The 57,671-nt window shown below is 30.2% G+C and carries 44 protein-coding genes, 1 pseudogene and 1 other annotated feature; of the genes and pseudogenes, 40 read left to right on the forward strand and 5 right to left on the reverse strand.

Annotation, left to right across the window (positions count from 1 at the left end; all coding sequences use genetic code 11):
* The 5 genes and pseudogenes from N4A57_RS02290 to N4A57_RS02310 all read left to right on the forward strand — a co-directional run.
* Positions 1–286, forward strand: a pseudogene (locus N4A57_RS02290) (hypothetical protein); the annotation flags it as partial.
* 686 nt (positions 287–972) lie between these two features.
* Positions 973–1,449, forward strand: coding sequence for a GNAT family N-acetyltransferase (locus N4A57_RS02295; protein ID WP_293655835.1), 477 nt, complete (start codon positions 973–975; stop codon positions 1,447–1,449).
* A 145-nt stretch (positions 1,450–1,594) separates the two neighbouring features.
* The gene (locus tag N4A57_RS02300; protein ID WP_293655836.1) at positions 1,595–2,050 is read left to right on the forward strand and encodes a hypothetical protein; all 456 of its coding nucleotides are present in this window, start codon (positions 1,595–1,597) and stop codon (positions 2,048–2,050) included.
* Between the two features lie 181 nt (positions 2,051–2,231).
* The gene (locus tag N4A57_RS02305; RefSeq protein WP_293655837.1) at positions 2,232–2,924 is read left to right on the forward strand and encodes a hypothetical protein; all 693 of its coding nucleotides are present in this window, start codon (positions 2,232–2,234) and stop codon (positions 2,922–2,924) included.
* Positions 2,925–3,217: 293 nt separating this feature from the next.
* Positions 3,218–3,739, forward strand: coding sequence for an NUDIX hydrolase (locus N4A57_RS02310; protein WP_293655838.1), 522 nt, complete (start codon positions 3,218–3,220; stop codon positions 3,737–3,739).
* Between the two features lie 246 nt (positions 3,740–3,985).
* Here N4A57_RS02310 and N4A57_RS02315 read toward each other — a convergent pair whose 3' ends face one another.
* The 4 genes from N4A57_RS02315 to N4A57_RS02330 all read right to left on the reverse strand — a co-directional run bounded on the left by N4A57_RS02315 (position 3,986) and on the right by N4A57_RS02330 (position 10,431).
* Positions 3,986–4,678 (reverse strand): hypothetical protein, encoded by a 693-nt coding sequence (locus N4A57_RS02315; protein WP_293655840.1) that lies wholly within the window; start codon positions 4,676–4,678, stop codon positions 3,986–3,988.
* A gap of 259 nt (positions 4,679–4,937) precedes the next feature.
* Positions 4,938–7,283 carry an MFS transporter gene (locus N4A57_RS02320; protein ID WP_293655841.1) on the reverse strand — a complete coding sequence of 782 codons (2,346 nt, stop codon included), beginning with the start codon at positions 7,281–7,283 and terminating at the stop codon, positions 4,938–4,940.
* 17 nt (positions 7,284–7,300) lie between these two features.
* Positions 7,301–8,443, reverse strand: a complete 1,143-nt coding sequence (locus N4A57_RS02325) for an ABC transporter substrate-binding protein (protein ID WP_293655843.1) — start codon at positions 8,441–8,443, stop codon at positions 7,301–7,303.
* Positions 8,444–8,775: 332 nt separating this feature from the next.
* Positions 8,776–10,431 carry a CAP-associated domain-containing protein gene (locus N4A57_RS02330; protein ID WP_293655845.1) on the reverse strand — a complete coding sequence of 552 codons (1,656 nt, stop codon included), beginning with the start codon at positions 10,429–10,431 and terminating at the stop codon, positions 8,776–8,778.
* A gap of 266 nt (positions 10,432–10,697) precedes the next feature.
* Here N4A57_RS02330 and N4A57_RS02335 point away from each other — a divergent pair, with 266 nt between their 5' ends.
* The 33 genes from N4A57_RS02335 (at position 10,698) to N4A57_RS02495 (ending at position 56,632) form a co-directional block, all read left to right on the forward strand.
* Positions 10,698–13,484 carry a HAMP domain-containing protein gene (locus N4A57_RS02335; RefSeq protein WP_293655847.1) on the forward strand — a complete coding sequence of 929 codons (2,787 nt, stop codon included), beginning with the start codon at positions 10,698–10,700 and terminating at the stop codon, positions 13,482–13,484.
* 13 nt (positions 13,485–13,497) lie between these two features.
* Complete coding sequence (locus tag N4A57_RS02340) at positions 13,498–14,223, forward strand: hypothetical protein (protein WP_293655849.1); 726 nt, start codon at positions 13,498–13,500, stop codon at positions 14,221–14,223.
* 12 nt (positions 14,224–14,235) lie between these two features.
* A complete protein-coding gene (locus N4A57_RS02345; RefSeq protein ID WP_293655851.1) occupies positions 14,236–14,622 on the forward strand; it encodes a DUF4280 domain-containing protein in 387 nt (128 codons plus the stop codon).
* Between the two features lie 182 nt (positions 14,623–14,804).
* Positions 14,805–17,135 carry a hypothetical protein gene (locus N4A57_RS02350; RefSeq protein WP_293655853.1) on the forward strand — a complete coding sequence of 777 codons (2,331 nt, stop codon included), beginning with the start codon at positions 14,805–14,807 and terminating at the stop codon, positions 17,133–17,135.
* Entirely contained in the window at positions 17,107–17,586 is a 480-nt protein-coding gene (locus N4A57_RS02355; protein ID WP_293655855.1) for a hypothetical protein, read from the forward strand. The genes N4A57_RS02350 and N4A57_RS02355 overlap by 29 nt, the downstream gene beginning before the upstream one ends.
* An 18-nt stretch (positions 17,587–17,604) precedes the next feature.
* Positions 17,605–19,767: an ATP-binding protein gene (locus tag N4A57_RS02360; RefSeq protein WP_293655856.1), complete on the forward strand. Its 2,163-nt coding sequence runs from the start codon at positions 17,605–17,607 to the stop codon at positions 19,765–19,767.
* Between the two features lie 3 nt (positions 19,768–19,770).
* Complete coding sequence (locus N4A57_RS02365) at positions 19,771–20,361, forward strand: DUF4255 domain-containing protein (protein WP_293655857.1); 591 nt, start codon at positions 19,771–19,773, stop codon at positions 20,359–20,361.
* Positions 20,362–20,365: 4 nt separating this feature from the next.
* Entirely contained in the window at positions 20,366–21,148 is a 783-nt protein-coding gene (locus N4A57_RS02370) for a hypothetical protein (protein WP_293655859.1), read from the forward strand.
* 10 nt (positions 21,149–21,158) lie between these two features.
* On the forward strand, positions 21,159–22,916 hold the full coding sequence (locus N4A57_RS02375) for a phage tail sheath subtilisin-like domain-containing protein (RefSeq protein WP_330671426.1): 1,758 nt from the start codon (positions 21,159–21,161) through the stop codon (positions 22,914–22,916).
* A 42-nt stretch (positions 22,917–22,958) separates the two neighbouring features.
* Positions 22,959–23,387 carry a phage tail protein gene (locus N4A57_RS02380; RefSeq protein ID WP_293655860.1) on the forward strand — a complete coding sequence of 143 codons (429 nt, stop codon included), beginning with the start codon at positions 22,959–22,961 and terminating at the stop codon, positions 23,385–23,387.
* Between the two features lie 111 nt (positions 23,388–23,498).
* Entirely contained in the window at positions 23,499–23,876 is a 378-nt protein-coding gene (locus tag N4A57_RS02385; protein WP_293655862.1) for a phage tail assembly protein, read from the forward strand.
* A gap of 17 nt (positions 23,877–23,893) precedes the next feature.
* A complete protein-coding gene (locus tag N4A57_RS02390; protein WP_293655863.1) occupies positions 23,894–24,058 on the forward strand; it encodes a DUF6760 family protein in 165 nt (54 codons plus the stop codon).
* Positions 24,059–24,077: 19 nt separating this feature from the next.
* On the forward strand, positions 24,078–24,509 hold the full coding sequence (locus N4A57_RS02395) for a phage tail protein (protein ID WP_293655865.1): 432 nt from the start codon (positions 24,078–24,080) through the stop codon (positions 24,507–24,509).
* A 33-nt stretch (positions 24,510–24,542) separates the two neighbouring features.
* Positions 24,543–28,709, forward strand: coding sequence for a hypothetical protein (locus N4A57_RS02400; RefSeq protein WP_293655867.1), 4,167 nt, complete (start codon positions 24,543–24,545; stop codon positions 28,707–28,709).
* Between the two features lies 1 nt (position 28,710).
* Entirely contained in the window at positions 28,711–29,373 is a 663-nt protein-coding gene (locus N4A57_RS02405; RefSeq protein WP_293655869.1) for a CIS tube protein, read from the forward strand.
* Positions 29,374–29,377: 4 nt separating this feature from the next.
* Positions 29,378–30,475: a phage late control D family protein gene (locus N4A57_RS02410; RefSeq protein ID WP_293655871.1), complete on the forward strand. Its 1,098-nt coding sequence runs from the start codon at positions 29,378–29,380 to the stop codon at positions 30,473–30,475.
* Positions 30,472–31,200, forward strand: a complete 729-nt coding sequence (locus N4A57_RS02415) for a phage baseplate assembly protein V (RefSeq protein WP_293655873.1) — start codon at positions 30,472–30,474, stop codon at positions 31,198–31,200. The genes N4A57_RS02410 and N4A57_RS02415 overlap by 4 nt, the downstream gene beginning before the upstream one ends.
* Positions 31,201–31,214: 14 nt before the next feature.
* On the forward strand, positions 31,215–31,622 hold the full coding sequence (locus N4A57_RS02420; protein ID WP_293655875.1) for a GPW/gp25 family protein: 408 nt from the start codon (positions 31,215–31,217) through the stop codon (positions 31,620–31,622).
* Positions 31,623–31,873: 251 nt separating this feature from the next.
* On the forward strand, positions 31,874–34,852 hold the full coding sequence (locus N4A57_RS02425) for a baseplate J/gp47 family protein (RefSeq protein WP_293655877.1): 2,979 nt from the start codon (positions 31,874–31,876) through the stop codon (positions 34,850–34,852).
* A gap of 22 nt (positions 34,853–34,874) precedes the next feature.
* Positions 34,875–36,962 carry a baseplate J/gp47 family protein gene (locus N4A57_RS02430; protein WP_293655878.1) on the forward strand — a complete coding sequence of 696 codons (2,088 nt, stop codon included), beginning with the start codon at positions 34,875–34,877 and terminating at the stop codon, positions 36,960–36,962.
* Positions 36,963–37,220: 258 nt separating this feature from the next.
* Entirely contained in the window at positions 37,221–39,239 is a 2,019-nt protein-coding gene (locus tag N4A57_RS02435; protein WP_293655879.1) for a phage tail protein, read from the forward strand.
* A 17-nt stretch (positions 39,240–39,256) separates the two neighbouring features.
* Positions 39,257–41,122 (forward strand): hypothetical protein, encoded by a 1,866-nt coding sequence (locus N4A57_RS02440; protein ID WP_293655881.1) that lies wholly within the window; start codon positions 39,257–39,259, stop codon positions 41,120–41,122.
* Positions 41,123–41,709: 587 nt separating this feature from the next.
* Positions 41,710–41,955: a binding site (T-box leader), on the forward strand.
* Between the two features lie 148 nt (positions 41,956–42,103).
* A complete protein-coding gene (locus N4A57_RS02445; RefSeq protein ID WP_293655882.1) occupies positions 42,104–43,453 on the forward strand; it encodes a sodium-dependent transporter in 1,350 nt (449 codons plus the stop codon).
* A gap of 122 nt (positions 43,454–43,575) precedes the next feature.
* Positions 43,576–45,171, forward strand: a complete 1,596-nt coding sequence (locus N4A57_RS02450) for an NAD(P)/FAD-dependent oxidoreductase (RefSeq protein WP_293655884.1) — start codon at positions 43,576–43,578, stop codon at positions 45,169–45,171.
* Between the two features lie 243 nt (positions 45,172–45,414).
* Entirely contained in the window at positions 45,415–46,035 is a 621-nt protein-coding gene (locus N4A57_RS02455) for a hypothetical protein (protein ID WP_293655886.1), read from the forward strand.
* A 300-nt stretch (positions 46,036–46,335) separates the two neighbouring features.
* A complete protein-coding gene (locus N4A57_RS02460; protein WP_293655887.1) occupies positions 46,336–47,913 on the forward strand; it encodes a sugar ABC transporter ATP-binding protein in 1,578 nt (525 codons plus the stop codon).
* Complete coding sequence (locus N4A57_RS02465) at positions 47,913–48,953, forward strand: ABC transporter permease subunit (protein ID WP_293655888.1); 1,041 nt, start codon at positions 47,913–47,915, stop codon at positions 48,951–48,953. The genes N4A57_RS02460 and N4A57_RS02465 overlap by 1 nt, the downstream gene beginning before the upstream one ends.
* Positions 48,934–49,992 (forward strand): ABC transporter permease subunit, encoded by a 1,059-nt coding sequence (locus N4A57_RS02470; RefSeq protein WP_293655890.1) that lies wholly within the window; start codon positions 48,934–48,936, stop codon positions 49,990–49,992. The genes N4A57_RS02465 and N4A57_RS02470 overlap by 20 nt, the downstream gene beginning before the upstream one ends.
* 242 nt (positions 49,993–50,234) lie before the next feature.
* Positions 50,235–51,050, forward strand: a complete 816-nt coding sequence (gene speD, locus N4A57_RS02475) for an adenosylmethionine decarboxylase (protein WP_293655891.1) — start codon at positions 50,235–50,237, stop codon at positions 51,048–51,050.
* 27 nt (positions 51,051–51,077) lie between these two features.
* The gene (locus N4A57_RS02480; RefSeq protein WP_293655893.1) at positions 51,078–52,529 is read left to right on the forward strand and encodes an aminotransferase class I/II-fold pyridoxal phosphate-dependent enzyme; all 1,452 of its coding nucleotides are present in this window, start codon (positions 51,078–51,080) and stop codon (positions 52,527–52,529) included.
* Positions 52,530–52,540: 11 nt separating this feature from the next.
* Entirely contained in the window at positions 52,541–53,395 is an 855-nt protein-coding gene (gene speE / locus N4A57_RS02485) for a polyamine aminopropyltransferase (RefSeq protein ID WP_293655895.1), read from the forward strand.
* Between the two features lie 143 nt (positions 53,396–53,538).
* Complete coding sequence (locus N4A57_RS02490; protein WP_293655896.1) at positions 53,539–54,315, forward strand: sporulation protein; 777 nt, start codon at positions 53,539–53,541, stop codon at positions 54,313–54,315.
* 691 nt (positions 54,316–55,006) lie between these two features.
* On the forward strand, positions 55,007–56,632 hold the full coding sequence (locus N4A57_RS02495; protein WP_293655898.1) for a BCCT family transporter: 1,626 nt from the start codon (positions 55,007–55,009) through the stop codon (positions 56,630–56,632).
* Between the two features lie 74 nt (positions 56,633–56,706).
* Here N4A57_RS02495 and N4A57_RS02500 read toward each other — a convergent pair whose 3' ends face one another.
* Positions 56,707–56,958 carry a hypothetical protein gene (locus tag N4A57_RS02500; RefSeq protein WP_330671427.1) on the reverse strand — a complete coding sequence of 84 codons (252 nt, stop codon included), beginning with the start codon at positions 56,956–56,958 and terminating at the stop codon, positions 56,707–56,709.
* 89 nt (positions 56,959–57,047) lie between these two features.
* Between N4A57_RS02500 and N4A57_RS02505 the strand changes: the two genes are divergently transcribed.
* Both N4A57_RS02505 and N4A57_RS02510 read left to right on the forward strand, forming a co-directional pair.
* Entirely contained in the window at positions 57,048–57,311 is a 264-nt protein-coding gene (locus N4A57_RS02505) for a hypothetical protein (protein WP_293655900.1), read from the forward strand.
* Positions 57,311–57,532, forward strand: a complete 222-nt coding sequence (locus N4A57_RS02510) for a hypothetical protein (RefSeq protein ID WP_293655902.1) — start codon at positions 57,311–57,313, stop codon at positions 57,530–57,532. Before N4A57_RS02505 ends, N4A57_RS02510 begins: the two co-directional genes overlap by 1 nt.
* Positions 57,533–57,671 lie beyond the last annotated feature (139 nt).

Consider the following 57,671-nt stretch of genomic DNA (forward strand, 5'->3'; position numbering starts at 1 on the left):
ACCAAAAGAATTAGAAGAAGAAATAACCATAAAAAAGGCAATTGAAAAATTAGATATCATGTCACTGAATAAAGAAGAAAGAGAAATATATGAAAATGATTTAAAAAGACTTAGAATATATAGCGCAGATATAAAGACAGCTGAGAAAAAAGGTATAGAAAAAGGTATAGAAAAAGGTAAAATAGAAATTGTTAAAAATATGTTGCAAATAGGAATGGAAATAGAAAAAATTAAGATTTTAACAGAATTATCAGAAGAAAAAATACTTGAAATTATGAATAAATAAAGTATTGCGTATAACAAAGGCTTCCTATTAATCCTATAAGAAAACATAGGATAACAGGAAGCCTAAATATAATGGATGAACATCTACTGACATATCTTTTTGTCAGGTTAAACAAACCATACAGGGCAATAGAGAATGCTCTTACCATTGGACAGGCATTCTAAATAAAAATTTGAATTGTGAAAATAGGGGGACATGGGGTTGAAAAAACGAAAATTACTCACATTAATAATTATAGTATTCTACATATTGGCAAAGTATAAGATCTATCTGCTTGATGCAAACCCATTGATTAAATCACTTGTATCAACGACAGTATTCATCTTATGCCTATATATTTATTGTAAATATATTAGAAAAATACAATTATAGAGTTAATTAATGAAGGGGCATTATGATGATTAAAAAGGGATTTGAACAAATTCAATTGGTTAAAAATTATAATATATCAAAAAATAAATATCCATTTCTGATTAGACTTTAAAGGAGTTGATGGATAAGGATATTAAAAGAACTGAAGAAAGATTAGAATATTTGAGTAGTGACCCAAAAACTGTAGAGATATATAAGGCCTAAATACGTTAGAATAAAGATAATACTATTTAATTAAAAGACAATAAAAAATAGCATTGGAGCACATGAATAAATTATCATATATTTGATCTCATTGAAGAGGAGGAATTACAATGAGTATTATAAGGGAAGCAAAAATAGAAGATAGTCAAAGACTTGAAGGATTTGTAAAAGGTATGATTGGAGAGGAGAATAAGGATGAAGTTGCAAAATCAGTAGTAGGAGATTTTTTTAGAAATAATAGGTATAAAGTTTTTGTTACAGAAGTTCAATCCGAAATTATTGTTTTTGGAGTATTAAAGTATGAACCATATGAAGGGGCAAATGGCATAGCTGAGATAGTTTGGTTAGGAACAGATAGGAATAATAAAAGAAAAGGATTAGGGGCAAAACTTGTTAAATATATAGAAAATTATTCTAAAGAAAGAGAAATAAGAAAATTGTATGTAAAAACAAGTTCAAATAATAAAATAGCAAACTGTTTTTGGATAATGCAAGATTATAAATTTGAATCCAGAATGTTAGATTTTAGCATGGTAGGATATGATGATTATTATTTAGGTAAAGTTTTAAGTCATAAGAATTGCTAACATAGGCTTATCAAGATTCTACGAAAACATATAGGACTAGGATAAGCCTAAAAATGTTAATTACAATATTAAAATACTAAAAAGAAAATAGATTAAATAGGTATTACATAATAGTAGAATATTATGAAGAAAGCAGGTAGGTAATATGATATGTAAAGAGTGCTATAGTGATAATCCAAGAATAACACCACTTTTAAAACCAGAGAATTGTTTAGTGAAACATACTCAATATATATGTTCAACGTGTGAAAGATGTATATGTATTGATAGAGATGATAAGCGAGGTGTTTATAGATGGAGTTTTCCATTTAAAACATTAGAAATTGCTAAACTATATTTGAGAACAGCAGAAGTAATTTGCAAAGATATTTGTGGAATATATGAAATTATAGGAAAAAATAATAGAATTTCTTATAAAATTTTTCATACTAACGACGATTTGGAAAATTATTTATTAAAGAATAAAGACAAGTCATGTAAAGATAAGAAGCCTGTTTATATATCTAAACAATACATTGAAAGTCCTAATGCTCAAATTCGTAGATTAAATAATGATGAAATAGAAATTTATCTTAAAGAGCAAAAGCAGGTTGCAAAATAATAAATACATAATATTCTTACATTGCGTAGGATTAGAGAATTACTTAGAGGGATACAGGGTATTACTCTAGGAGCTACTGTAGATAACCTATTATTTTGAAACATATGTGGTACGTTTGAAAATAGTAGGAATGTTATGAAACACTTCTGAAACAAATCATTAGAATTTAGGGGGAGACTAGTTGAAAAACAGAAAAGTAATTGGAATAACATTATTTATTATTATGCTATTAGCAATATTTTTTGCAGTAGATAGTCCTAACTCTGTTTGTGTAGCAGATGTTATTTTTAGAAAATTAGGGCTGAAAGCATGGTCCAATGATACGAGAAACTTAGGAACACACTATGGGGGGATATATCCATTAATATTGGCAGTATTATGTTACTTGGGAGTAGTATATAATTTGAAAACAATATATCCTAAATTTATAAAGAAATTACCGTGGGTATTACTTATAATATTTATTACTTATCCAACTATATTTATAAACACCACTAAGGTTGTTAAGTCATTTTCAAAGGGTTTAGATGCAGTGTATTATTACAGTGATGATAGTATTTATGGGTTTTATACTGAGGATGATAAATATTTAAAGATACAGGGAAATTTAATGTTACAAAATTGTGGAGACGAAGATATACAGTTTGGAATTAAAATCATTCCACCAAAACATTTAATAGAAAAAGGTATATTTGAGAATAAGCCAATTAAAAATATAAGGTACTATACACTATACCCAAGAGAAAAAAGAAATATATTATTAGTAATCGATAAAATAGAGCGTAAAAATTTATCATATTTTCAAGGGGATCTAAAAGATTCGGATATTATTCTCTTTAATAAACAGGAAGAAAAAAAGTTTAAAAAATATTAAATGTGTACCAAAAAGTACTAACAAATTCTATTAATAAGCAAAAAGTATATGTGGGATGAATTGTCTAATATAGCTAGTTATAAATCAGGACTGAATAGTTTATATATGGGAATGGTATGGATTAGAGGTCATAAATATAAAGGGCATATAATAAAGGCTTATGAATGGAAAATTGATATTAAAAAGCAAAATAATTTTATACACAAATCTCAAGTAAGGGTTATTATATAATTAGAGTAGTTGAGGATAGATTATAAAAGGATATAAGGAATATGAATTGTAGGAGGAATATTATGAGAGAAGTATTTTCAAAACCTGCTGCAGGAGGAATAGTAGAAAAGTTAATAGATGGTGTAGATCATATTTTGATTCAAGAGAGGTATAAAGAAGATGCTCAAATGGAGCAAGGATTAATAGAGATACCGGCAGGAAAAATTAGAGAATTTGAGAATGTTTATGAATGTTTAAAGCGGGAAATAAGGGAAGAAACAGGATTAGAAGTTATTGAAATTGAAGGCGAAAAAGATGCCATGATATTTCAATCTAACGGATATAAAGTGTTAAATTATAGTCCTTTTGCATGTAGTCAGAATATAGAAGGAATTTATCCTATAATGGTGGAAATATTTATTTGTAAAGCCAAAGGAGAAGTTTTGTTAGAAACAAATGAGACAAAGAATATTAGGTGGATATCATTGGAGGAATTGAAAGGATTATTAGATGAAAATAGTGATGATTTTTATCCAATGCATGTTATAACATTAAAGAAATATTTAAAAATGAAACTAGAAAATTATAATAATAAAACTGAGTAGAAATGTATACGACATAATTGATTTAGATGGAGTATAAATAAAATTAGGCATATGAAAGAAATAAACTAGTCAGTTCTCTGAGGAATTTGGATTATTTTCAAGGCATGGTGAGGGAGCATATTAAACATATGTAAGGGATTCCATAACGAAGAAAATAATTCAAATAACCAGTGAAATGACTAATTTATTTTTTGAATATGCCTTAAAACCCATAGGGTTTTAATTTTATCTCTATTGACCATTAGTTTAACCCATAATCATTTTAATAAAATAACCTTTATCATCTTCCATTAAATCAACTCCAATATATCCCCTACTAAAATAGCTTAACTGAAGGCTAAAGTCCTCTAAAGGCACTAGCTCATAATCATTAAAGGATATTGAAATATCCTTTTCTTTAAAGGCTATATATCTAGGTACATTTTCATATATCCAAACTAATTTCTTTAAATGAAAGCCCTTTTGTAAAAGGCTTTTTAAACTGGCGTAGTTTAGTGGATATACGGTGGATACGAAGAACTTATAGTTGCTACTAAGCTCTTTAAAGGCAATGTCTATCATAGTCTTTTGAAGTTTATTTCCCCTATAATTAGCATGTATAACAGTAGATTCAAAAAACACTAATTTATCTAAGTTATCATGACCTATTCCCACCAAGGAACCTAATTTTTCAGTTTCCTCATCTAAGAATGAAATAGCCCTAAATCCTATTAACTCATTTTCCACCAAAGCCCCTAGGATAAAGCCATTACCCTTAAGGAGATGGGTTACTTCCTCAATTTCTAGGGGATAATAGGAGTGGGGATTTTCCATTTCCTTCAGGCACATTTCCTGTAAATCCATTATTTTATCAATCCACTTCTCATCTAAATTCATTATGAAATACTTATAAACTCTATTCATTGATTTGTCTTTTAAAGTGCCTTCATATAATTTCACTTTTATTCCACCCCCTATTATATAGATTTCTTAATTTTAAAATTCTTTTATATAGTAACTTGCCTATAAGGGAAAATATATTGAAAATCTTTGGAACCCTGGAACGTCACAACATCCTATGATACTCTAACATGACTCATGAACCTATCTCCGAAGATTCACACTTTCGCTTGTGACAAGGACTTGGGTGGAAAAGATTTTCAATATATTTTCCTAAAATAGGCTCACATAAAGTTTCTTTATAAATACGAAATCCATACTAAGATCTAGATAAATGTACTTTTTTAATATCCTTTGACTTTTCTATGATTATAAATAGGAAAACTAAAGATAGAATTAAAATAGATATATATTTGATACCCTTTTGATAACCCATATTTATGGCCAGTGCAAATATTTGAGGGCCAAAGGTTTGAGATATTTTTCTAATGTTAGAATAATAGCCTAGGGATTCTCCTTTGCCTATTTTTTTCGTTGCCTTTAAATTTAAATAATATTCTGTATGGGAAGGTAGTCCAAATCCTTCTCCTAATCCTAGTAATATGGATGCCATTAGCATGGCAGAAAATGAGCCAAATAGGGCAAAGGACATATAACTTATACCTACAAATACCATAGATAAAATCACCGTATTTCTAGTAGTAGTTCTTTTATTTAAAAATTTAGTTATAAAAGGACCCACATAGGCAATACATATACCATTTAGGAGATAGGCACGTCCAATACTTGATGTGCTTATTCCCATATCCGAAGCATATACGGGGAAAAAGAAATCTAGAAATAGGCTACTCATGGCCATTGGAATACTTATTAATAAGAAAAAACCTATAACGTCTAAGTTCCTCAACAATGATAACAAGTTTCCTTCCGAAGTAGGCCTATTAATCTTATGCCTATCTTCTATAGTTTGCTCTTTTTCGAAAAACATATTAATTACCATATAGCTCATAAGTAGAAATAGTGCTGATAATATGAATACTTTTTTATAACCTATTTTATCCATTAACATGGCACCTATGGCAGCACCAATGTTAACTCCTGCATAAATGCCACTGGTGATAGATGAAAAGCCCTGCTTTTTTATTTCTTCACCGGGCGTATTGGCAACATAGCTCCTCATAGATATGTAAGTAAGACTGTATCCTATACCAAATATTCCTCTACTCATAATGAATAGTAGGGGATTTGTAGATAAAGCTGATAGAATAAAACTAATGAGGAGATTTAAAAGACCCACATTAAGTATTTTTCTATAACCGATTTTATCTATAAGTCTCCCGCCTAGATAGGTAAATATGGCTCCTGTAAAGAAGGATATGGATATGGGAAGACTTAATAAAAAGCTATTAGATAGTCCTAGTATGGGTTTATCTAATAAATTTTTCATTACCTTAGGGACAAAACTTACGGACATGTATGAGGCCGTATAGATTATAAAGGCCAATACACGTAAGTTTAGCGAATTTACTTCTACCTTGTTATTTGAATGGGCCTGAAATTTTTTGTTAACATATAAAATCAAAAAGAATATGAACTCAACTAAAAATAAAAATGAAGTTACAAATAAAGTGAAGGTATCTAGAAATATTTCCTTAAGGCTAGACATGATATATTCTTTAGAAATTCTTATATCTAAATTACCTGTAGTACCATTAATATCTTTTATAAGGGGTATATTTATTAGAAATTCGTTTTCTATGTTATTAAGACCACTTTTATAGGATCTTTTACCACCAACTAAATTGATAGACTCTATTTGAGGAACTACATTAACTGTTTCATCCATATGATCTTCTAAATTATGGAGATTTTCATAGGAAACACCCTTGTTTATAACCTTTTGAATATCCCTTTTTAAAGTTTGAGAGGCATTAAGGGCATTTTGTTTAGATATGTGCATATAGGCATTATTAAATAGATTATAGCTTAAGAAAACATAAAATATTTGAATGATTCCTATTATTAATAATAAAGATATTATTAGTTTAGATTTTTTTATTCCCCTTGTAGGATTAAAAAAATTACCCTTTGATGTATATATTTTTAATAGGATTAGGGCTGATAGGGAGCATATTACTAATAAACCTAATAGCTTATTTTTGAAGGAAGTAATCACATTAGTTATGACACTTTTAGGGAAAAAATATTCAAAGGTTCCAATCCAATTACTATTTACATCCCTTATGGGAACCATTATATGGTAGTTGTTTTTGTATAACTTAGACTTATAAACTTCCCCTCCATTAAAGTTATTCAACTTTCTTAATTCATTAGGAAATGGATAAGTTTTATCTATGAAGGATTCATATACTACTTTATTATCATTGGTTATAATACGAGCTCCAAGTGTATTATCTTGTTTTTTTAACCAATCTCCCAATAATTTATTCATACCATAAAAACTATCTATGTTTTTTCCGTATCTGATAGAGTATTCTGTTTTACGAATGAAATTTTTTCCGTGAATTACATTGGTGGAGATGAGAGAGTCTGTATATTTTTTTTCAAAGGAGTTAATATTCATAAAACCTGTTAAGGAAAAGACTACAATTATTAATACTATAGTGGATCTAAATAAATGTTTTCTTAAATTTTCATGATTCATAATGGTCTCCTCCCTATTTAATCAGCTATTTTTTTGTAAATAATATCAGATATTAAAAGGACTTGAAAGGGAATTTTATAATCTATTTTATCTGCAACTTCCAAATTCAAACTAATACTAGGAGTATCCCCATATACTTGAGATAAATATCTAGGTTTAGCTCCTTTTAAGACTTGTATAATTCTATCAGCTCCAAATCTTCCAATTCCATCATAATTATACCTATATACGGATAGTAAAGCCCCTTCCTTTACTTCCGTAGGGCCAACTTGTGAAAATACAGGGATTTTATTTTTATAGAAAGGATCTAAATACATATGAGTATCTTTAACATTTCGACTGCCAACGGTTAAGTAAAAGGCATCTGTTTCTTTAGAAATTTTATCATAAGCTTCCTTTAACTCTTTTTCATATCTAAGAATATCATCATCTGATTTGGCTTCTGCTACAAAACCCTCAACTAATTGGATATTATTCTCATGGGCAAATTCTTTCACAGTATCAATAGCTGATAGGGTTTTACCTATATTTGTATTTTCATAGACTATACCTAATCTTTTAAACTTGAACAAATCATAAAAAACCTTCAATTGTCTATTATATCTATCTGGATCCATGTGGGCCCAAATATTATCCTTTCCAGAATCTTCAATGGATGCAATTATTTTAGACCTAAGGGCGTTACTTGATGAAAAAACCATTATGGGAGTATTATTAACATTATCCCTAGTGTATTTTCCTGCTTTTGTTCCCATGGATATTAATAAATCTACTTTATTATTTTTTAATTTTTCATTTATTATATAATTCCTATCCTCATGCTCTATATCTATAAGCCTAATAAATCCCTCATCCACAAACTCTATATAATCGCTAACATCATTGGTACATAACCATTTCCAAATTTTTTCTGAATCCTCATCACCAGGCACATAGGGAAGGCCATTTAAAGTTTTTATCCAACCTAATTCATAAAGGCCCTTAATGATTCCATAAAGGGTTCCTGTGTAATTGAAATAAGGTTCGTTTTCACAATAGGCAATCTTAAATTTTGAACTATTATTAAGTTTTGGACTCAAATCTTCAATTCCATAGGAGTAAAATGGAAATAAAGAAATTATAATTATCCATATAAGCATGGTTATAACCCTGTTTTTCATATGATTTTAAGACCTCCCTCAAATATTTAAATCATTGATCTTAAGATCAATGACTTAAATTTTAGTAGAATTAAACAATAAGATTATAGATTTATCAATTAAAGCTGTTTTTATACAGTAACTTGCCTACGAAGGTAAATATATTGAAAATTTTTGGAACCCTGGAACGTCACAACATCCTATGCTACTCCAACATGACTTATGAACCTATCTACGAAGATTCACACTTTTGCTTGTGATAGAGACTTGGGTGGAAAAAATTTTCAATAGTTTCCTGAAGTAGGCTCACATAAAGCAAGTTTATGAATACGAAATCTATAATTACTGAAAAATTATTTACCTATTAATTCAATATATTTAACTTCATGATGAACCGTATCATACATTACTTTTATATTATAGACTTCATAGAAATAAAGTCCATAATAGGTATTTTCATTTGAATCACTAGTAAATAGAGGATGAAATTCATTAGGTTCCCCTAAAATATCTTTTACCTCTTGTTCTGTCATTCCCACTTTAATTTCATCTATAGTTAATGGGGATTTAATCCTTATTTGTGTAACCTGATTATTTTCAATAGAAAATATTAAATTATAATTGTTATAATGGAGATGATTTAAACCATTAACATCTGGAATGATCTCATCTGGATCACCTAAAACCTCTTTAAGATTCTTGTCTGTTTTAAATAAGAAATCTTGAACATATGGGGTATCATACCTGAAATATCCCCTATACAACATATGTCCATTTTCATCATAAAGATTTCCAATTCCATTGAACAGATTATCAGTAAATTGACCCTCATATTTTAGTTGGCCATTTTCATAATAAAGGCTTCCATTACCATGATAAAGGCCTTTTTTTAATGATCCCTCATACAAAGGAGTATCTTCATTGGTTTCTAGATATAATAAACCTTCACCATCATATAGGCCATCTTTAAACTGTCCATCATATTTCAATTTCCCAGAAGGGAAAAATTCCTTCCCAGCTCCCGTAATGTGACCTTTTTTGAAGGTTCCACTAATGACTAGATTTTCATCCTTATCATATAATTCACCTTCACCATCGTATAGGTTATCCTTGAAGTATCCCTTATAAACTAACTTTTTATTTAGGGAGTAGAGTTTACCTTCACCCTGGTATTTACCATTTAGGAAGTTACCCTCATATGTAATATTTCCATTAGCATAAAAAGTTTTACCAAAGCCGTTTAAATTTCCATTAGAAAATGAACCATCTACTAAAATAGACCCATCAGAACCTAATTTTTTACCTATACCATCATATGTTCCATTTGTAAAATTACCCTGGTAAAGGAGCTTTCCTTTATCATCGTATAAAATACCATTACCATTAAAAATACCATTGGCAAAATTTCCTTGATATTTTAAATTTCCATTAGGGTAGTATTCTTTTCCATTTCCTTCGAAAATCCCATTAGAAAACATTCCCTTGTATAGGATTTTCCCTTCATGATTATATAAGGTGCCAATACCGTTAAATTCATTGTTTTGGAAGGAACCTTTATATTTTAATTTTTTATCTGGGTAATAAAGTTCCCCCTGGTTTGAATAAAATCCCTCGTTCAAACTACCCTTATAAACTAGATTTTTATCAACATGGTTATCATATATTTTGACCATGCCCGTATAAGAAATTTCTTCTGTCTCATAAAATGTAACAACGGGTACTATTTTTCCTCGATAAAAATTGTATCCTAAAAATAAGGCCAATATTAAGATTAAAATTAATATTAAAATTAATCTTTTAGATAAATAATAATTGTTACTAAATCGAATATAGTCTTTAATAGATGCTTCCCTTTTTCTAGTAAGGTTAACTATTTTAGAAGCTAATCTACGAAGTAAAGTATAAGGCCCCCTTGATATTCGCCGAATCACCACATATATTTTTTGTCTTAGGGGTCTAAGAATGGTATTAATAATAATTTGAAGTTGTACAAAAATTTTATTGTTCATAATAATACCTCTCTTAATTAGTTTCTTGAAAGATTTGATTAAATGACAAACTTTTCTTTTTTTTCTTTTGGTGCTATAATAGTTAAAAAGAATGTAAAACCATGGAATAAAATGTAGAAAAATACTATCTATAAAAATATGATACAATAAGTTTATTTTATATTCAATAAAAAGAGCTTATTTTTAAAGAGAATTATCGGAAAATTCGAAAAGTATATTCATTAATAGTACATATATTAATAAATATAATAAGGAGAGAAGGAAGGATGAAAAAGCACCTTGGTTTCTTTTGTATATTAATACTTGTCATAATAGGTTCCCTTTTTCTTTTGTGGGATTATAGTTATTTTCTAAATGAACCCGTAACTTTAACAGGATATGGTGTAAAAGATATTAACCATGACAAAATTCAACTAAAGGATCTATGGACAGATAGTGAACAAAATACCTATTATTATGGAAAACTGAATAAAACTAGCATGGATATAATAAATTTTTATAATAAACCTATTAAAAATGGAAAGGAAGAAATGAGATCTTTCTATTTAGATACATCCCAAGAATACCTATATAAGGTGAATGATAAGGGTGAAATTATTACAATGATCCATTGGCCAAAGCACATGGGTAAGATGGTACAGGCAGTTAGTGATAATAAAGGGCATATGTACATTCAATGGAGTAAATATGATAGATACAACTCTAAAATAGTAGAAGAAGGAATTAATAAATATTCAGAAAAGGGTAAATTTTTGGGAATGATTTTTAAAAAATCCTATGAAGGAAAGGTATTTCCAGAGGCACCTTATGGTAAGGGCTTTATAAAAAATTTAAACTTTGAAAAGGGTAGAGTATATTTTTATCATCAGATAAATAAAAAGATTACCTTATACTACTATGAAAATGCCATAAAAAAAATAATGGATATTCCTGTAGATGAAATGGACTTTAAGATTATAGACATAATAGGAAGTGAACCTGGACAAATTTATTTTGACACTAATGATTCTAGGTTTGGAATAATAGATAAAAAAATGAACATGGTTTTTTTAAAGGATTATTTGAAAGAAAATAAGGTTATTGGAAAAATAAGATTCAACAGAAAAAAACATGTATATATAGAGACTTTAACAGAAAGAAATGTGGAATTAGATAGATATAATGGATATGGATTTATTTCTAGTGCTTCTAATAAAAATCAGGTTGACAGTATATACAAGGAAAATTACTCTAAAATTCCAATAGAAAAGTTGACCTATTCTAAGGAAATAATTAGGAAAAAGTATATAGTTTTGATTTCCTATTTATCAGTGTTAATTTTAATAATTTACGCTATTAGATTTTTATATGTATATGTATTTCAAAATAAAGTATACATAGTTTTTAAACAATTAATGTTACTTATTCCGATCATTCTTATAGGAATGCTTATATTCGTATTGAAAACTGTAGTAGGGGGATTTGGAGAATTTTCAAATGAAATACAAAGTGGCAAATTTCATGAATTTAATCAAATAATAGATAGAAAGATAGAGTTAGTAGAAAAAAAATATGAAAATCCATTTTACCTAGGGGATTTAATAGATTCAATAGATCTATATGAGCCCATGGATCCTCATAGGTATAAGGAATTATATAACTTAACAAAAATATCAGATATGGACCATATGGAAGATGTAAAGGGTATGTATGTAGTAATAGATAAAATTGAAAATAATCAGTCCTATAAGATTCTTGATTCTGAAAATAACTTTAAGCTATATTATCCAAGATTTTCAAAGGGTGATAACAAATATTTTTGGGCTGCATCAAGGGGTGCTGTAGTAGATGCAGTAGGAACTGGTGAAAAATATATATTTACTATGAAACCTATATATAACAGCTTAGGAAAAGTGGCTGGAATTTATCAAATAGGAATGTATTATGAAGGCTATAGAAAGAATTTAGACATGAAGTTTTTTACAAAGAGTATAGTTGGAATAATGATTACAACCCTACTTATAGTGTTTGCAGTGGTGTTTATAACTTATATAATTTTAAGGTCATTAGGAGAACTTACAAAGACTGTTAAGGAAGTGTCAGCAGGTAATTTAGATACTCAATTAAGGATAAATTCTAAAGATGAGATAGAAGATTTATCAGATGCGTTTAACAATATGACTAGCAACATAAGAGAATATATAGATGATATAACCGAACTTAGTAATGACTACTATAGATTTGTTCCTCAAGAGATTTTTCAAATATTAGATAAAGAATCTGTCAATGAAATAACCTTAGGAGAACATAAAAAATTTAATATGTGCATCTTAAATGCAGCAATTGAAGATTTCTATAAAATATCAGAAAAAATTAGTGCTGAAGAGAGCTTTAAGCTAATAAATGAATATTTAAAGATAATAGGTCCAATCATAAGAAAACATAATGGAGTAATAGAAAAATATCTTGATAAGGGAGTTGTGGCCATATTTCCACAAAACGGCCAGGATGCCGTAGAAGCTGGTAAGGATATTATTAGTGAAGTCCATAAATACAATATATACAAAAGTAACAACCTTCCTGTTGGAGATATTAGGATTGCCATCCATAAGGGACCCATATTAATAGGCATAATTGGTGAAGAGAAAAGATTACAAAGTAGTATTGTATCAGATAGTGCAAATTTAGTTGGTCTTATGAGACAAAAGGCCAAAAAACTTTGGGCTAATATAATTATAACTGATGAAGTAATGAAGGATATTAAGGATAAAACTTATCTACACAGATGTTTAGGAAATATAAGTATGTCAGATAGGGAAGAAACTATTGAGTTATACGATATATATGATGCAGATAAAAAAGAAATGAGGCAATTTAAGGATAAAAGTAAAGATTTATTTGAAACTTCCGTTAAAAATTTTAAGGTTGGTAAGTTTTATGATGCTAGAAGTGGATTTGTAGAAATACTAGATAAAAATATGGAGGACAATGGAGCTAGAGAATATTTCTATCAAAGTGATGACAAATATAGAAATGGTGTAGATAAAGATTGGAATGAAAGTCTAAAAGTTTAGAAGGTTGATACATATGCATATATACAATCCAAAGAAAAGACTAAAAATAAAAGATTCTTCTAAAAGGAAAAAATCTAATAAAAGATATTTAAAACAACAAAATATAAATTTATCTACCATTACACCAGATAGTATATACAAATTACAAAATAAAATTGGAAATAAGCAAGCAGAGCTTTTATTAAAGGAACTTGGAGATTTACAATTGAATAAAAAAAGCCCTAATGTGGCTGAGTTAATAACCTATGACCATGGGGGAAATAATAATGAAACTATGGAGTCTAAAAGGGAAATAGAAGACTTTAAGAGATTATCCTATGAAAATACATTAGCTAGTAGTGAAGCTATAAAAAGTGGAAGGTTTTCTGTAGACCATAATAATACCATAAAACCAGGCATAAGAGCTGAAAGTATGAATAAGGACATAAAGGGTCTTGTTCAAATGGTGAATTTCTTCAAATCCTATGACCCTAGATTAGATAAAAGAGAAGAAAAGGTAAAATTAGACGATAAATTAATGAAAATGGATGAGAAAAAACATAGAAATGAAGTGGACTATATAATTAAAATGATAATGGCCCTTCCAAACTATGAGGGCAATAATGAGGTCATATCACAATATATGAAGGTGCAAAACTTTTTAATATCATCTGGATGTAATCTATCAGACTTATTTAAATATAATGGACATGTAAAAAAACAAAAGGAAATAATATTAAAGGCTATAGAAGGCAGATAGGAGGAAAAACTCATGGGTTTTTTAGTCACCAATGGAGCCATGATTCAATGTTCATTTGGACAAGCCCCAGGGACACTTATGGTTCTTCCAACTAATAAGGTCATGGCTACTACTCCTGCAGCCACTATAATGGATAATAAACCCATGGTAAACATATTGCCCTTTGGCATGTGTATGTCCCTATCAAATCCAACGGTGGCAGCAGCAACCACAGCTGCCTTAGGAGTACTAACCCCCATGCCATGTATTCCAAATACCACTGCACCTTGGGCACCTGGATGTCCTAGTGTATTAATAGGAAATAAACCGGCTTTAAATAATACTTCAAAGTTAATGTGTATGTGGGGAGGAATAATACAAATAGTTCAACCCAGTCAAATGCAAACAATGATTCCGTAAAAGGGTTTAGGCATATTCAAAAAATAAATCAGTCATTTCACTGGTTATTTGAATTATTTTCTTCGTTATGGATCGCTAACATATGTTTAATATACTCCCTTACCATGCCTTGAAAATAATCGAAATTCCTCAGAGAACTGACTAGTTTATTTCTTTCATATGCCTTAGAATGGAGTGATAATATGCCTGTAACAACTACCAAGAAAAATGTACAAAATAAAACTGGAAATAATAAAATTCAAGGAAATGGCCAAACCAAAAGTCCTAAAGGAAAAGGAGTTAAAAATAATCAATTAGCTATGACTAATAGGAAAAAACTAGATGTGATTAAAATGGGAGAATACTTGAAAGATGATTATGTAAAGAAAAAAATTGAAGGTAATATTCAATCGGGAAAAGAGGCATGTAAAAATTCCTTTTATCTCAATGTATCCCATAGTACAAAAAGAATATTTGGCTGTAATGGTGGTGTTGTAGGAAAATATAAATCGGATAAAATTGGATATGATATGAGAACTCACCTTAAGGGTCAGGGGAGAGATTGGGCTAGACATGAGGTGGATATTAAGAAAGATGAGTATCTAGATAAGGAATTCCAAAAGATAGATGGAAGTTCAAATTTTGCAAACGATGAGGAAAGACAATTGGCTAAGGATGAGTTAAAAGATACTACAGCCTTAAGGACCATGTTTTTAAAAAATAGTTTATATTCCATGGTAAAAGGAGATGTGGAAGAGAGGTTAAATAGGGAAAGTAATAGTACATGTGATGAAATATACTCCCAATATGAAAATGATTTTAAGGATGAGATTGAGCATAGAACAATAGGTGCTTACAAGTGGAGTTTTAGGATGAATTACTTAAGGTCAAAGGAAATGGGAATTTCCCATGTGACGGCACTTGATTTGGCGGAAGGTAAGGCATTAGAGGCGGTAAAGAACAGGGCTCCTTCTATGGGAGTAGCTGTTTTTAAGGAAAAGATTGATGAAATATTAAAGAAAGCTGAGATTAAGGCTGAGAGTAGAAGAAGCATTATCATAAAAGAATTGAATGGAAAAGAAGAAAAAAATAAGGTTAATTTTCAAAATACATCAGATTATAGTAAGGCTAGGGACTATATATACGATGGACAAGGGGTTAGTTTAGAAGAGAGAAAAGATGGTATAAAAGACAAAATAGAGGAAAATCATATAGAAGCAACAAATGTAAATAAAGGATTATTAATATTTACAAGGCCACTAGTAGGAGTAGTGCCCCATCCAGGAGATAGTGCATCAGCCTCTGGCACAATAAGCATACCAATTCCTAATTCTCCTGCATATATATTCTTTAAATTATCTGGCAATGTGGAGCGAGATGATGATGGATATGTAACGGCTAAATTTAGAGCAGCCGTAGGTGCTGGAGGAGGAGTGGGAATAGCCAATATACACGGAGAGTTAGGCGGATTTTTACAAGTAAAGGGCCAATCGGCTGAACATTTATCCATGCTTTTATCCTATGTACTCTATAGACAGTTTAGAGAATCCAAAATAGTTAATCACCACATGACAGATGCTATCTGGGGAATGGGTGGAAGAACTGGAGAAGGAAAGGATAAGGAAGCAGATGCTTATGGAGGTATGATGGAAAGGACCCTATTTGGAGGAAGTGCAGATAGTTCTGCTAGTATAGGATCTGATTTGGGATTCGGTGCAGACATAGGAGGATCAGTGGGGGGAAGTATAAGTGCATCTGCCTCTGCCATGCGGCAATATTCTAAGACAAGTTTTGAAAAGGGAAATGGGAAAGGACGCCTTGGAAAAATAGAAGGACACAAATTTTTAGGACAAAAGTCTAAGGGAGATATGATTGAAAAGCTTAAGATAGAAGGTTCTGTGGCAGGTGTTGGAATGGAAGCATCCTTAGGCCTTAGGGGCTCAACTATCCAAAATGTCACTATAGGGCTAAATATGTCCCTAGGAGGGGCCTATGGTGGAGATAAATCTCAAATGGCAACTAAAATAATACAGGATATAATACTCCATCTAAAAAGTGCAAAAGTTAACATAGAGAAGGTCTATGAAGCTTATAAAAATAGGAAAAATAAGAAAATAGATCCCCTATCCGATGAAGCTGCAAGGGTTGGGTCTGAAATTGGAATTGTATCTTCAGATATAACAGAGCAAATAAATGCCATGGTGGATACAGAAAATACTCTAGCCAGTAAAATTGGGGAAGTGGATAGTCCTGTAAATGGCCAAAGTACCCAAATTGCAGATTCGGGAAGTTCCCTTGCTATGGGGGTTGAATATGAATGGAAAAGGGGAAGTAAGGGAAATATAACATTTTCTCTGAATTCTGAGAATGAGTTATCATTAGACCTATTCCTTGGAGGAATTTCACTACAAAAATCTAGAAGGTTAGCTAGCTGGAGTACTGGAGACGATATGGAAAATTTAACAAAAGCCATTGGAAAGGGAAAAAATCCAAAAGAAAGATTAAGTGCTCTTAAGGAAGGAGTATCCATATAAAATGACCATACTAAATTGGAATGATGAATTTGGAAAGAATTTAAAATCTGAAATAATAGGGTGTACCATAAATGGGGAAAGGGTAAATATTACTATAAGTGTAGATTGCAATACTTATAAATATATAATTACTAATGAATTATTCAATCTATATAAAGAAACTCTGGGACAAAATTTTAGACATTCCTTTGAACAAAATAAATCCATAGAAATAGAACTTAGATTAGATCCTAAATTAGTAAGTGTTCTAAAATTGGCAATAGAGTTAGACAAAAAAGAAATTATAGGATACCTAACGAAAAAATCAAAGGAAGATAGGGATAATATATTTGTTAATACCCAGACTTGGTATGGATTAAATGTAAAACAAGAGGAAGACTTACCAGACAATTTAAAGATCCTGGGAAGTGTAAAAACTGGTTTTGACACAAGGTGGCTTAAAGAACTATAAAAATTAGGAGTTAGAATAATGGAAAAACCTAAATTCTATAGGAATTCATGTGAATATATATTAGATTTATTGAAACTTTTAGATTTAAGGATTCACAGGTATATAGTATTAGAAGATATAAAGGAGACCAATTTAAATCCTTTTAAGGGTCTTACCATAAGTGAAAAAGAGGTTGAAAATATACTAGAAGAAAATAATCTAAAGGAAAATAAAAGTACTAGAATAGATAAAAAAATTCACAAGTTAACGTTAGATATAGATACTAAATTACTTGAAACTAAATATAGAAATATAGTATTAAATTTTGAAAAGGTATGGGAAATCTTTAACTTAGACCATATAGAGAAAGAGCTATTATTAATAGGTATTTGTGTGGAAATAGATCCCAAATATGAAAAAATATTTGGATATATACAGGATAATATAAATAAAAAAAGGCCATCTATGGATATTGCTTTGAAATTAATTAATTTAGACCCTATGGAAAGATTGAAATTTATGAATAAGACAAAGGATAATAGTTTATTTAAATTATTCATATTATCAGAGGAAAGGCCCCATAGGGGGGAAACCTTTTTAGGTAGTGAATTAATTATTCATGATAGGATAATCGATTATATCCTGGAAAATGACAAAATAGATTCTGAAATAGAAGATTTTGTATTGCTATATGGGAAAGATAGATCCCTTATAGAATCATCTTCCCAAGAACAAAACCTACAAATGATAAATGGTGCAGTGAACAATTTTATACTAGATGAGATAAATGATTCTCAGAACCTATTTGTATATGTACATGGACCTAAGGGGGTAGGAAAAAAATATTTAGTCAGGGCCTATTGTAGCAGAATAAGGAAAGACTTAATAATAGGAGATATAAAGATGGCCATGGAGTCAGATGTGTGTCTAAAGGAGTTTGTTAAAGGTGTCATAAGGGAAGGTATACTAAGGGATGGTGCCATAGGCTTTGACAATTTTCATATATTAAATGATGTAGATAATAAAGAAATTGCCATAAAAGATTTTTTTAAGATGATGGAATATGTATTAGAGCCCATATTTATACTAAGTGAAGATAAGTATATACAGAATAAATATTTTAGTGAGAATTCAGTGATAGTTATACCTATGAAAAGACCTACATATGAAGAAAGAAAAGAAATTTGGAGTATATACTCTAGATTATATAATATAGAAGGCTTACATATAAGTGAATTGGCAACTAAATTTAATTTTACTCCAATGGAAATAAGAGATTCCATAAAGGGAATAAAGTCTAAATTTTTAACTAGCATAGATAGGCATAGTGCCATATACAAATCATGCTATGAACAGGTTAACAATAAACTTACTGAGAAGGCCATAAAGGTTAATGTAACTTATGAATGGAATCAATTAATATTGCCACCAGAAGAAAAAAAGTTACTCATAGATGCTTGTAATCAAGTGAAAAATAGATATGAAGTATATGATAAATGGGGATTTGGAAAGAAAGTAGCCTATGGAAAGGGTCTATCTATCATATGTGCAGGTCCTCCAGGGACGGGTAAAACCATGTCTGCTCAGGTTATGGCCAATGAATTAAATTTAGAATTGTATAGAATAGATTTATCCCAGATGGTAAGTAAATATGTGGGAGAGACAGAAAAAAATCTTCATATGATATTTGAAGAAGCTAGTCTTTCAAATGCCATATTATTCTTTGATGAAGGGGATGCTTTATTTGGTAAAAGAAGTGATGTTAAGAGTTCTAATGATAGATATGCCAATATTCAGACATCATATTTACTTCAGAAGATGGAAGAGTATGAAGGAATAACAATGGTTACTACTAACTTTTTAAAGAACATTGATAAGGCCTTTTTAAGAAGAATAAATTTCATAGTAAATTTTCCTTTTCCCGATTCAGAGTCAAGGAAAAACATATGGGAAATAATGATGCCAGATAGTGCTCCAGTGGATGAGGATATAGATTATGATTTTTTAGCCAATACCTTTGAGGTGGCTGGAGGTAATATAAAGAACATAATAGTTTATGGGGCATTTTTAGCATCTAGTGAAAGGGAAAATATATCAATGAAACATATAATACATGCTGCAAAATATGAACTTCAAAAGATGGATAAACTCCTATTGAAAGAAGACTTAGGAGAATATAGATATTTATTAGATATGAATTAGGGGGTGATTACTATTCCGGCATATACAGCTATAGCAGATGTGGGATCAAGCCTAGTAAAATTGCTTCAAGAAAATCTAGTACCTGAACCTATAGACAAAAAAGAAAACATAGGTCTTTGTTCTCCAGCAGACAAGGGAGATTTTCAACTTACCCTGTATCTATACAATATAGAAGAATCTGGAGAGTTTAGACAAACTGAGATGATTAAATTACCCGATGGAAATTTAAGATATCCGCCCATATCCTTTAACTTATACTATCTATTAACGGCCTATTCAACGGCAGAGTTAAAATCTAAAGCCTTAGATGAACATAAAATCTTAGGAAGAGCAATTCAAGTACTTTATGATAATGCTATTTTAAGGGGAAATGATTTAGCAGGTAGTCTAAAGGGATCAGATCAAGATATAAGGATTCAGACAAAGAATTTATCCTATGATGAAATGATGAGAATTTGGAATTTTAATGATGTTCCCTATAACTTATCTATAGCTTATCGGGTAGGCCCTGTTTTAATAGACTCTACAAGGATCAAAGAGGCTAAGAGAGTCGTTGATACTAAAATCTCTATCATGAGAAAAGATAGGAGATAATCATATGGAAATAGGCAGCATAATAAGAAAAAAAGTAAGTGTAGTCATAAGAATTTTTCATGATTATACCTGGAATCCCATAATGAATGGCATAGAAGTATATTTTAATAATATGCCTAAAAAACCCATAAAAAAAAGTGGAGGATACTATGTATTTACTAACCTAGAAGATGGAATCTATAAAGTAAATATAAAGTCTCAAATATATTTTAATGAAACTATAGAAATAGATACGACCAAATTAGACCTATTAGATCCAATAATAAATATAAGATTGAAGACAAAACCTAATTATTTTTTAAGAGAAGATTCTACTATTATAAAATTTAAAGTAGTAGATTTAAATAAAATTCCTATAAATTTAGGAATAATAAAAGCTTTTATAGACACTAAAAACTACTACGAGGGACAAATCCTTGAAGAAGTGAAAAGTGGTCATGAAAAAGTGAAAGTAAAAAAATTTTGTGATGCTCCCTTGCCTGGAGATATACTCTATCTAAAGGAAGAAGAACCAGACAAAAGTGAGTATATAAAGGTCTTAAAGGAAGATAAGGGCTATTATTTATTAGATTCACCTATAAATTATGACCATAAAAGGGACTTGAAAATCTCTAGAGGTTTCATAACTAAGAGTGATGAAGATGGTAATGTTATTGTGTACTTTAAGAATTTGCTAAAAAGCAAGGTGAATATAACCTTTCACATTTTTCATGAAGGTCATTTAAAGGAGGTGAATGCCCAAGTAGTAGAAGGCAATCTTCTTAATCTAGGAATTATAACAATATAGAAAGGGGGGAATGGTTTCTTTAAAGATTGAAGAAACCGCTCGTATGCCAGAATATTTATCACCAGGAGTATATGTTGAAGAATTTGAAAGTGGTGGAGTTCCAGTAGCTGGAGTAAGTACATCAACGGCAGGATTTATTGGACTTGCCCAAAGGGGAGAAGCAGAGGGGTTACCAGAACTTGTAACTAGCTTTGCAGATTTCCAAAGAAAGTTTGGCTCATATTTATCAGAGAATCAATTCGGTGAATATAGATTCTTATCTTATGCCGTAGAACACTTCTTTATAAATGGAGGAAGTAGAGCATATGTAATGAGAGTTGCACCAGAAGATGCTAAGTCAGCAATAAATGATTCTTTAGGATTTATAAAACTTGAGGCTAAAAACCCTGGAACTTGGGGAGACAGAATTAGAATTTTAGTTACACCTTCTAGCAAAGCTAAAACACAAATCCTTGAAATGTTAAGTCCAGCTCAATATAGAGTTAAAAGCGGTATTGGATTTAATGATGGTGACATTGTAACTTTTACTGATGGTGAAGAAAAGCAAGTAAGAAAGATTGTTATGGCACAACAAAATTTACTTACTTTAGATGTTTCACTAGAAGGTGATGTGGTTGACACTAATATTTTACCACAAAAACTTTTATCTACAGCAGAATTTGATTTACAAGTTGCATATGGAGATGAAGTTGAAATTTATGAAAAGTTATCTTTAAATCCAATTGGAGCTAACTTTATAGACAAAAAGGTAAATAAATCAAGCTTAATAAAATTATCTTGTAACCTAGATGAAATAGGTGATATGGCTACACCATTTGATAAAATTGCAGGAGGAGAAGATACAAACTCTAAATTCTGGATTGAATTATCAGGTGGTAATGATGGATCAATGGCTAATATTTCAGCTGCTGATTTCATGGGTAAAGATTTAGGGCCGGGTAAGCGTACTGGTATTAAATCATTTATCGACAATGAAGAAGTAAGCATTATGGCTGTACCAGGAATAACTATTCCAGCTGTACAACTAGATTTATTAGCTCACTGTGAACTTAAAAGCAACAGATTTGCTATCTTAGATATTCCTAGGGAAACTAAGAAGGTAAATGACATTAAGGAATATAGAAACATGTTTGATACAAGCTATGGTGCATTATACCACCCATGGTTAAAAGTATTTGACCCAATGGATAAAAGAAATATTCCTATTCCTCCATCTGGATCTATTGCTGGTATCTTTGCAAGATCTGATAACACTAGAGGAGTACACAAAGCTCCAGCTAATGAAATAGTAAGAGCATGCGTGGCCCTTGATTGTCAATACAATAAGGGTGAGCAAGATATCCTAAACCCAATAGGTGTTAACTTAATTAGATTCTTTACGGGACAAGGTATAAGAGTATGGGGTGCAAGAACTCTTAGCTCAAATCCACTTTGGAGATACATAAACGTTAGAAGATTATTTATCTTCCTTGAGGAATCTGTAAAGCGTAGTACTGATTGGGTAGTATTTGAGCCTAATGATGAAGAATTATGGGCAAGGGTAAAGAGAAGTCTAGATAACTTCTTGACAGGTGTTTGGAGAACTGGTGCACTTGCTGGTAATGCACCTGGTGATGCATACTTTGTAAAAATTGACAGAACCACAATGACCCAAGATGATATTGACAATGGACGATTAATTTGTGTTATCGGAGTTTCTCCAGTTAAACCAGCTGAGTTTGTAATCTTTAGATTTACTCAATTTACTTCTGAAAGCGGTGGAGAATAAATATTAATTTCTAAATAAGTAATAACAAAGGGAGGTATATATATGTCTGACAGAAAAGACCCTATTAGAAATTTTAGATATAAAGTTTCAGTTGGTGGAGCTGAAGCTGGATTTAGTGAAGTAACAGGTTTTGAAATATCAATTGATACTATTGAGTATAGAGAAGGAGATGACCCAACTACTCCATATAAACTTCCAGGACTTTCTAAGTACAGTAACATTACCCTTAAACATGGTGTTACAGATGACATGGAATTATACAATTGGATTAAAGATTGTGTAGAGGGAAAAGTAGAAAGAAAGGTAGTTACAATAATAGCATTAGGAGAAGATGGAAGTCCCCTAGCTACTTGGGAAATAGTAGAAGCTTGGCCTGTTAAATACACGGCACCAGACTTTAATTCAACAGGTTCAGAAGTTGCAATTGAGTCTATGGAATTAGCACATGAAGGCTTAAAAAGAACTGCTTAAATCAAATATATAGTAACAGATAATTGGTTATATGTAAGCTTTATATTAAGGCAGTTAACTGTTATCTGTTACTTTAATATTATTTAAAAATATAAAGAGGAGGAGTATAAGATGACATTTCAAACGGAATATGAATTTACACTACCTAGAGGTTATGTGGATAAGGAAGGTAATCTTCATAAAAAGGGGATAATGAGACTTGCCACTGCAGCAGATGAAATAGTTCCTATGAGAGACCCTAGAGTACAACAAAATCCTAGTTATTTAACCATAGTACTTTTATCTAGAGTAATAACTAATTTAGGAACATTATCTAAGATAGATACGGGTGTGATTGAAAACTTATTTACAGTAGATTTAGGATATTTACAAGAACTATATAGTAGAATAAATCAATTGGAAAACCCAAATATTAGAGTTACATGTCCCCATTGTAGTGAGCGATTTGATGTGAGTATGGATTTTTTGGGGGAGAGCGTAGGATCGTAAGGTATCCTATAAAGAAATTGAGAGAAGAAATGGCTTTTATAGCCTATTATTTCCATTGGTCCCACAAGGAAATAATGGAATTAGAACATAGGGAGAGAAAAAAGTGGTGCGAAGAAATATCTAAAATAAATAGAAATGTAAACGGAGAAAAGGAAAAGAAAAATATATTTGATGTATTCTAAGTAAAAGATAGGTGATTATGTGGATAAAAAAAATATGCCCGTTGGAAGTTTTTCATTTGCCATAGAAATAGAAGGAATTCAAGAGGCAAGTTTTATGAAAGTATCTGCCATAGCACAGGAAGTAGAAGTTGAAACTTATGAAGAAGGTGGAATGAACCATTTTGTCCATCAACTACCTGTAAGAACTAAATACTCTAATGTGGTACTAGAAAGGGGAATGACTAATTCGACAGAGCTAATGAATTGGTTTAACCAAATAAAAGAGGGAATTATTATTAAGAAGAACTTCTCAATAATTCTATATGATCAAAGGGGAAATTCAGTAAGACGTTGGGATTTCTTTGGCGGATATCCAGTGAAGTGGGAAGCCTCAGATCTAGATGCCATGAGTAGCAATATGATGATTGAAAAAATAGAAATTACCCATGAGGGTATGAGGGAAAATAATTAGTAAAAAATTCTTAGATAGTAAAAGGTGGTGCCTGTGAAAAGAACATTAAAAAATATAGGAATGGATAACAAAAGCCTTTTATTAGGAAAGAGGAACTTTCTAAATCATATACTTAAAAAATATTATTTAAGTAAATATAGCATCGGATATTTAAATCTAAACCATAAATTAAATCCAGAATATGAATTTCTAGAAAATTATCAGTATGAAATTAATTGTCAGTTAGATATTTTAGAAGGGAATACAAAACATATACTAACTAACAATAATAACTTAAAAAAGTTTTTAAATAATATTAAGGTAGACAAGAATCTTGTAAAAAGAGTTGAAAATAATATATGGTTACAAGAGGAAAGAAAGAAAGAAAATAGCTATTATCATATAAGAAAAGAAATAAATGAACAAATATATAATGCTTTTAAAAAATATGAGGACCATATAAGTAACAACAATATTTATAATGATGAAAATATTAAAAATGTATATAAAGAATATTTTAATGAAAAAAAATTAAAAAATATATTTATTGAAAAGAACCTAATTAAAAATTTAAATAATCATATAGAAAATGAGATAATCAGAAATTTTAAAAATGAATATACAAAAGAAGAATGGATTAAAAATCACACAGAAAAAATTTTAACAGAACTTATAAAGTCTAATGAATTTCAGTATAACTTCCAAAATCATATAAAGACCATATTTAAACAGAGTAATAATATAGATGAGATTAATAGAAATATAAGTTCAAATATACAAAATCTAATAATAAATACTTTTAATGAAGGTAATGTTAAAAGTAACATAAGAAATTTATATGAAAATGAGATAGAAAAGAATATAAAAAATAATGAAGTCATTAAAAACATAAACACTATCTTAGATTCAAATATAGAAAATTTAATAATAAATACTTTTGATGAAAATCATGTTAAAAACAATATAGAAAAACTATATGAAAACCATATAGAAAATAATTTTAACCATAATCAAATTATAAAAAGCATAGATGATACTGTAGATTCAAATATAGAAAATACAATAAGAACTAGTATTCATGAAAATAATGTTACAAACAGTATAAAAAATCTGTATGAAAAGCATATAGAAAATAATGAAACTATAAAGAGCATAAATAATATAGCAAAAAATACTTTTAACGAAAATACAATAAAAAATCAAATAAAGAATATTTCAATAAGTAATGAAACTATAAATTATATAACTAAAACCATAAAATCAAATATACAAAATCAAATAATAAATACTTTTAGAAATATTATTTTTGAGAACAAAGTAGAAAATATATCAGACACTAGTCAGATTTTAAAATATATAACTGAAAATATAAGCTTAAACATAAAGAATATTTTAAATGAAAGCTTATATGAAAATAAAACATTAAACATATCTAAAGATGTGGATATGTTTAATTATATTAATAAAAATATAATGGATCATATAAACAGTCTAGTTATTAATGAGTTTAACGAAAACAACATAAAAGCCATATTTAACCTAGTTACTATAAAAGAATCAAATAAGGAAATAAAATCATATAAGATAACTTCCATAAAGAATGAAAGAAATTTCAATAGAGGAGATAATAACTGGTCAAATAGGACTGATAGATCCTTTAAAGGCATATATAATAGGGCTGAAATATTTAAATATGACATGTTTAATGAAAGGGTAAACTCACGGAACTGGGCCTTTTTTAAAAATGTATTTTTAGATAAAAAACATATAAATAATAAGAACTTTTATGAAAATATAAATACACAGGAAAAAGATATTCTTAATAAATATGACTATTTAACTAAGATTCATAATGAAAATATACTAGGTAATGAATATACAAATATAGTTAATAAATCCTATGAAGACTTGTTTTATTATTCCTTTATAGATAAGTATAATAAATTTAAAAGGGATACTAATAGAAATATTATTAGTAATATGGTAAATAAGAATAATTTAAGGACTCAAAGGATTGTTAATAGGATAATGAACAATACCATTAACATAAAGACTAAAAATAGTTCCTTATATACTTTTATTAATAAAGTAAACAAAAAAAATAGCATCATATCCGAGGAAAAATTAGAAGAAATAATAAATGAAAAGATAGTTTTGTTGAAAACTACTTTGAATAAAGAAGAAAAAGTTTATTTAGAAGAATATCCAGAACTAAAAAATTACCTTTATAAAAATATTAAAACCTATTTAAAGAAGAATGAAGAAAATCTAATAGAAGAAGAAACCATAAATAATGTTCTTATAGAAACATTAAAAGAAAACAAAAATATATTAACTAAAAACATAAGTTTTAATAGAGTTATAGATATATTAACTAAAAATCCAGACCTTAACATACAAAATAACCATATGAAGAAAGACATATCTTTCTTTAATAATAGGGAAAGTAAAGAAGAAATATTTCAAACAAATATAAATAAAAAAATATTAAACCAAGTAAATAACTTATTTAATATAAGTAATAATAATCTCACTAATACTAATTTTATAAATAATAATGAAAATAGAATTCATAAGATAAAGATTGATTCTAATATTAATAAATTTAAAAATAGCATATTTAATTCTTATAATAGTGAAATTATAAATACTCAATTTAAAAGGGATTTTATAAACTCTCATGTATCAATAATAAATAAAAAAAATAAATTAGAAGAAAATCATGAATCTGTAAATATAGAAAATCTAATAGATAAAAAAATATACAACCATGTTAAAAATAATGAAAACTTAATACTGATTAATGAATTACTTAAGAACCAGGAATCATATAATATCCATGGACTTAGGAAAAGGGATATTTTAAATTTAAAACAATACGAAAAGAATATAGTATTAAATGAAAATATTATAAAACCAAAGATTTTATATAAGAATATGAAATCTTTAATAAATAAGGATATTACTATAGACAATAGAATAGTTAATTTAAAGGAATCCATATCTAAGAGTATTGATAGATTATTGATTAGGGATAAAAAAATAATCCAATCCATAGAAAAAAATATAATAAATGAAGAAATAAAAAATGAGTATATAAAAAATTACACATCCATAATTAATAAAAAGAATAAAAGAGAAGATAAGGAATTACCAGAAGAAATTAACAGGATAATAAAAAGTAAAATAAAAACTCATATTAAAAACTCTATAAGTTCAAATAAGGATTATGAAAAAGAATCCCTATTAGATTTAAAAACTGTAGAAAAACACTTACAGAAAATTGTAACTACACATTTATATGAAAATAATATGGACACTTTAAATGAGTTTATGGATAAAAGGATAAAAATCCAAAATAGAAAGCAGGAAAATAAAAATAATAAATATTTAAACAACATAATGGTAAATAAGATTTTCAATGAAAAAAAATCATTTATCAATAACTATGTAAATTTAGTAAATAAGAAAAATGAAGATTTCATATCAAATAATTTCATAGATGAGTCCATAAGAAACGACATAAATGAAAGAATTAAAAGAAATGATTCCTTAATGAAAAAATATGAAATAACTACTAAAAATAAGCAAGTATATTTAAATCCAGATTTCATTAAAGCTACAGATAAAAATATATCAAATGAAGAAATAAATAAATATATAGATATAAAAAAATATATAACCCATAAGAAAAATAATATTCATGAAAATTTAAATATACTACAAAGTGAATCTAATCTATATGAAAATGAAATAAGAAGTTATGTGAAATTAGAAAACAAAAAATTAAAAAATAATATAAGTACATTGAATATATCTAATGAAAACAATCCCTTTTATAGAAACATAAATAGAAAATATGAAAAAGATCTATTAAAAATAAATAGGGGTTTACTTACTAAAAATCATATTCATAAAAACCTAATAGAAAAAAAAGATAAGGAGCAAATGAATTTAGTAAATATAAGTAAATCCTTTAAAGATGAAGAATATGGTACAAATGTAAACATAGTTTTTAAAAGGGACACAAAGGAAGAAGAACAGGTAATAAAGAAGGTAACTGAAGAAAATAGAAAGTTACAAAAAATATTAGAAGAGAAGATTGAAAAGATAACTAAAGAAAAAAGAGAAGTTATAAGCATACCTAGCATATCAGAGAAAGTATATAAAAACATAGAGAGAAAGCTTAAAAATGAAAGACAAAGAAGAGGGATGATATAGTATGCCAAATAAAAACTATAATAAAGCCAAAATCATAGTCATGGATAAGAATGAAAAGGAAATAAAAACCATTTCTGTGCTATTTAATCCCTCAGAATACTCCATAAGTAGTGCTAATAATATAAAAAGTCAAGATATAAAGGGCCTAGATGGTACAAGTGAACAATTCATAGGGGGAGCATCTCAAACCCTTAGTATGAAACTGTTTTTTGATACTTATACTATGAAAACTGATTCAAAGAAAGATTATAAGGATGTTAGAGATTTTACTAAAGAAATAAAGAATCTCATGAATATATACTCTGATGACCATACTCCACCCCTTTGTGCAGTAACTTGGGGATCATTGTATTTCAAAGGATATTTAGAAAGTTTAAATGAAAGATTTACCATGTTTTCTAATGAAGGAGTACCCTTAAGGGCCCATCTGGATGTAACCTTTAAAAAAGTAGAAACTGTAGAGGAGTTCTTAAAGGGGGCATCTTTTCAATCGGCAGATAGGACAAAGGCAAGAGTACTAAAGGAAGGGGAGCAACTTTGGACCATTGCAAGTAATGAATATGATGAGGCAGGAAACTGGAGACCTATAGCTAAGGCTAATAATATAGACAACCCTAGGAAAGTAAAACCTGGTACTAGTTTAATAGTGCCTTCACTGGAGTGATAATATGTCATTGAAATTAGACACAAAATCATATGATTTTCATTCACTAGAAAAAAAATATAGTGGGTTTAATGGTCCTGCTTTTAAAATTTTAATAGATGGAAAAGATGTGGTAAATAAGGAATATATGGCTATAGGAGAAATTTGTGTAGACAGCTCCATAGATAAGGCCGATGGATTTTACTTTACTGTAATAAATTCATATGAAATGGATAAAAGCTCCTTTAAATGGAGTGATAAATATTTCGTAGCAGGGAATAAGATTGAAATAAAATTTGGATATATAGATAAATTTGTAACTGTATTTGAGGGATATATAACTCGAGTTAAATACGAATTTTTGCAAGGGGAAGTGCCAAAGGTGGTCCTATCAGGAATGGATGCTTCATTTCTTATGATGAAGGGGAAAAAGAGTTTAATATGGACTAAAAAAAAGCATAGTGACATAGTTTCTGAAATTGGGAAAAAATACAAGTTAAAAACTAAAGTAGATGCCACTAGTATAAAATTTGAAACTATTATTCAAAATGGACAGACGGATTATGAGTTCATAAATTATTTGGCAGACCTAAATTCCTGTGAAGTATTTACTGTAGGCGGTACCCTATACTTTAGGAAACTAAATAGCAATAAATCTAGTGTTATTAATCTAGAGATGAATCGAACCCTAAAGGAATTTGAATATGCCCACGATATAGGAGATCAAATTAGCAGTGTAGTAGTAAGAGGATATAATTCTATGAAAGAAGAAATCCAAGCTACTGCCAAATCCATAGATAAATTAGGTAGTGGAAATAAGGATGGATTGAGCTTACTTAGAAATCTGGATAAGGAAAATACAGTTCACTATATATATGATCCTGTCATATCCCAAAAGGAAGCAGAAGATAGGGCAAAATCCCTTTTACTAAAGAAAAGCATGACCTTTGTAGAGGGAGAAGGATCTAGTGTGGGAATTCCTGAAATAATGGCTGGTAGATATATAACTATAAAGGGCCTTTGGGGAACTAAAGATAGACTCTTTTATGTGACTAATGTAAGTCATACATATGATCATAATGGATTTAACAGTCATTTTAAAGTGGGAGGAAATAACATATGAGTATATTTGATTTTGTACATAATCCTAACAAAACCAATGACCACAGAATATACGGTGTTACTGTAGGTGTTGTGACAAATAATAAGGACCCAGAAAAACTTGGAAGAGTTAAAATAAAACTTCCAACTAGACTTGGAGAAAAGGAAACGGATTGGGCAAGGATAGTCACTCCCATGGCTGGTAAAAAAATGGGAATGTTCTTTTTACCTGAGGTGGGAGATGAAGTGTTAGTAACCTTTAGGGAAGGAGATATGAGAGAACCCTATGTGATAGGATCCCTTTGGAATAATGAAGAAATACCTCCTGAGAATAATGAAGATGGAAAAAATAATATAAGAAAGATAAAATCTAGGGCTGGTCATGAGATTACTATTACTGATGATGACAGTGAGGGGTCCATTGAAATTAAAACTAAAAATGGAAATGCCATAAGGATACTAGATAAGGGGAATGGTAAAGTTGAGATAAATGATAAAAGTGGTGCTAATAAAATAACTATAGATGGTGATAAAAAGGCCGTATCAGTAGAAGGTGATGGTAAAATTCAGTTAAAGTCTAAGACCTGTACTATTAATGTGGATGGAAATGGCAGTGCCGTGGAAGTAAAGAGTAATACAAAGGTAGCCATAGAGTCCACCACAGTAGAAATAAAGGCAAAGGCCAATTTAAATATTAGCTCCGATGGCATGGTAAACATTAAAGGATCTATGGTGAAAATAAATTAATAGGGGGAAGTTTTATGGGTAAAGATTTTTTAGGAAGAGGATGGAAATTTCCTATCAAAGTGGATCCCTCTACAGGACGGATTATGACATCATCCTTTGAAGATGATATAAAAGAATCCATTGAGATAATCTTAAATACTTCAAAGGGCGAAAGAATAATGAGAAGTGACTTTGGATCTAAAATTAAGGATTTTGTATTTGAATCTACTGATGCTACTACAATAAACCTTTTAAAGAGAGAAGTTGAATATGCCATATTTAACTGGGAACCTAGAGTTAAGGATGTGGTAGTGGACATAAAAAAGGACACACATGATGGAACCAAGTTTTTTATAAATATAAGTTATATAGTGAGAAAAACTAACAATTTATTTAATCTAGTCTATCCATTTTATATAAACGAAGGTACTAAAGTGGAATAAATATAGATTTTTTGATTATAAACAAGCTTTATGCGGGCCTATTTCAGGAAACTATTGAAAATCTTTTCCACCCCAGTCCTTGTCACAAGCGAAAGTGTGAATCTTCGTAGATAGGTTCATGAGTCATGTTGGAGTATCATAGGATGTTGTGACGTTCCAGGGTTCCAAAAATTTTCAATAGTTTCCCTTATAGGTAAGTTACTATATAAAAGAATTTTAAAACCAAGAAATCTATATAAGAAGGTGGTAAAATGAAAGCTCCAATAATAGATGATAGAAAATTTAAAGATTTAATCCATGAGATGAAAGAGCTAGTCCCTTATTTTACTCCAGAATGGAAATTTTCACCTGAAGATCCAGATGTGGGAACAGCTCTTTTTATGGTTATAGCTCTTCAGCTCCAAGAAACTATAGATTTATTCAATAGATCTTTAGACAAAAACTTTTTGAGTTTTTTAAACTACATGAACATATGTTTAAAACCACCAAAGGCAGCTAAAGTACCCTTAGTATTTAACTTAAGTGAAGGGACTAAAAAATCCATACCTTTAAAAGCTGGTACTAGAGTATTTGGAAGAGATGATAAGGTAGATAAATTAGTGAGCTTTGAAACGGATACTTTAATGGAAATAACTCCAGCTAAAATATTAAGGACATTTTATACATGTGGAAAGAGAGATAGGATAGTCAAAATAGATGACCCATTAAAAGAAGACATATACTTTAACCCAAGTAGTGAAAACCTTCAAGAACATGCCATCTATATTAGTACGGAATATATACTAACCTGTTCAAAGCCTATGGAGTTTCAATTAATATTTGATTACCCCTTAACGGATATATGGCCTAAATTGGATTTGTTAGTACATGAGGAATATGTAAGTTGGATGTATTACTCTCAAGATGAGTGGATAGAATTTCATGAAGTAAAATTAAATAACAATATAATAAGTTTAGTAAAGGATAATGATTTACTTATAAGTAAAAATTCCTATGAAGATTCAAAATGGATAAAATGTGTAATAAAAGAAGAAAAAATAAAGTACTTTCAACAATTCTTTATAGATCGTATATATATGAGGAGTAGGCTAATTGGAAATAAGGGAGAAATAGAGCCTACAGGTCTTTATCTGAATGACAAGGCCATATCTAAGGAAGAATCCTATGCCTTTGGTGAATTTTTTAATGAACTAGATACTATTTTTATTAATTCAGATGATGTTTTATCAAAAAAGGGATCATATATAACCATATCCTTTGATCTAGAACTAATTCCTAACAAATTATCTAATAGGGATAAAAATGTAGATTGGAAATTAATAATGAAATCTTCTGAAATAAATAGATTAGAAGATCCAAAGGTATCTATACATACGGTGAAATGGTATTACTACAATGGAGTAAGATGGGAACCTATATTAGTAGATAAAAAGAATGAAAGGTTATTTTATTATTTAAATCATAATAAATGTGCCAAGATAAAATTTAAATGTCCAAAGGATATGGAACCAGTAGAAGTAAATGGAGAAGAAGGATACTTTATAAAAGTTGTAGTAGAAAGGGTAGAAAATTATGTTCATACAGATGGCATATATATGTCTCCTTTAATAAGAAATTTGAAAATGACCTATGATTATAAGGATAATTTACCTAAAATAGAAAAATTTATCTGTTATAACAATTTAGAAGAGGAAGATTATTATAATAAGCTAAATTCTAGCGGAGTTACCTTCTATCCATTTAAAGATTTAGGATATGAAGGAAATGCCTTATATTTATTATTGGACAAGGCCCTTTTAAATGGACCAATAAATCTTTTGTTCTTAATAGACAAAATAAATAATCAGTTCATATATGATAAAAAGATGAATTTTGAGTATTTATGTAAAAATAGGCACATGGAAGAATGGAAAAAGGCTAAAGTATATGATGAGACAAAGGCACTTACACAAAATGGCATAATAAGTATATCTTCATTAAATAATTTTGTTAAAAAGAAACTATTTAATGAAGAGGGCTACTGGATTAGATTATTGTTTAATGAAGACGATGAACTAATGAGATATGTAAAGGGAATCTATTTAAATGGAGTATGGGCTACTCAACAACTATCTATTAATGAAGAATATATAGATTTTACTGAGAGTACAAAGGACATTTATTTGTCAGAAACTCCCATCATAGATATGGAACTTTGGGTAAATGAAGTGGATTCCCTTAGTCAAAAGGAAATATCAGAAATACTTGAAAGAAAAGATATAAGCACTAAAATTACCTATGATTATTTAGGAACCCTAAAGGAATTATGGGTAAAATGGAAACCAGTTAAACATTTTTATCATGCATGTCCTGATGATAGAGTATACACTATAGATAGATTAACGGGTAATCTTTTATTTGGAGATGGAGTCCACGGTAAAATTCCTAGGATGGATTTAAATAAAAGCATATATGCTAATTATAAAGTTGGAGGAGGAATAATTGGCAATATGAAGGAAAATACCATAACCCAATTAGAGGAACCCATAGCTTTTATAGATAGGGTATTTAATCCAGATAAGGGATCATTAGGAGCTAATACGGAGTTATTAGAAGATGCCATAAGACGAGGCGTAAAAAGTATAAGACATAGGGGACAGGGAGTAACTATACAGGATATAGAGGATTTAACTAAAGATGTATCTAGTGAAATATACAAGGTTAAATGTATTAAAAATATAGATGATAATAGGGAGTCTAAAAAGGGAGATCTAAATCTCATAGTCCTTCTAAAGGACAAAATATTAGATGGCATGAGTTATACCCTTAAAGATAAAATAGAAGAGCATTTGGCAGAGGGCCTCCCCTGTAATCTATTAAGTGGCAAGAAATTATACATATGGGACCCGGAAATTGCGGAGATTAGTTTGAATGTTTCTTTAACAGTGAAAAAGAATCATGACAAGATAATAGTAAGGGAAAACTTAAATAATCTGTTAAAGAAGTTTTTAGATTATAAAGCTGGTAATTATGGCAATAGGGGTTGGGACATAGGAGAAATGCCTAGAGACACTGCCTTTTATAGCATATTATCAGAACAGGCTGGGGTACTCAATGTGGACAATATAAATATGAGTGTTTACATTGTAAATAAGTTTAATAAAAAAGAAATTTCCATAGAAGAGGCCCTTAACAAAAAAAATATTATTATAACATCTGGAGAACACAAATTTAACATCTACAGTATATAGATGTATTTAAGAGGTGAATAACATGTTGCCTTTAGAAAATTTAGATAAGAAAAATTTTAAAGAAATATTAAAAGAGTCGAGAAATCATATCCATAGATTTTCAAGTGAATGGACAGATGAAAATTATCATGACCCAGGTATGACATTACTTGAAATGTTTTCTTGGCTAACAGAAATGCAACGCTATTACTTAAATAGGGTAACAGATAAAAATTATAGTAAGTTTTTAAAAATTTATGGAATAGAACTAGAGAATGAAGCAGTGGCACAAACCCATGTTACTTTTACAGGTGTTAATAAGGATATGGTATTACCTAGGGGTACAAAACTTTTGGCAGAAGATCAAGTGTTTGAAACATGTAAGAAGTTAAACCTCACGTCTAATACAATAGAAAAGGTAATAACTTCTGTCCATAATGAAGAAATTGATAACACCCATTTAAGTTTCCATAAGAATATATTCTTTTATGCCTTTGGAGAAAAATTGAGAGTTGGAAATAAATTATATATAGGTTTTAGGGAAAAATTTGAAATGAATCAAGCTATAGAAATGTTCATTAGTATTTTTTCAAATTATCCTGTAGAACTAAATGGTAATAATAAATATAGCTATGGAACAAGGGGCAGTTGGTATACATATACTACTGAAAATAAGTGGCAAAAAATAAGCATATTAACGGATACTACGGACCTCTTTTGTAAAACGGGAATAATATCATTAAAGATGGATAGACATATGAAAAGAAACAATATAGATATGAGTTTTGAGTCATCCTATTGGATAATGTTTCAAGTTGAAGACTTTGGTGCCCATGTATCACCTAGAATAGAAACAATAAAACTAAATACTACTAGGGCTACAAATGTAGATAATAAGTGTAGTATAACCCACATAAAAAATAACAAAAGGGAAACAATTCTTCATGATTATATAAGTATTTATGGAACTAATATAATCCAATATGAAAGGGATGGATATTGGATAGACATGGAAGAGTCCCTTTATAAGATAATATATGAAAGGGAAAAGGGAATAAGCAAACTATATTTAGATGATACTTATGAAAATTTAAGAATAATATCCTATGAAGAAAAATTTAAATATATGAAAACAATAGGTTCTGGAAATGGTCTTCCAAATCAAAGGATAGTTTTAAAATTGGACAAGGTAAGGCCTCAATCTTTAGTTATTCAAGTAGGTCAATTAACTAGGGAAGGAATGAAATGGACAGATTTTACTTATGTTGATAATTTAATTTCCTCAGGACCCTATGATAATCATTTTATGTGTGATTTTGAAAATGAAATGATTGTCTTTGGAAATGGAGAAAAGGGTCATATACCAGAAGATGGACATGACAATATAAGGGTCATATGTCTATCTAAGTCCAATCGGGAAAGAGGAAATGTAAAAGAGGGTGAAATAAAGGAATTTGTACATGAAACAGAAGAATTCAAACATTTAGGTATAAAAAACATAGATCATGGTCAAGGGGGAAAATCTCCAATGACTATTGATGAAGGTAAAAAGGCCGTAATAGATGATTTTGAGAGGATACATAGGGCTGTTAGTGTAAGGGACTATGAGAAATTAGTAAGGGAAATACCAGGTATAAGGGTAGGTTTAGCCCGTGCCATACCTAGTGAGGAAAATACAGTTAATATAGTAGTAGTACCTTATACGGGGGGGAAAAACCCTATGCCCGATAAAAAATTATTAAATATAGTAAAGGACTATTTAGAGGATTACAGACTAATAACTACTAATGTGGTACCCATAGAACCGTCATATGTGGAAATTTTTGTAAAGTGCATAATTTCAACGGAAAATAATAACAAATTCAATAAAATAGAATTTGAAAAAAGAATAAAAAAATATTTATCTCCTATTACCCCTGATGAAATACGTAAAGATTATAAGATAGGTTCTCCCTTATATAAAAGTGAAATACTTAAAATTATAAATGAATTTCAAGGTGTAAAATATGTGAAAAAGTTATGGATAGATGGTAAGGGAATAGGTATAGAAAGGGATAAAAATGGCAACATACACATGGATAAAAACGGGATATATTTCTGTGGTCATGTGGATGTAGAACTAATAGATTAGGTCTATAGATTTCTGGTGTATAAACTTGCTTTATGTGAGCCTATTTCAGGAAAATATATTGAAAATCTTTTCCACCCAAGTCCTTGTCACAAGCGAAAGTGTGAATCTTCGTAGATAGGTTCACGTGTCATGTTGGAGTAGCATAGGATGTTGTGACGTTCCAGGGTTCCAAAAATTTTCAATATATTTTCCCTTATAGGCAAGTTACTGTATAAAGAAAGTTTAGTGTTACAAAATCTATATTTTAAGGAGGTGGGAATGTTGTATAAGGACCCAGAATTTATTTCCATAATAAAAGAGGAGGATTTTAAAAGAGGCCTATTTAAGAATATTATTTATGAAGATGGATTGAAAGTTATGCAGGTGAATAAATATGCTCTTAGCCATACGGTGGATATGTACGAAAAGGCAAATATGGGAGAAATAATAAATTATACCTCTGAAGATTATGGAATAATTTATTTTATAGATAATAAGGGGCAGCTATGGGAGTATGACATATTAACAGATAAACTAGAACTTATGTATGAAATAGATGAATTTAAATATATTATAGATTTTAGATTAGATAACAATAAAATATATGGACTTTTCAAAGATCATAATTATTACACCAAATCCTTTTGTCTAGGAACAGGGCAAATTTTGAGGGAGATTAGGACTAATATAGATGAAATAGAAGATTATACTATGGATTATGAAGGAAATAGCATATTGTTAAAGGCTAATTTGAATTTGATAAAATTATCAATTAAAAATAATCAAATAGAAGAATTTTCTTTAAAAGGTATTTTAGAGCCCCTAGATAATAATAGAAAATATATTATGGCAATGGGTAAAGACGAAACAATAGCCATAGGATGTAAATTAAATGGAGTAGTAAAAGTCATATCATTAAAAGAACTTTCTAATAAAAATTTTAGTGAGGCTTTATTAAAAGAGTTTAAAGTGAATAAAATAATGTGTATGGCCACAGATAGAAATGGATATTTCCATATAAACCATGAAAAAAACGGACAATTCTGTATAGAGAAAATAAAAGACTATGAGAAATTAGAACAGGTATTTTATTTAAAATTAAAATCTAAGGATATGGTATTTGATAAAAGGGATAGGTTGTATTTAAGAAGTATAGATGATGTATTTTACATTATAAAGAAAAAATTATCTATAAGGTCCATAAATAATTATAGGAGAAATTCTGGAATATATTACTCCCCCATACTAGATAGTCAAAAGGAAAATATGAAATGGCATAAGATTTTAATAGATGCTCATATTCCAATGGATACACAAATAAGGATTAGATACTATGCCTTTGATCATAGGAATATCCCTTGGGCAGATAAGTCCTATGATATGGAATATTTCATTCATAATGAAAGTATTTCCATGGAAGAAAAGGAAAATTATTTTGAAAAACTTTGGCAGGGAGAAATAGTAAATCCAAAGGAAGCTTTATTTCATAGGGCTAGAGGTAGGTATATCCTTATGAGAATAGAGTTAAATGGCAGAGCGTTGCATACTCCTTTAATGAAAAAAATTAGGGCATATTTTGGAACGTCTTCCTATACAAAATATCTTCCAGAAATATATGAAAGTACTTCTGATGAGGATGACTTTTTAGAAAGATATTTATCTATACTTGAAAGCTTTTACATGGACATAGAAGAAAAAATAGATTATGTTTCTAATTATTTTCATGTGGATACGACTCCACCTAAGTTTTTAAGATGGTTATGTAAATGGATCGGAATGGACATATATCAAACGTGGGAAGATAATAAACTTAGAAAGCTTATTAAAAGGGCTCCCTACTTATATAGAAAAAGAGGAACAAAAAAAGCTATTGAGGATATATTAGAAATTTATTTAGGACACAAACCCATAATTGTTGAAAACTTTTTAATTAACAAAGGGGAAGAAAATATAGAATTGAAAAAAGTAATGGGGAATTTATATGAAAATAACCCATATAGTTACACAGTACTCATAAATTCAGAGGAAGATTTAAATCAAGAAGAGGTAGAATGGATTGACAAAATTTTAAAAAATGAATCTCCAGCATTTTCAAAGTACAATTTCATAATCTTAAAACCATGGATATTTTTAGATAAACATAGTTATGTGGGCTTGAATTCGTCCATATCAGGATATACTTATTTGAAGCTAGATGGAAAATCTATGCTGCCATACAATGCTGTTTTAATGGATAAGGATAGGGAAAATCAATTAGATGGATACACAAGATTAAATATAAATGGAAACTTAGATTAATAAGGGGGCATTTGTGCATGAGCAATTTTAAAATATACCCATTTCAAAAGAATAAATACTTTTATGGGAAATTATTAACTGTCAGGGACTTTGAGTTAGAGCAAAAATTTAATGATGAGAAAAGATATATGTTAAATAGGCTTCTTTATGGAAGTGGAATTGTATCTGGTCTAAAGGTAGTTATGATTGATGAACAGACCATATCCATAGAACCGGGTATAGCCATTGATCAATTAGGACGTGAGATTGTGGTCCCATCTCCTATTACTCAAAAGTTGTCCTTAATAAATGGTTTTGACAACAATAATTATTCTAAATCCTTATATCTTTGCTTAGGATACAAAGAATCAGGAAAAGAAAGGGTACATGCTGTTGCAGGAGGATTAGGAGAGTCACAGGAAATAAATCAATATAACAGAGTTCAAGAAGGTTATGAAGTATTAATCAAGGAAAAGGTAGAAGACTCCTATTTAAAAAAGAATATAGATATAAGTTATAAAAGTTTTATTGTATATGAAAACTCTGAGGTAATAGTTAAGATGAAACACCCATCTTTCCTTAATCCAGGGGAAGTATTTGAAGTATATACTATAATTGAAAAAAAGAGAAAAAATATAAAAGTAGATTTAGATTTCAAAGTAAACTCTTTAGGAGCTAAGTCAGTAGATGAAACGGATGAGGATGGATTTAAGGTACATTTTAAGGAACTAATAGATGGGAATAATATGTTTTATCAGATTAAATCCTTAGTAATAGCTAATAATAAGATAGGAGATGAATGGTCCTTTCAAATTCCAAAGGAAGAGTTTATCATAAAAATAGAGAATGAAAAGGATACAATTGGAGAAGATTTAAAATCCCTATTTTCAATTACAGAGGAAAACAAAAAGGAAAGACTATTAAAAGAATATAATGACCATACTATTGATCATACCATAGATAGGGGAAGTTTCGATTACATATATTTAGGTAAAATTGATATTATTCATGTGGGATCTACTTATCTAATAAAAAAAATAATTCATGTTCCATTTAATCAATATATATACAATAATAATCAAATTAAGAATTTAGCCATGATAAATAGTGATTCTGCAGCCTTTAATATAAGTACAGATGTTAAAACGGACATAGTAGATTGTAATGAAACTCCAGATGTGAATATAAACTACAATCATAAATTAAATCAATTTAAATTTGATTTTAAAATGCCTAGAAATCAATTGATATTTGAAAACATAGTAACCGGAACTGTGGATATTCAAATAAATGATAATTTTAAATTTGGTAAAAATATGGTGAGTGAAGAAATATATCATGGATTAGGATTAGGGCCTGTATATATTCATGCGGGCATTGAGGAAGGATACGAAGATAATATATCAGATGAAGAAAGGATTTATTACGGAGCATCAGAAGTCTTTTATAAGACTCAATTTGAATCTGATGCAACCACTTATTCATTAGGAACCCTTGTATATCCCAAAAAGGGATCTTTTAGGATTGGAATTAGACTTCAATCGGCAAAAAGAGGTAAGACTATACGACTTAGATGGTGGGCATATAAAAACTTATCTGCCATAGATCAAAAGAAACATGTGAAAGTAATCATAAACCCATCTGAAATACTACTAGATAAGGGCCAATTATTCCAATTCTCTGGAATTGTACATGGAAATGAAGGTGATGATCTAGTCTGGAGTATAGAAGATGAAAATGGAGGAACTATAGATGAATTTGGACTATATACTGCACCAGAAGTGGAGGGTATATATAAAATCAAAGCTGTAAGTAAAAGTGATTCTACTAAGTTTGCATATGGTATAGTAACTGTAAAGGGTGAAAGTAAATTTAAAGGAACCTTAGATAAAATAAAGATATAAAGAATAGTAGTTATAGATTTCTGGTGTATAAACTTGCTTTATGTGGGCCTATTTCAGGAAACTATTGAAAATCTTTTCCACCCAAGTCCTTGTCACAAGCGAAAGTGTGAATCTTCGTATATAGGTTCATGAGTCATGCTGGAGTAGCATAGGATGTTGTGACGTTCCAGGGTTCCAAAGATTTTCAATCGTTTCCCTTATAGGCAAGTTACTGTATAAAGAAAGCTTAGTGTTCATAAATCTATATAGATTTATCAACTGAAAAATTTTTTTATACAATAATTTTATATTATATTTTTGGTAACAGGTTATAGGTGACTGGTGGTGGAAAAAGGAATATTGAAATCTTTTTCTGTTACCAGTTCCCTGTCACCTGTCACCAATTTTTATGTGAGCTTATTTCAGGAAAATATATTGAAAATTTTTATCCGCTAGGAAAAGGTTTTATTTCACATGGACACACAGGTGTATTCATACTAAAAACTAATATTGAAAAATAAAATATAAAAAAAACTTAAAAATATATTGACAATTGAAGGAAAACTTTATAGAATATATATCATGAAATGGAAAAAAACACCGAAATTTTAAAAGCTGTGACGGAGAGAAAAATACATAAGTCTTGTCTACAGAGAGTCAATGGTTGCTGGAAATTGACGTCAAGATCGTATATAATAATCACTCCTAAGCTACCATGCCGAAAGTTAGTTCAATTAAGTGTGGTCGGTTGTCACCGTTATATGACTAGGGTTCGAGAAATCTGACCTGATTTTGAGATGCAACTTTTGTTGTAAAATAGGGTGGTACCGCGAGTAATATCTTTCGCCCCTATGCTATGTGTATTAGCTTAGGGATGAAAGATTTTTTTATTACCAAAAAAACATATGAATCTCAGACATTTATAAAAATGAACATTCATATGTCAGAAAAAAGAACTTATTCTGAATTTTAAGAAACATCAGACAACAAGGAGGATTTAGTATGAACAGTGATGGAAGAGAGCAGTGGGGGTCTAAAATAGGATTCTTACTAGCAGCAGCAGGATCTGCCGTTGGTCTAGGCAACTTATGGAAGTTCCCTTATATGGCAGGGAAAAATGGTGGTGGAGTATTCGTAGTTGTATACTTAGGAATACTTATAACCCTTGGATTTACTTTAATGGCAGGAGAATTAACACTTGGTAGATTTACACAATTAAATGCCATTGGTGCTTATAGAAAAATAAGCAAAAAGCTTACTTGGGTTGGAGCTATAGGAGTATTTACAGCATTTTTAATTTTATCTTTTTACAGCGTTATAGGTGGATGGGTTATTAACTATATTATAAAGACTTGTACTGGAGCTTTAAATACTTCAGACTCGGCAGCCCTTGGAGATATGTTTGGTCAAATGATTTCTGATCCGGTTATGCCTATTGTATTCCACGGAGTATTTATGATTGCTACACTGGTAATAGTATTAGGTGGAATTGGAGAGGGGATAGAAAAGGCAAGTAAAGTAATGATGCCAGCCCTATTGGTTATGATTGTTGCATTAGCTATTCGTTCTGTAACATTACCAGGAGCTGAAGCAGGACTTGAGTTTTTCTTGAAACCTGATTTTAGCAAATTAAATGGTGCTTTAGTATTAGATGCATTAGGACAAGTATTCTTCTCGTTGAGTTTAGGAATGGGAATCATAATTACCTACGGAAGTTACTTACCTAAGGAGGAGAATATACCACAAAGTGCAGTATATATTCCCCTTATAGATACGGCTGTAGCATTACTTGCAGGATTTGCCATCCTACCAGCAGTATTTGCGTTAGGATTTGAACCAACAGCAGGACCAGGACTTATGTTTATAACATTACCAGCAGTATTTGCAAAGATGCCATTTGGAACTTTCTTTGGACTATTATTCTTTGTATTAGTATTATTAGCAGCCTTAACATCATCTATTTCATTACTAGAAGTATGTGTATCATATGTAGTTGATGAATGGGGATGGGATAGAAAGAAGACTACTTTAACATTAGGTTTTGTAATATTTGCAGTTGGAGTACCTGCATCATTATCCTTAGGACCATGGGCAGACGTAAAGATATTTGGTAAAGGATTCTTTGACCTATATGATTATGTAACACAAAATATATTCCTACCACTTGGTGGACTTATGTCGTGTATAACTATTGGTTGGGTATGGGGTGTTGATAACGCCATTAAGGAAGCTACTAATAATGGCAAAGTTAAGTTTGCACTAGGTAAACTTTGGGGATTCCTAATCAAATATATAGCACCTTTAGCAATAGGTAAAGTATTCTACGATTCGTTTATAGTTACATTATTTTAAATAGAGATTTTAATATAAGGGAGAGTGTCTCAGAAAAAGAGATCCTCTCTTATTTTTTTTATAAATATGATATAATATGTTGAAAATAAAATAAGGCGTATTTACTTGAGAGGAAGAATAAAATGATTAGAATAAATGAAATAAGACTTACTATAGATGAAGACATTAAATTATTAAAGAAAAAGATATCTAAAAAATTGAGAGTTAATATGGATCATATAAAAGAATATCATATATACAGACAATCTATAGATGCTAGGAAAAGGGATAATTTATACTTTGTATATACAATAGATGTGGAAGTTGAAAATGAAGATAAAATATTAAAGAAAATAAAGGGAATCAATAAATCACCAAATTTAGAATATATTCAAGTCCAGGAAGGTGAAGATGAATTAAAAAATTCACCTATAATAATAGGAAGTGGTCCTGCTGGAATGTTTTGTGGTCTACTATTAGCTCATAGGGGATATAATCCAATCATATTAGAACGTGGAGAAGATGTGGATGAAAGGACAAAAACTATAGATAACCTATGGAATAATAATAAATTAAATATTGAATCTAATGTGCAGTTTGGAGAAGGTGGAGCAGGGACTTTCTCTGATGGAAAACTTACTACGAGAATAAAGGATAAGAGATGTAGAAAGGTTTTAGAGGAATTTGTGAAAGCTGGAGCACCAGAAGAAATAATGTATTTACATAAACCTCATATAGGAACAGATATACTAAAAGATGTGGTTAAGAATATGAGAAACTCCATAATAGAACATGGAGGACAAGTAAGATTTAATGCTAAAGTAACAGATATATTAATAGAAGATAAAAAGGTAGTAGGAGTACAAGTCAATAATAAGGAAAAGATAGGATCGGATATTGTCATATTAGGAGTAGGTCATAGTGCTAGGGATACTTATAAGGTTCTTTATGATAATGGGGTTAAGATTGAGCAAAAGGCCTTTTCCGTAGGAGTTAGAATAGAACATCCTCAAGAACTAATAAATGAATCCCAATACAAAAAATTTAAAGACCATCCAAGACTAGGGGCAGCTGACTATAGGTTAACCCATAAGACAAAAGATGATAGGGGAGTATACACATTTTGTATGTGCCCAGGTGGTGTAGTGGTAGCTGCAGCATCAGAGGAAAATATGGTGGTTACAAATGGCATGAGTGAATATAAAAGAGACAAAGAAAATGCCAACAGTGCTTTATTAGTTCAAGTGATGGAATCAGACTTTGGAAGTGATCATCCTCTAGGGGGAGTAGAATTCCAAAGGAAGTGGGAAGCTAAAGCCTTTAAAGTAGGTGGAGGTAATTATCACGCACCGGCCCAATTAGTGGAAGACTTTTTGTTAGATAGACCATCTGAGGGTCCAGGAAAGGTAACTCCATCTTATAGACCAGGGGTAACATGGACAAATTTAAATGAGTGTTTACCTGATTTTGTGGTAAATTCATTAAAGAATGCTTTAATGGAAATGGATAAGAAACTTAAAGGTTTTGGACTTAAGGATGCAGTTATGACAGCTATTGAAACGAGAAGTTCAGCACCCGTTAGAATACTAAGAGATCCGAAAGAATTAGAAAGTGTAAATGTTAAAGGCCTATATCCCATAGGAGAAGGTAGTGGATATGCAGGTGGTATAGTTTCAGCAGCAGTAGATGGAATTAAGGCAGCTGAATCTATTATAAGTAAATATAAAGGAACAGTTTAATAATGTAAGAGATATATTTCGTAATAATAAACTTGCTTTATGTGAGCCTATTTCAGGAAAATATATTGAAAATTTTTTCCTTTATAGGCAAATTACTGTATAAAACGAATTTAAAACCACCAAATCTATAAAAATAGTAGATAATAAAAGTCTACTATCTTTTATTTTTATTTAATATTACACAAAAAACACCTAAGGGGCATATAATATAGTAATGTTTCTTCAGGTGTGGGAGGTGTAAGGGTGGACGAAAACAATAATATTATAGATGTGGATGAAAATGAATTAGATGAACTAGAGTTGGATGAACTGGAATTAGAAGAGGAAGCGGTTAGTAAAAAACAGAATAATGTGGTAGCTAATGTAATCGGAGAATTAGCTACTATGGATGTGATTCTTCCATTAGTAGTATATGTCCTATTAAATAAAGATGGCATTATAGGCACGAAAGATAAAAGAAACTCTAAAAAAGATAAAAAAGCTCAAGCTTACTTAGTGGAAAATATGAGGACAATAGTAGATAGGGGACAAAATATTGTAGGAATGATTGATTCAGTAAATAAATATATGGAAAGAAAACAAGATGAGGTAACAATCTTAGGAAAAGAAAATGTACCCAATGACAAGGTGGAAATATTAGAAGTTGTAAGACCTTATGTGAAGGGAAAGGGAAGGAAAAAAATAGATAAGGCCATAGCTGCCAATGAAAAAATTAAGAAGTTAAAGTCTAGAGAAGAAAAGGATATATTAAGTAATGTTCAAGATATGACAGATATATTGGCGCTTGTACAATCGGATACGGGAGACCAAGTTAATGATGCTCTTAGAAAAGTAAGGGACATTATGGATATATTGCGAAGATAGAATAAAAAGTTTCTGCTTATGTGGAAACTTTTTTTGATTATGAATAAATTTGTAGATTTATCATTTGGAAACTTCCTTTATGTGAGCCTATTTCAGGAAACTATTGAAAATCTTTTCCACCCAAGTCCTTGTCACAAGCGAAAGTGTGAATCTTCGTAGATAGGTTCATGTGTCATGTTGGAGTAGCATAGGATGTTGTGACGTTCCAGGGTTCCAAAAATTTTCAATCGTTTCCTTTGTAGGCAAGTTACTGTATAAAACAAATTTAAAATCAAGAGATCTATAGTTAAGGGGAAAAGTATGAAAAAATTAATAGAAGTAAAAAATTTGACCAAGTATTTTGGGAAAAATAAAGTATTGGATAATATAAACCTCCATATTAAGAGGGGAGAAATTTTAGGATTGGCAGGGGCTAATGGCTCTGGAAAGAGTACCCTTATGAATATTTTATTTGGAAGTGAAGTTATTTTAGATTCAGGGGGATATGTGGGAGAAGTTTATTTTGAGGATAGGTTAGTAAAGTTACAAAGCTCCTTTAGTGCCATGGAACTTGGCATGGGGATGATACATCAAGAATTTACCCTTATACCAGGTATGACCATTCATGAGAATATTAAATTATCAAGGGAAAATACATATAAAGAAACTAATAAAATATTATCAGAAGAATTTTCATTAATCCATAGGAAAAGGGATAAAGAAGATTCAAAGGAGGCCCTTAAAAGTCTAGGGATAGATGTGGATGTGGACTTGAAGGTAAAGGATTTATCTACAAGTTTAAAGCAATTTATAGAAATTGCTAGAGAAATTGATAGAACAAATCTTAAATTACTTTTTTTAGATGAGCCAACGGCAGTTTTAAATGACACGGATGGGAAACTATTTTTATCAGTTATAAGGGAATTGTCAAATAAGGGAGTATCCATAGTATTTGTATCCCATAGACTTCATGAATTGAAAGAAATTTGTGATAGGGTAATGGTACTTCGTGATGGAAAGGTCATATGCACATACGAAAAAGAAGAGATTAGTGTTAAGGACATTTCCTTTCACATGATAGGCCATGAAGTAGTACAGGTAAAGGGTAGTGAAAAAAAATTAGGGAATGATAAAATTTTAGAGTTGGAAAGATTTTCAGTCCATATGCCAGGGGAAGAAATTAAAGAAATTTCACTAGATGTTTATGAAGGAGAAATTTTAGGAGTAACGAGTCTTTCAGGCCAGGGAAAACTAGCACTGGCATATGGTCTTATGGGAATGTTTAATACAGAAGGAAATGTAAGGTTTAAAAATAAAAACTTAAATCCTAAAAATACAAAGAAAAATATAGAAAATGGATTAGTAGTTTTATCTGATGAGAGAAAAACCCATGGACTATTACTTGATCATTCTATTATGGAGAATATAACATTTACTGCAAATCAAGTTAATAAGAGCTTTTCAAAAGAAATTTTAGGTTTTAAAACTAGCTTTTTAGATAAAAAAAAGATTAGTGTCCATACGGATAAATATATAAATGAATTTGAGATTAAATGTATGTCAAAGGATCAAAATACAAAGGAACTTAGTGGAGGAAATCAGCAAAAGGTATGTTTAGCCAGGGCCATATCCACTAAGCCAGATTTATTATTAATATCAGAACCTACTAGGGGAATAGATATAGCAGCAAAAGAAAAAATACTAGAGAGTTTAATAAACATAAACACAAAAGATAAAAACACTATTATAATAGCATCTAGTGAACTAGATGATTTAAAGAGGGTTTGTGACAGGATAGTTGTACTTTGTGAAGGCAAAATTAGCTCTGTACTCAGTCCAGGGGCATCAGAAACAGAATTTGGACTAGCATTATCAGGAGAGAGGTTGGGTGAGGCCTAATGAAAAATAAGATACGAGGACCACAAGTTATAATAGGATTATTTCTTTTTATTATGATAATAACTTCCTATTTTATTGGGATGGATATGACCCTCCTATTTAATGAATCCCTTATAAAATTTGCCATGAATGGAGTATTGGTTTTATCCCTAATCCCCATGTTAAATGGAGGCGTTGGAATGAACTTTGGGCTTCCAATAGGAATAACAGCAGGGTTAGTGGGCATGTGTATATCATTAAATCTAAAATTAACAGGCATAATGGGATTTTTAGTGGCCCTATTATTTGGTTCAATCATAGGAATAATACTAGGTTTTTTATATGGAATAATTCTAAACAATGTGAAGGGAAAGGAAGATATTGCAGGAACCTTTATAGGATTTTCTTTTATACCCCTTATGAATTATTTTTGGACATTGGCCCCCTTTACAAATAGAAAGATGTTATATCCCATAGGTGGGAAGGGTCTTAGACCAAGGATTGGCCTAGGTCCATTTTTTGAGGGTGTATTAGACAATCTATGGGTAATAAACATTGGAAGAATCCAAATTCCCCTTGGACTTTTACTTTTTTATGTTTTTTTATGTCTTTGTATATATTTGTTCTTTAAAAGTACAAAGGGTAGAGGAATTATAGCAATTGGTGAAAATGAGGATTTTGCCCATCTTTCAGGGTTAGATATAAATAAAAGTAGAATAGAGGCAGTTATAATGTCTACAGTAATAGCTAGTATAGGAATTGTAGTATATGCACAAAGTTATGGATTCTTAGAACTTTATAATGGACCCCTTATGATGGCCTTTCCTGCAGTTTCTGCCATTTTAATAGGTGGAAGTATGGGAAGGAGAACTTTCATATCCTATGCTATTGTGGGAACCTACTTATTCCAGAGTATTTATCTTTTATCAGTACCCATAGCAAATGAACTCTTACTTCCTGAAATATCAGAGATATTTAGGATGATTATTGCAAATTCCATAATCCTTTATGCATTACTTAAAAGAAAGGGGCCATATACATATGAAAAGGGTAGGGTATAAATTTAAATACGAATATATAGTCCCTTTACTACTTATAATCCTGTCAATTATAGGCATACAATTATCAGGACTTAGTGGTAAATTTGTCATAAATCAGGTGATGACAAGATTTATAAGAAATGGAATCATGGTTTTGGCACTAATAATTCCCATACGTGCTGGAATGGGAATTAATTTTGCCGTTACAGTAGGTGCCATGATAACCCAGGGAGTAATAATTACACTATTAAATTTTAATATGACGGGTTCATATACTATCATCTTAACAATAATCCTAAATTTAATACTATCAGTTGTACTAGGTTATTTAATAGGCATGGCTCTTAATAGGGCAAAGGGAAAAGAGATGATAACTAGTATTATAATTGGATTTCTTGCCAATAGTATATACCAACTAATATTTTTAGTAGGATTTGGAACAGTTATACCAGCAAGAAATGAGGAGATAATATTAACCCGTGGTATAGGTGTTAGAAATATGGTAGATTTACAAGCTTATAGAAATATCCTTGAAAATATATGGGCATTTAAAATAAATGGAGTAACCATATCACTTTTTATGATATTAGTAGTATTTTTATTTGGAGGATTTGTATTATATATTTTAAATACGAAATTTGGCCAAAAGGTAAAAGCCCTTGGACTAAGCTCCCAGAAGGCTAAAACATTGGGAATAGATGTGGATAAGGTTAGAATTAAAGTTATCATATTATCTACCATAATAGCTTCTTTAGGACAGCTATTTTATGTACAAAATATAGGTATGCTAAATGTCTATACGGGACATTTAAATACAGATATTTTCTCTAGTGCAGCCTTATTAGCAGGAGGGGCTAGCATAAAGGATGCAAAGATAAGGCATGGATTTTTAGGTCTCATATTATTTCACACATTATTTATAGTATCACCTCAAGCAGGTCAAAATTTCTTTAACAACTCATCCCTTGGAGAATATTTTAGAAGTTTCATAGCCTATGGAACCATAGCCTTTGCCCTTGTAATGAATATAAGAAGGGAAAATAACTTAATAAAGGATTAAATAGTATAATATATTCAATAAAGAAGTGAGAAAATTATACTATAATCTCATAAGATATGAATATTATAGGGAAATTTAGAAGGTCTAGATGAGAAATAATATGATTTAGTAAGAGTTTAAATTGAAATTGTATCATTTAATTTATGCAACACATACTAAATATAATTGACATGTGGCAGAAAATAGGTACAATTAAATTACTAATGTTAATAAGTTTAATAAAAAAGAAAAGAGGGACCCAATTGCCAAAACTCACAAACAACAAACTGAAACTATATGGATTTAATAATTTAACTAAGTCTCTTAGTTTTAACATTTATGATATTTGTTATACAGAAACGGAAGAAGATAGAAAAAGATATATTGAGTACATAGATGAACAGTATAACTCAGAGAGGTTAACTAAAATATTAACAGATGTTACTAATATTATAGGAGCATGTGTTTTAAATGTGGCAAAACAGGATTATGATCCCCAAGGAGCTAGTGTGACACTTTTAATATCTGAAGAGGAAGTACCCCTTTATGTATTAGACCCATCTTGTAATAAGGGAATAATAACACCTAAAAGGGAAAATATTGTGGGTCATTTAGATAAAAGTCATGTGACAGTCCATACTTATCCTGAAAGCCATCCTGAGAATAATATAAGTACCTTTAGGGTAGATATTGATGTGTCAACCTGTGGTACCATATCACCTCTTAAGGCACTTAGCTATCTTATAGCCAGTTTTGATTCGGATATTATAACTATAGATTATAGGGTAAGGGGATTTACAAGGGATGTAAATGGTGAAAAACATTTTATAGACCATTCAATAAATTCCATACAAGACTATATTAAAGATGAAACTATAAAGAGATATAGTTTAATAGATATGAACATTTATCAATCTAATATATTCCATACAAAAATGAAACTTAAGGATATTGATCTGGATAATTACCTATTCGAAAAAGCTGAATCAGAGTTGTCAATTGATAAAAAGGATGAAATAATTGAAAAGCTCAATAGGGAAATGACAGAGATATTTTATGGTATTAACCTTGAAAAATAAATATTATGGCTAAAGGTAGGATGATTAATGAAAAGAAATCAATATGAAACGCCCTTATATACAGCCCTATTAGAATACAGTAAAAAAAATGTAATTCCCTTTGATGTACCTGGTCATAAACAGGGAAGGGGTAATAAGGAGTTAGTGGAGTTTTTAGGTGAAAAGACTTTAAAAGCAGATGTTAATTCCATGAAACCTCTAGACAACATTGGAAATCCCATAGGCGTTATAAGGGAATCAGAAGAATTAATGGCAGAAGCCTTTTTTTGTGATAACTCATTTTTTTTAGTGAATGGAACTTCTGCTGGAGTTCAGGCCATGATCATGAGTGTTTGTCATCAAGGGGATAAAATTATTATTCCAAGGAATGTTCACAAATCAGCAATTAATGGTTTAATATTAAGTGGGGCCCATCCAATCTATGTGCAACCAGAAATTCATGAAGGTATAGGAATATCTTTAGGAATATCTGTAGAAAGTTATAAAAGGGCAATAGAGGAAAATCCAGATGCCAAGGCATTATTTGTCATAAACCCAACCTACTATGGTATTGTTTCTGATTTAGAAAAAATAATAAGTCTTGGAAAAAAACATGGATTAGTTACTATAGTGGATGAAGCCCATGGAACTCACTTTTACTTTAGCGATGATTTCCCAAATGGGGCCATGAAGGTAGGTGCAGATATATCCTCTGTTAGCCTACATAAGACGGGCGGGTCTTTAACTCAGAGTTCAGTTTTATTGAGTAATAATGGTCTAGTGGATAAGGGAACTATTAAAACCACATTGAACTTAACCCAATCTACTTCAGCTTCCTATTTACTCATGACCTCATTAGATATAACTAGGAAAATGTTAGCCACTGAAGGAAAAGATATTTTTCATAGGGTGAGAGAACTAAGTATATATGGAAGAAATGAGATAAATAAGATAGAAGGCTATTATGCCTTTAGCAGGGAATTAATAGACGACTATTCAGTTTATGACTTTGATGAAACTAAACTTTCCATAAACACTACAAATATAGGATTAACAGGTATAGAAGTATATGATATTTTAAGGGATGAATATAATATACAGGTAGAATTTGGTGACTCAAATAATATATTAGCCATAATAAGTGTGGGAGATACTAAGGAAAATATAGATGAACTCATAAAAGGGTTAAAAGATATTAAACGCAAATACAAAAAAGAAAGAAAAGCCCCCATGAAATTAAATTTCAGAACTCCTTCTGTCATAGTTTCTCCTAGGGATGCCTTTTATTCAAATAAAAAAAGAGTTAGACTAGAAGATAGTGTGGGAGAGATTAGTGGGGAATCCATAATGGCATATCCACCAGGCATACCTATAGTATCACCAGGGGAAAGAATAGATGGTGAAATGATAGAATATATAATGTATTTAAAGGAAAAGGGTAGTATATTAACAGGAACTGAAGATCCAGAAATGAATTGGATTAAAGTACTAGGCGTATAGGAGGAAATAAAATGGAATTATGGTACACAGAAGAACATACTAAGAATGCTAAATTTTCAATAAAAGTAGAAGAACAAATTCATTCAGAGAAAAGTGAATTTCAGAAAATAGATTTCTTTAAATCAAAGGAATTTGGAACATTTTTTACTTTAGATGGACTAATGATGGTTAATGAAAAGGATGAATTTATATATCATGATATGATTGTCCATGTACCTATGGCTACTAATCCAAATATTAAGAGAGTATTAGTAATAGGTGGAGGAGATGGTGGTACAGTAAGGGAACTTACTAGATACAATACTATTGAACAAATAGATATGGTTGAAATAGATGAAAAAGTTGTAAGGGCCTGTGAAAAGTATTTACCCATAACTGCATGTAAATTACAAGATAGTAGGGTAAATCTATATTTTCAAGATGGATTAGAGTTTGTTAAAAATACGGATAACGTATATGATCTAATACTAGTTGACTCAACAGATCCTATAGGACCAGGGGAAGGATTATTTACTGAGGAATTTTATAATAATTGTTTAAAAGCTCTATCAGAAGAGGGCATATTAGTTAATCAACATGAAAGTCCATACTATGATAGGGATGCACATGAAATGAAAAGGGCCCATAGGAAAATAAAGAAGTTATTTCCAATAAGCAAAGTTTATCAATTCCACATGCCAACCTATCCATCTGGTCACTGGTTATTTGGATTTGCTTCTAAAAAATTTGACCCTGTTAAAGATATAAAGGTGAAGGCGTGGAATGATTTAGGGTTAAAAACCAAGTATTATAATACGGATTTGCATGTAGGTTCTTTTGCTCTACCTACTTATGTTAGGGAACTGTTAGAAAGTGTAGATGAATAAAGTTATAAGAATCCTAGTATTTAGCGACTAATGTCCTATGCTAGGATTTGTTTTATGAAAATGGGCCTAGAATTGACGGTTGTATTAAAAGCATGTAGAATGAATATGTGGAAATTTCCAGTATATTGAAGGGGGTATGACAAATGGGTTTTTTTAAAAATGCAATGGCAAGTATGGGAATAGGAAGTTCTAAGGTTGATACTATTTTAGATAATGATAGGGTACAGGTAGGATCTCCTGTGACAGGAAGAATCTCTATTAAAGGTGGAAAAGTAGAACAGAAAATAGATAATATTTATCTTAAGGTTCAAACAGAATATAAAAAAGAATCAGGAGATGATGAATATACATTGACAGATACGGTTCAAAAGATTACTATTCCAATTGGAGAAGTAATTCAGCCAAATCAACAGGCTAATATACCATTTCAATTTATCTTATCCCCTGATGTGCCTATAACAGCAGGTAAGACGAAAGTTTGGATTTATACAGGATTAGATATAAAAAGGGCCTTTGACCCAACGGATGAGGACTATATAAATGTATTGCCCCATCCATATATGGAGGTAGTTTTAAATGCCATTCAAATTCTTGGTTTTCGAGTAAGACAGGTGGAAAACGAATATATCAATTCTAACAGTGAAAAGGAATTTGTTCAAGAATTTGAATTTGTACCAGTATCAGGTATGTTCAAAGGCCATTTAGATGAATTAGAAGTAGTATTTGGAATCTACAATGATGGAATTAGACTTTGGCTTGAAATCGATAGAAAAGCAAGGGGCTTAAAGGGGCTGTTTGCAGAAGTCTTTGACATGGACGAAACAAAGACAAATCTTCAGATCCATGTACAAGAACTACAAAAGGGACCAGAGTATATAGCAGAAAATCTTGGAAGATTTATTCAATCTTACTTGAGATAATAGATGTATATAGATTTCTTATTTTATAGATTAAAATAATTTGTAGTTTTTGTAATCTTCTTAGCTGGAATAAAGTGCCCTATAAAGAAGTAGGTTCAGTAATGGTATTCGTTTAGGCAAAACATACCGTCTATATGTCCTTGGATTATTTTGTGTTAAAACAAAGTTCGAATTTACATGAAATTTGAAAATTTGTAAAATATATATAAATATGTTATTATTAGGTAAGCACATAAATAGGAGAAGTAAAAATTACTAATAGCTTGTGAACAAGGTGAGATATGCTAGAGTCTTCTAAGACTATGCAGATTTTGTACGAATTCACGTATTTATGCGAAAGTAATTTCGAAAATCAACAGACTAAAGAACTGGGGCTTGTTTAGGATCTATTTTATAGGTAATGAACTATACTATATTAATGGTATAATGTGAGCATTTTATGCGAAACTTAAGCACTCTAACTCTTATCGTAAAGATATGAGTTAGAGTGCTTTTTTAATTTAAGGCATATTCAAAAAATAAATTAGTCATTTCACTGGTTATTTGAATTATTTTCTTCGTTATGGTGTCTCTTACATATGTTTAATATGCTCGCTTACCATGCCTTGAAAATAATCCAAATTCCTCAGAGATCTGACTAGTTTATTTCTTTCATATGCCTTAAGAAAATATCTAATAATAAGGAGGAAAAATGAATAATATTGATTTAACTAAAAAGTTACACGACAGGAATTTCACAAAATACGGATTTGACATGAATTTGTTTGTATCAATGGTATCTACAATTTTAGTGTTAGGATTCATTATATTTACTATAGCTAAGCCAAATGAATCGGCAGAGGTGTTTAATGGGATTAAATCCTATATAAATACCAAGTATAATTGGTTCTTTGCATTTACAATTAATTTTGCACTAATATTTACTCTATATTTATCCTTTTCTAAATTCGGTAAGATTAAATTGGGTGGGCCTAAAGCCAAAGCTGAGTTTTCTAACTTTTCATGGTACTCTATGCTATTTAGTGCAGGGATTGGGATTGGAATATTCTTTTTTGGGGTAGCAGAACCTATTTATCATATGCAGTCAATACCAATGGGGCTTGCAGGAGATAATCCAGTTATAGATGGTTTTAAGATTATGTATTTACATTGGGGATTTAATGCATGGGCTGTATATGGAATAGTTGCTATTGCCTTAGGTTATTTCACATATAACAAGGGTCTACCCCTTTCGTTAAGAAGTTTGTTTTATCCAATTCTAAAAGAAAAAATATTTGGAATATGGGGAGATATTATTGACACATTAGCAGTATTATCTGTTTTGTTTGGATTGGCAACTTCTCTAGGGTTAGGTGCTCAGCAAATTAATTCGGGATTAAATTATATCTTTGGAATACCTATGAGTTACCAAGTTCAAATTATATTAATTATTTGTATCACATTTATAGCAACTTTATCTGTGGTTAGCGGAATTTCAAAGGGAATTCGATTCCTTAGTGAAGCTAATTTTTATATAACGGGTGTATTTTTATTTGGGATTTTAATATTAGGACCTACGTATTTTATATTTTCAACATATTTTAATAGTGTAGGAGCTTATATATTAGACTTTGTTAAGATTTCAATTTTCCTAGGAGTTACTGAGGCTGACATAGCATGGCAAGGTGCATGGACTATATTTTATTGGGCTTGGTGGATTGCATGGACACCATTTGTAGGTATTTTTATTGCAAGAATATCTAAAGGTAGGACAATTAAAGAAATAGGAATAGGAACTATTTTCTGTTCTTCTCTTGCTATCTTCTTTGCCATGACAATTTTAGGTGCTACAAGTGTTTTTGTTAACGATATAAATGATGGTGTAATGGTAAACGCAGTTAATTCAAATGTGGCTACGGCTTTATTTGCAATGATCGCAAACTTGATAAGTTCAAAGGTTTTTCAAGGAATCATATCATTTGTAGGAATGGTTGCTACTATACTTTTCTTTATTACAAGTAGTGACTCAGGTTCTTTGGTGGTAGATAATTTAACTAGTGGAGGCAAATTAGATTCTCCTAAAGTACAAAGGATTTTCTGGGCAGTAATGGAAGGTCTTATTGCAGGTTCTGTCTTAGTACTAGGGGGAACGAAAGCATTAAGTACATTACAAGGGGTTGTTATTATTACTGGGTTACCATTTGGTATTTTAGTATTAATTATGTGCTATTCACTATTCATATCATTAAAAGACGACATAAAGCAATATGAAAAATATGAATTGAACAAATTGAAAAAAAACAGAATTAATAGATGTAAAATAGAGTTAAAAAGGTAAGAGAGCAAGGGAGAGTTACACTGATACATAAATAATTATGAAATAGTAAATTCCTAGTATATACTAGGAATTTTTTATAACCATCTATTATTCTTAATTAATTTCTTCTCTATATAAGCAACAAATTGATACATTAAGGCTGCAAGGATGGCCAGTATAAATACACTCATCATAACTAAATCTAACTTAAATACTTGGCTTCCATATACGATCAAATATCCAATACCAACCTGAGATACTATAAACTCACCTACTATAACACTAACCCAAGAAAGAACGTCTAAATATTTGGGGCGGAGATATAATTTCTGATTTTGTGCTTGCATAGGAAAAGATAGGAAGTCACAGTATTGAGATAAAGAAATTATGGTATAATAAAAGCAATAAATAAATCTTCCAGAGTGGAGGTAAACTTATGAAATGGAATGACGTGAGAAGTCAATATGTTGACAAATGGGTATTAGTAGAGGCATTAAAAGCTAATTCTGTAGATAACAAAAGAATTGTTAAAGATATGGCAGTAATATCCGACCATACTAATTCTCAAGATGCATGGAAAGAATATAAAAACCTACATTTAAGTGATCCATCAAGAGAACTATATATATTTCATACTTCTAATGAAGAAATTGAAGTAATAGAACAAAGATTTATGGGAGTAAGAAGGAGGAACATTTAATGGAAATCCGTATGGAGGATGGGTTACCTATAGTAGAAATAACAATAAAATATAAAGGTAAAGAAAAAAACCTTAGAAATGTTTTGATAGATACAGGATCTTCAAACACCATACTTGATACAGATGCAGTAGCAGATATAGATTTATTTATCGATCCTATTAAAGGAAAAGCAAGACGTATGTATGGAGTGGGTGGAGAAAGTGAACTGTGTTATGAATAAATTGTTTCAAATATAGAGATTGGAGAATTTTCATTAAGGGATTTTACTATACAACTAGGTATAACTAGAGAAAATTATGGATTTGATGCTATTTTAGGTGTGGATTTTATGTGTGAGAAGCATATTGTTATAGATTTTA

Source organism: Anaeromicrobium sp. (assembly GCF_025210435.1).
GTDB lineage: Bacteria > Bacillota > Clostridia > Peptostreptococcales > Thermotaleaceae > Anaeromicrobium.

Excerpts from the sequence above, each read along its gene's own strand:
- N4A57_RS02295 (WP_293655835.1), top strand. The coding sequence starts at position 973 with ATGAGTATTATAAGGGAAGCAAAAATAGAAGATAGTCAAAGACTTGAA.
- N4A57_RS02300 (WP_293655836.1), top strand. The coding sequence starts at position 1,595 with ATGATATGTAAAGAGTGCTATAGTGATAATCCAAGAATAACACCACTT.
- N4A57_RS02310 (WP_293655838.1), top strand. The coding sequence starts at position 3,218 with ATGAGAGAAGTATTTTCAAAACCTGCTGCAGGAGGAATAGTAGAAAAG.
- N4A57_RS02320 (WP_293655841.1), bottom strand. The coding sequence starts at position 7,283 with ATGAATCATGAAAATTTAAGAAAACATTTATTTAGATCCACTATAGTA.
- N4A57_RS02325 (WP_293655843.1), bottom strand. The coding sequence starts at position 8,443 with ATGAAAAACAGGGTTATAACCATGCTTATATGGATAATTATAATTTCT.
- N4A57_RS02330 (WP_293655845.1), bottom strand. The coding sequence starts at position 10,431 with ATGAACAATAAAATTTTTGTACAACTTCAAATTATTATTAATACCATT.
- N4A57_RS02335 (WP_293655847.1), top strand. The coding sequence starts at position 10,698 with ATGAAAAAGCACCTTGGTTTCTTTTGTATATTAATACTTGTCATAATA.
- N4A57_RS02340 (WP_293655849.1), top strand. The coding sequence starts at position 13,498 with ATGCATATATACAATCCAAAGAAAAGACTAAAAATAAAAGATTCTTCT.
- N4A57_RS02345 (WP_293655851.1), top strand. The coding sequence starts at position 14,236 with ATGGGTTTTTTAGTCACCAATGGAGCCATGATTCAATGTTCATTTGGA.
- N4A57_RS02350 (WP_293655853.1), top strand. The coding sequence starts at position 14,805 with ATGCCTGTAACAACTACCAAGAAAAATGTACAAAATAAAACTGGAAAT.
- N4A57_RS02360 (WP_293655856.1), top strand. The coding sequence starts at position 17,605 with ATGGAAAAACCTAAATTCTATAGGAATTCATGTGAATATATATTAGAT.
- N4A57_RS02370 (WP_293655859.1), top strand. The coding sequence starts at position 20,366 with ATGGAAATAGGCAGCATAATAAGAAAAAAAGTAAGTGTAGTCATAAGA.
- N4A57_RS02375 (WP_330671426.1), top strand. The coding sequence starts at position 21,159 with ATGGTTTCTTTAAAGATTGAAGAAACCGCTCGTATGCCAGAATATTTA.
- N4A57_RS02380 (WP_293655860.1), top strand. The coding sequence starts at position 22,959 with ATGTCTGACAGAAAAGACCCTATTAGAAATTTTAGATATAAAGTTTCA.
- N4A57_RS02385 (WP_293655862.1), top strand. The coding sequence starts at position 23,499 with ATGACATTTCAAACGGAATATGAATTTACACTACCTAGAGGTTATGTG.
- N4A57_RS02405 (WP_293655869.1), top strand. The coding sequence starts at position 28,711 with ATGCCAAATAAAAACTATAATAAAGCCAAAATCATAGTCATGGATAAG.
- N4A57_RS02410 (WP_293655871.1), top strand. The coding sequence starts at position 29,378 with ATGTCATTGAAATTAGACACAAAATCATATGATTTTCATTCACTAGAA.
- N4A57_RS02415 (WP_293655873.1), top strand. The coding sequence starts at position 30,472 with ATGAGTATATTTGATTTTGTACATAATCCTAACAAAACCAATGACCAC.
- N4A57_RS02420 (WP_293655875.1), top strand. The coding sequence starts at position 31,215 with ATGGGTAAAGATTTTTTAGGAAGAGGATGGAAATTTCCTATCAAAGTG.
- N4A57_RS02425 (WP_293655877.1), top strand. The coding sequence starts at position 31,874 with ATGAAAGCTCCAATAATAGATGATAGAAAATTTAAAGATTTAATCCAT.
- N4A57_RS02430 (WP_293655878.1), top strand. The coding sequence starts at position 34,875 with ATGTTGCCTTTAGAAAATTTAGATAAGAAAAATTTTAAAGAAATATTA.
- N4A57_RS02435 (WP_293655879.1), top strand. The coding sequence starts at position 37,221 with ATGTTGTATAAGGACCCAGAATTTATTTCCATAATAAAAGAGGAGGAT.
- N4A57_RS02440 (WP_293655881.1), top strand. The coding sequence starts at position 39,257 with ATGAGCAATTTTAAAATATACCCATTTCAAAAGAATAAATACTTTTAT.
- N4A57_RS02445 (WP_293655882.1), top strand. The coding sequence starts at position 42,104 with ATGAACAGTGATGGAAGAGAGCAGTGGGGGTCTAAAATAGGATTCTTA.
- N4A57_RS02450 (WP_293655884.1), top strand. The coding sequence starts at position 43,576 with ATGATTAGAATAAATGAAATAAGACTTACTATAGATGAAGACATTAAA.
- N4A57_RS02460 (WP_293655887.1), top strand. The coding sequence starts at position 46,336 with ATGAAAAAATTAATAGAAGTAAAAAATTTGACCAAGTATTTTGGGAAA.
- N4A57_RS02465 (WP_293655888.1), top strand. The coding sequence starts at position 47,913 with ATGAAAAATAAGATACGAGGACCACAAGTTATAATAGGATTATTTCTT.
- N4A57_RS02470 (WP_293655890.1), top strand. The coding sequence starts at position 48,934 with ATGAAAAGGGTAGGGTATAAATTTAAATACGAATATATAGTCCCTTTA.
- N4A57_RS02480 (WP_293655893.1), top strand. The coding sequence starts at position 51,078 with ATGAAAAGAAATCAATATGAAACGCCCTTATATACAGCCCTATTAGAA.
- speE (WP_293655895.1), top strand. The coding sequence starts at position 52,541 with ATGGAATTATGGTACACAGAAGAACATACTAAGAATGCTAAATTTTCA.
- N4A57_RS02490 (WP_293655896.1), top strand. The coding sequence starts at position 53,539 with ATGGGTTTTTTTAAAAATGCAATGGCAAGTATGGGAATAGGAAGTTCT.
- N4A57_RS02495 (WP_293655898.1), top strand. The coding sequence starts at position 55,007 with ATGAATAATATTGATTTAACTAAAAAGTTACACGACAGGAATTTCACA.
- N4A57_RS02500 (WP_330671427.1), bottom strand. The coding sequence starts at position 56,958 with ATGCAAGCACAAAATCAGAAATTATATCTCCGCCCCAAATATTTAGAC.
- N4A57_RS02505 (WP_293655900.1), top strand. The coding sequence starts at position 57,048 with ATGAAATGGAATGACGTGAGAAGTCAATATGTTGACAAATGGGTATTA.
- N4A57_RS02510 (WP_293655902.1), top strand. The coding sequence starts at position 57,311 with ATGGAAATCCGTATGGAGGATGGGTTACCTATAGTAGAAATAACAATA.